The sequence below is a fragment of the Shewanella intestini genome, from assembly GCF_018221465.1.
Taxonomy (GTDB): domain Bacteria; phylum Pseudomonadota; class Gammaproteobacteria; order Enterobacterales; family Shewanellaceae; genus Shewanella; species Shewanella intestini.
The window spans coordinates 1-57,671 of record NZ_JAAIKR010000012.1; the positions used below are offsets into that span (position 1 = coordinate 1).

General features: G+C 43.8%; 48 protein-coding genes (1 of these 48 running past the window's edge). 26 read left to right on the plus strand and 22 right to left on the minus strand.

Features of this window, described 5'->3' with window-relative positions; all coding sequences use genetic code 11:
* Positions 1 to 769 precede the first annotated feature (769 nt).
* A complete protein-coding gene (locus G3R48_RS12105; protein WP_153664953.1) occupies positions 770 to 1,114 on the plus strand; it encodes a hypothetical protein in 345 nt (114 codons plus the stop codon).
* A 602-nt stretch (positions 1,115 to 1,716) separates the two neighbouring features.
* Here the strand turns inward: G3R48_RS12105 and G3R48_RS12115 are convergent.
* The 3 genes from G3R48_RS12115 to G3R48_RS12125 form a co-directional block, all read right to left on the minus strand.
* Positions 1,717 to 2,160 carry a hypothetical protein gene (locus G3R48_RS12115; RefSeq protein ID WP_153664957.1) on the minus strand — a complete coding sequence of 148 codons (444 nt, stop codon included), beginning with the start codon at positions 2,158 to 2,160 and terminating at the stop codon, positions 1,717 to 1,719.
* Between the two features lie 251 nt (positions 2,161 to 2,411).
* Positions 2,412 to 3,293 (minus strand): cation efflux pump FieF, encoded by an 882-nt coding sequence (gene fieF / locus G3R48_RS12120; protein ID WP_153664959.1) that lies wholly within the window; start codon positions 3,291 to 3,293, stop codon positions 2,412 to 2,414.
* A 415-nt stretch (positions 3,294 to 3,708) separates the two neighbouring features.
* Entirely contained in the window at positions 3,709 to 4,188 is a 480-nt protein-coding gene (locus G3R48_RS12125; protein ID WP_153664961.1) for a Spy/CpxP family protein refolding chaperone, read from the minus strand.
* A 469-nt stretch (positions 4,189 to 4,657) separates the two neighbouring features.
* Between G3R48_RS12125 and G3R48_RS12130 the strand changes: the two genes are divergently transcribed.
* From G3R48_RS12130 to G3R48_RS12155, 6 genes are all read left to right on the plus strand, one after another.
* Positions 4,658 to 6,007: a cytochrome C biosynthesis protein gene (locus tag G3R48_RS12130; RefSeq protein WP_228497475.1), complete on the plus strand. Its 1,350-nt coding sequence runs from the start codon at positions 4,658 to 4,660 to the stop codon at positions 6,005 to 6,007.
* Positions 6,008 to 6,128: 121 nt separating this feature from the next.
* Positions 6,129 to 6,818 carry a response regulator gene (locus G3R48_RS12135; protein WP_153664965.1) on the plus strand — a complete coding sequence of 230 codons (690 nt, stop codon included), beginning with the start codon at positions 6,129 to 6,131 and terminating at the stop codon, positions 6,816 to 6,818.
* Positions 6,818 to 8,194 carry an ATP-binding protein gene (locus G3R48_RS12140; RefSeq protein ID WP_153664967.1) on the plus strand — a complete coding sequence of 459 codons (1,377 nt, stop codon included), beginning with the start codon at positions 6,818 to 6,820 and terminating at the stop codon, positions 8,192 to 8,194. The genes G3R48_RS12135 and G3R48_RS12140 overlap by 1 nt, the downstream gene beginning before the upstream one ends.
* 165 nt (positions 8,195 to 8,359) lie before the next feature.
* Positions 8,360 to 9,091: a hypothetical protein gene (locus G3R48_RS12145; protein WP_153664969.1), complete on the plus strand. Its 732-nt coding sequence runs from the start codon at positions 8,360 to 8,362 to the stop codon at positions 9,089 to 9,091.
* Between the two features lie 108 nt (positions 9,092 to 9,199).
* Entirely contained in the window at positions 9,200 to 9,664 is a 465-nt protein-coding gene (trmL, locus tag G3R48_RS12150) for a tRNA (uridine(34)/cytosine(34)/5-carboxymethylaminomethyluridine(34)-2'-O)-methyltransferase TrmL (protein WP_153664970.1), read from the plus strand.
* A complete protein-coding gene (locus G3R48_RS12155) occupies positions 9,664 to 9,996 on the plus strand; it encodes a DUF2956 domain-containing protein (RefSeq protein ID WP_153664972.1) in 333 nt (110 codons plus the stop codon). Before trmL ends, G3R48_RS12155 begins: the two co-directional genes overlap by 1 nt.
* Before the next feature lie 259 nt (positions 9,997 to 10,255).
* Here the strand turns inward: G3R48_RS12155 and G3R48_RS12160 are convergent, their stop codons facing one another.
* The 8 genes from G3R48_RS12160 to G3R48_RS12195 all read right to left on the minus strand — a co-directional run bounded on the left by G3R48_RS12160 (position 10,256) and on the right by G3R48_RS12195 (position 18,531).
* On the minus strand, positions 10,256 to 11,701 hold the full coding sequence (locus tag G3R48_RS12160; RefSeq protein ID WP_153664974.1) for a M16 family metallopeptidase: 1,446 nt from the start codon (positions 11,699 to 11,701) through the stop codon (positions 10,256 to 10,258).
* Entirely contained in the window at positions 11,698 to 13,026 is a 1,329-nt protein-coding gene (locus G3R48_RS12165) for a M16 family metallopeptidase (protein WP_153664976.1), read from the minus strand. The genes G3R48_RS12160 and G3R48_RS12165 overlap by 4 nt, the downstream gene beginning before the upstream one ends.
* A gap of 188 nt (positions 13,027 to 13,214) precedes the next feature.
* Positions 13,215 to 13,853, minus strand: a complete 639-nt coding sequence (locus G3R48_RS12170; RefSeq protein ID WP_153664978.1) for a class I SAM-dependent methyltransferase — start codon at positions 13,851 to 13,853, stop codon at positions 13,215 to 13,217.
* A gap of 2 nt (positions 13,854 to 13,855) precedes the next feature.
* Positions 13,856 to 14,254 carry a hypothetical protein gene (locus G3R48_RS12175; RefSeq protein WP_228497469.1) on the minus strand — a complete coding sequence of 133 codons (399 nt, stop codon included), beginning with the start codon at positions 14,252 to 14,254 and terminating at the stop codon, positions 13,856 to 13,858.
* Positions 14,251 to 14,865 carry a tRNA-uridine aminocarboxypropyltransferase gene (locus tag G3R48_RS12180; RefSeq protein ID WP_153664980.1) on the minus strand — a complete coding sequence of 205 codons (615 nt, stop codon included), beginning with the start codon at positions 14,863 to 14,865 and terminating at the stop codon, positions 14,251 to 14,253. The genes G3R48_RS12175 and G3R48_RS12180 overlap by 4 nt, the downstream gene beginning before the upstream one ends.
* A gap of 30 nt (positions 14,866 to 14,895) precedes the next feature.
* Entirely contained in the window at positions 14,896 to 16,095 is a 1,200-nt protein-coding gene (locus G3R48_RS12185; RefSeq protein WP_153664982.1) for a multidrug effflux MFS transporter, read from the minus strand.
* A 201-nt stretch (positions 16,096 to 16,296) separates the two neighbouring features.
* Positions 16,297 to 17,757 (minus strand): tetratricopeptide repeat protein, encoded by a 1,461-nt coding sequence (locus G3R48_RS12190; RefSeq protein ID WP_153664984.1) that lies wholly within the window; start codon positions 17,755 to 17,757, stop codon positions 16,297 to 16,299.
* 42 nt (positions 17,758 to 17,799) lie between these two features.
* On the minus strand, positions 17,800 to 18,531 hold the full coding sequence (locus tag G3R48_RS12195; RefSeq protein ID WP_153664986.1) for a hypothetical protein: 732 nt from the start codon (positions 18,529 to 18,531) through the stop codon (positions 17,800 to 17,802).
* Positions 18,532 to 18,705: 174 nt separating this feature from the next.
* Between G3R48_RS12195 and G3R48_RS12200 the strand changes: the two genes are divergently transcribed.
* Positions 18,706 to 19,230 carry a DUF2780 domain-containing protein gene (locus tag G3R48_RS12200; RefSeq protein WP_153664988.1) on the plus strand — a complete coding sequence of 175 codons (525 nt, stop codon included), beginning with the start codon at positions 18,706 to 18,708 and terminating at the stop codon, positions 19,228 to 19,230.
* 275 nt (positions 19,231 to 19,505) lie between these two features.
* Entirely contained in the window at positions 19,506 to 19,958 is a 453-nt protein-coding gene (locus G3R48_RS12205; protein ID WP_153664989.1) for a tellurite resistance TerB family protein, read from the plus strand.
* Between the two features lie 16 nt (positions 19,959 to 19,974).
* Here the strand turns inward: G3R48_RS12205 and yjeH are convergent, their stop codons facing one another.
* Positions 19,975 to 21,243: an L-methionine/branched-chain amino acid transporter gene (yjeH, locus tag G3R48_RS12210; protein ID WP_153664991.1), complete on the minus strand. Its 1,269-nt coding sequence runs from the start codon at positions 21,241 to 21,243 to the stop codon at positions 19,975 to 19,977.
* Positions 21,244 to 21,436: 193 nt separating this feature from the next.
* Here yjeH and G3R48_RS12215 point away from each other — a divergent pair, with 193 nt between their 5' ends.
* The 5 genes from G3R48_RS12215 to menE all read left to right on the plus strand — a co-directional run bounded on the left by G3R48_RS12215 (position 21,437) and on the right by menE (position 27,312).
* On the plus strand, positions 21,437 to 21,877 hold the full coding sequence (locus G3R48_RS12215; protein ID WP_153664993.1) for an Lrp/AsnC family transcriptional regulator: 441 nt from the start codon (positions 21,437 to 21,439) through the stop codon (positions 21,875 to 21,877).
* A 215-nt stretch (positions 21,878 to 22,092) separates the two neighbouring features.
* Positions 22,093 to 23,823: a 2-succinyl-5-enolpyruvyl-6-hydroxy-3-cyclohexene-1-carboxylic-acid synthase gene (menD, locus tag G3R48_RS12220; protein WP_153664995.1), complete on the plus strand. Its 1,731-nt coding sequence runs from the start codon at positions 22,093 to 22,095 to the stop codon at positions 23,821 to 23,823.
* Complete coding sequence (gene menH / locus G3R48_RS12225) at positions 23,820 to 24,602, plus strand: 2-succinyl-6-hydroxy-2,4-cyclohexadiene-1-carboxylate synthase (RefSeq protein WP_153664997.1); 783 nt, start codon at positions 23,820 to 23,822, stop codon at positions 24,600 to 24,602. Before menD ends, menH begins: the two co-directional genes overlap by 4 nt.
* Positions 24,603 to 24,607: 5 nt before the next feature.
* Positions 24,608 to 25,684: an o-succinylbenzoate synthase gene (menC, locus tag G3R48_RS12230; protein ID WP_153664999.1), complete on the plus strand. Its 1,077-nt coding sequence runs from the start codon at positions 24,608 to 24,610 to the stop codon at positions 25,682 to 25,684.
* Positions 25,681 to 27,312: an o-succinylbenzoate--CoA ligase gene (gene menE / locus G3R48_RS12235; RefSeq protein WP_228497470.1), complete on the plus strand. Its 1,632-nt coding sequence runs from the start codon at positions 25,681 to 25,683 to the stop codon at positions 27,310 to 27,312. Before menC ends, menE begins: the two co-directional genes overlap by 4 nt.
* Positions 27,313 to 27,453: 141 nt before the next feature.
* Here the strand turns inward: menE and rpoH are convergent, their stop codons facing one another.
* The 4 genes from rpoH to ftsY all read right to left on the minus strand — a co-directional run bounded on the left by rpoH (position 27,454) and on the right by ftsY (position 31,899).
* Positions 27,454 to 28,314: an RNA polymerase sigma factor RpoH gene (gene rpoH, locus G3R48_RS12240; protein ID WP_153665001.1), complete on the minus strand. Its 861-nt coding sequence runs from the start codon at positions 28,312 to 28,314 to the stop codon at positions 27,454 to 27,456.
* Between the two features lie 204 nt (positions 28,315 to 28,518).
* Positions 28,519 to 29,472: a permease-like cell division protein FtsX gene (gene ftsX, locus G3R48_RS12245; protein ID WP_153665003.1), complete on the minus strand. Its 954-nt coding sequence runs from the start codon at positions 29,470 to 29,472 to the stop codon at positions 28,519 to 28,521.
* The gene (gene ftsE / locus G3R48_RS12250) at positions 29,472 to 30,161 is read right to left on the minus strand and encodes a cell division ATP-binding protein FtsE (protein ID WP_153665005.1); all 690 of its coding nucleotides are present in this window, start codon (positions 30,159 to 30,161) and stop codon (positions 29,472 to 29,474) included. Before ftsE ends, ftsX begins: the two co-directional genes overlap by 1 nt.
* Positions 30,162 to 30,192: 31 nt before the next feature.
* Positions 30,193 to 31,899, minus strand: a complete 1,707-nt coding sequence (ftsY, locus tag G3R48_RS12255; RefSeq protein WP_212593338.1) for a signal recognition particle-docking protein FtsY — start codon at positions 31,897 to 31,899, stop codon at positions 30,193 to 30,195.
* 177 nt (positions 31,900 to 32,076) lie between these two features.
* Here ftsY and rsmD point away from each other — a divergent pair, with 177 nt between their 5' ends.
* The 3 genes from rsmD to G3R48_RS12270 all read left to right on the plus strand — a co-directional run bounded on the left by rsmD (position 32,077) and on the right by G3R48_RS12270 (position 33,444).
* On the plus strand, positions 32,077 to 32,664 hold the full coding sequence (rsmD, locus tag G3R48_RS12260; protein ID WP_153665009.1) for a 16S rRNA (guanine(966)-N(2))-methyltransferase RsmD: 588 nt from the start codon (positions 32,077 to 32,079) through the stop codon (positions 32,662 to 32,664).
* A 35-nt stretch (positions 32,665 to 32,699) separates the two neighbouring features.
* Entirely contained in the window at positions 32,700 to 32,981 is a 282-nt protein-coding gene (locus G3R48_RS12265) for a DUF1145 domain-containing protein (protein WP_153665011.1), read from the plus strand.
* A gap of 163 nt (positions 32,982 to 33,144) precedes the next feature.
* The gene (locus G3R48_RS12270; RefSeq protein ID WP_212593339.1) at positions 33,145 to 33,444 is read left to right on the plus strand and encodes a hypothetical protein; all 300 of its coding nucleotides are present in this window, start codon (positions 33,145 to 33,147) and stop codon (positions 33,442 to 33,444) included.
* A 68-nt stretch (positions 33,445 to 33,512) separates the two neighbouring features.
* Here the strand turns inward: G3R48_RS12270 and G3R48_RS12275 are convergent, their stop codons facing one another.
* Positions 33,513 to 34,076, minus strand: a complete 564-nt coding sequence (locus G3R48_RS12275; protein ID WP_153665013.1) for a NapC/NirT family cytochrome c — start codon at positions 34,074 to 34,076, stop codon at positions 33,513 to 33,515.
* 363 nt (positions 34,077 to 34,439) lie between these two features.
* Here G3R48_RS12275 and G3R48_RS12280 point away from each other — a divergent pair, with 363 nt between their 5' ends.
* The 3 genes from G3R48_RS12280 to G3R48_RS12290 all read left to right on the plus strand — a co-directional run bounded on the left by G3R48_RS12280 (position 34,440) and on the right by G3R48_RS12290 (position 39,315).
* Positions 34,440 to 34,868 carry a hypothetical protein gene (locus G3R48_RS12280; protein ID WP_153665015.1) on the plus strand — a complete coding sequence of 143 codons (429 nt, stop codon included), beginning with the start codon at positions 34,440 to 34,442 and terminating at the stop codon, positions 34,866 to 34,868.
* A gap of 82 nt (positions 34,869 to 34,950) precedes the next feature.
* Complete coding sequence (locus tag G3R48_RS12285) at positions 34,951 to 36,165, plus strand: efflux RND transporter periplasmic adaptor subunit (protein WP_153665017.1); 1,215 nt, start codon at positions 34,951 to 34,953, stop codon at positions 36,163 to 36,165.
* A gap of 12 nt (positions 36,166 to 36,177) precedes the next feature.
* On the plus strand, positions 36,178 to 39,315 hold the full coding sequence (locus G3R48_RS12290; RefSeq protein ID WP_153665019.1) for an efflux RND transporter permease subunit: 3,138 nt from the start codon (positions 36,178 to 36,180) through the stop codon (positions 39,313 to 39,315).
* A gap of 353 nt (positions 39,316 to 39,668) precedes the next feature.
* Here the strand turns inward: G3R48_RS12290 and G3R48_RS12295 are convergent, their stop codons facing one another.
* Positions 39,669 to 40,403: a single-stranded DNA-binding protein gene (locus tag G3R48_RS12295; RefSeq protein ID WP_153665021.1), complete on the minus strand. Its 735-nt coding sequence runs from the start codon at positions 40,401 to 40,403 to the stop codon at positions 39,669 to 39,671.
* 60 nt (positions 40,404 to 40,463) lie between these two features.
* Complete coding sequence (locus tag G3R48_RS12300; RefSeq protein WP_153665023.1) at positions 40,464 to 41,831, minus strand: MFS transporter; 1,368 nt, start codon at positions 41,829 to 41,831, stop codon at positions 40,464 to 40,466.
* Between the two features lie 291 nt (positions 41,832 to 42,122).
* Here G3R48_RS12300 and uvrA point away from each other — a divergent pair, with 291 nt between their 5' ends.
* The 4 genes from uvrA (at position 42,123) to G3R48_RS12320 (ending at position 49,794) form a co-directional block, all read left to right on the plus strand.
* On the plus strand, positions 42,123 to 44,978 hold the full coding sequence (uvrA, locus tag G3R48_RS12305) for an excinuclease ABC subunit UvrA (RefSeq protein WP_153665025.1): 2,856 nt from the start codon (positions 42,123 to 42,125) through the stop codon (positions 44,976 to 44,978).
* A gap of 201 nt (positions 44,979 to 45,179) precedes the next feature.
* Positions 45,180 to 46,277, plus strand: coding sequence for a M28 family peptidase (locus G3R48_RS12310; RefSeq protein ID WP_153665027.1), 1,098 nt, complete (start codon positions 45,180 to 45,182; stop codon positions 46,275 to 46,277).
* Positions 46,278 to 46,503: 226 nt separating this feature from the next.
* Positions 46,504 to 48,348: a DEAD/DEAH box helicase gene (locus tag G3R48_RS12315; protein ID WP_153665029.1), complete on the plus strand. Its 1,845-nt coding sequence runs from the start codon at positions 46,504 to 46,506 to the stop codon at positions 48,346 to 48,348.
* Positions 48,349 to 48,690: 342 nt separating this feature from the next.
* Complete coding sequence (locus tag G3R48_RS12320; protein WP_153665031.1) at positions 48,691 to 49,794, plus strand: phosphoribosylaminoimidazolesuccinocarboxamide synthase; 1,104 nt, start codon at positions 48,691 to 48,693, stop codon at positions 49,792 to 49,794.
* Positions 49,795 to 49,875: 81 nt separating this feature from the next.
* Here G3R48_RS12320 and G3R48_RS12325 read toward each other — a convergent pair whose 3' ends face one another.
* Positions 49,876 to 51,429, minus strand: coding sequence for a S10 family peptidase (locus G3R48_RS12325; RefSeq protein ID WP_153665033.1), 1,554 nt, complete (start codon positions 51,427 to 51,429; stop codon positions 49,876 to 49,878).
* A gap of 423 nt (positions 51,430 to 51,852) precedes the next feature.
* Entirely contained in the window at positions 51,853 to 53,232 is a 1,380-nt protein-coding gene (gene pmbA, locus G3R48_RS12330) for a metalloprotease PmbA (RefSeq protein ID WP_212593340.1), read from the minus strand.
* Positions 53,233 to 53,389: 157 nt separating this feature from the next.
* On the opposite strand from pmbA, the gene yjgA reads away from it, so the two are divergent.
* Together yjgA and G3R48_RS12340 are read left to right on the plus strand one after the other, a co-directional pair.
* Positions 53,390 to 53,923 carry a ribosome biogenesis factor YjgA gene (yjgA, locus tag G3R48_RS12335; RefSeq protein ID WP_153665035.1) on the plus strand — a complete coding sequence of 178 codons (534 nt, stop codon included), beginning with the start codon at positions 53,390 to 53,392 and terminating at the stop codon, positions 53,921 to 53,923.
* Positions 53,924 to 53,950: 27 nt separating this feature from the next.
* A complete protein-coding gene (locus tag G3R48_RS12340; protein WP_153665037.1) occupies positions 53,951 to 56,449 on the plus strand; it encodes an Ig-like domain-containing protein in 2,499 nt (832 codons plus the stop codon).
* 167 nt (positions 56,450 to 56,616) lie between these two features.
* Here the strand turns inward: G3R48_RS12340 and G3R48_RS12345 are convergent, their stop codons facing one another.
* A protein-coding gene (locus tag G3R48_RS12345; RefSeq protein ID WP_153665039.1) for an ABC transporter permease crosses the window boundary here: on the minus strand, positions 56,617 to 57,671 show its 3' portion. Its footprint extends 109 nt past the window's final position; only the last 1,055 of its 1,164 coding nucleotides appear in the window; its start codon lies off the right edge, out of view — the gene reads right to left on this strand; the stop codon is at positions 56,617 to 56,619.

The window sequence follows — 57,671 nt, forward strand, 5'->3', positions numbered from 1 at the left end:
GCCACGCTCGGTGTAGATTCTCAGGTTCGAGCAATTGTTGAAATAAATCGCTGTTGAAGGCCGGTTGCATATCAATACGCTGCCGATAGTAATCGTCTGGCGACGTAGTGGGTATCGACAAGTTTGACAAGACTCCTCCTTCTTCTAAATGTTCAGGCCTTCACCATGTACCCACTACACTGACACGGGGTATGCTATCCCATCCATTACGATGGGCGTTGGGCTACTATGCCGTCTGCTGACTTCTGCTTAATCACATGCCAAGTTACCCCGTCATGCGCTATCGGTTTTCATCTGGTTCGCTCTTTTCAGTCGATGAAGTTGAAAAGCCAAGGCACTTGTAAACCAGAGCCTCACTGGTTAATGACCGATCGCGTGTTAAACAGATCTCCCCAGATAAGAGCATGAACTTTCTTTGCACTGCTGCATCATTTACGGTGGCCATTAGATCACGTGGTTTCGTCGTCTTGTGCCAACTCTCCTCTAGCCTACGCCTCATATGATGTTCTTGTTCATCAGCTCGCAAATTTGCTAGCGGCTTCCTTTAGACCAACCCTCACGGATAAGCCCTTGCCATTCGCTAGTAGTTAACGTTTAATAACAGCATGTTATTGAACGGTGACCTTCCTACAGAGGACTTTCACCTCATTAGTTCATGCCCATGCTGGGCGTACACAAGCAAAGGCACAATCGCCCGCAAAAGACGCGGGCTGGACGCCCACTGCGTTCGCGCCTGTGCTTTGGGCGTTATATGCTTTAAGGGAGTTAGATGTTTAAATCAGAGGATGATTACCTTTCCAAACTTTTAAAAAGTGGTGATGTATCACATCAAAAACATGCCGTATTAGATGCAATAGAAAAAGGTGGGGTCTGGGAGGAATGTGTTGAATGGCGCATTTCTACTTATACCGAGACAAGTATTTCCCCTGAAAAATTTAAAGATGAAGACTGGTTTAGAGTTGTGGTCAAATGTGACTATGAATTCAGTTGTGTATGTCCAACTGTTGATCGCGCATTAGAAATGGTAGCTTTATACCAGCAACTCATTTTTAAATTATTTCGTCAAGTTGGCTGGCCATCTTGGGCAACAAGTAACTCTGTTGAACCTGAGTAAGTCAGCATATAACAAGAGACTATGGCGTCAAACAGCTGGCTGTGCTCGTTCCTCGCTAATTTTAACCAGCTATTTTAGTCCGCTTAATGCAGGCATTACCGTATATCCGATTGCCATATCTACCCTAATACCAAAAGTCACTTTTAGAATTTAGCTTTAAAACGTTTATGTCCAGAAGTGCTCAAACTTTATTATTAAAAAATAACTTTCATGCTCAGATAAATTATCAAACTATTGCCTTATCACCTTTCAAGAAAACGCTAATTTTTTTATCAATGTTTATTATGGTCGCACAACTGGACGAGTGGTTGGTTGATTGGTTGGTCGATGGATTGATTGCTTGATTGCTTAATTGGTTGATTGGTTAATTGGTTGGTTGATTGGTTGATTGGTTGATTGGTTGATTGGTTGATTGGTTGATTGGTTGATTGGTTGATTGGTTGATTGGTTGATTGGTTGATTGGTTGATTGGTTGAGCATCAACTTAAGCGTTGAATTTGGCGACAAAAACAAAAAGGAATAACCAAATGGTTATTCCTTTTTTCGTAACATAACGACGCTTCAATGGCAGCTAACAAGGTTATCGCCGTTACCGATAATCGCTAATCCATGTCGTCTAGATTGTCGCCCATATCGTCGAAATCTTCGTCTTTTTCATCGTCATCAGTGTCGACATAATCCTCAACCTCTGCCACTGGCTCAGCCTCTTCATCTGGCTTTGCTTTGGGCTTCGGTGCAGGGCCGCTATCTGGTATGTCTGAGGCATCAAATCGGGAAAGGTTTGCAGCAACAAACGCCTGACGACTTTTCTCCCATGCATGCAAATAACTGTCTTTAGCTGCCTGAGTTTGCGCATCATCTAATTCATACAAGTTGGGTTTAACTATGTCTTCTACAAACTCAATGATGGCGTCACGGCCACTGTGATAAAAATATAATCTGCCAGGTGAGGCTTCAGGTAATCGTCCATCATAAATCACCACGGTATTGCCTCTAACGGTGCGTAACTCACCAAACCAAAGCTGTTTTGTCGCTTTATTAAACATATATGCTAACACCCTTCAATCAACACATACTGGAAACAGAAAACGTTATTGTTAATAATAACTGCCGATAAATATCATTGTTGATGGCGGTAAAATTGAGCAAAACATCGCGAAAAAACCACCGTGTTCAACATGGTCAAATTTAGCAAAATAATTCTCAGGATCAAGCCCTGAAAGTTATTTTTTTACGGCTGAATGTCATCTCTTTGACTTCGCGCAATCGCCTTTTATATTCCGTGTGCGATTGCGCATTAAACAGGGTCTTGGTGCACAATCACATGCGCATCATCAAATAAGTCTGCCACTCGGGCTTCAACGGCATCGGCAATGTCATGGGCGTGCACTAATGCTAAATTACCGTCCAGCTCTAAATGCATTTGCACAAATGTGGTGTTACCTGCTTCGCGGGTGCGTAGGTCATGAATGCCCTTTACTTGCGGGTCTTGGTTAACGACATCAATAATCTGCTGGCGAGCTTGCGGGCCTAATTCACGATCAAGTAGGTTTTGAATTGAACGGTAGCCAAGACTCACAGCTTGTTGACCAATAAAAATAGCAATGGCAACGGCAAACAGACCATCAGCCCACCACCAGCCATATTGGGCTAATACTAACGCTAACAGCACAGCGCCGTTGAGCAATAAGTCTGACTTATAGTGCAAAGCGTCAGCCTCAATAACGGTGCTATTGGTTTTGGCTAAGGCTTTTTTCTGCAGCATGACCAAGCCTAATGTCATCAAAATTGCAACAAGTGACACCACAACCCCCAAGGTTGCTTGGGTAACAGCAACGGGGTTAATCAACTTATCACCACCATAAAACAACAGTAAAAAAGCCGAACCTAAGATAAATGCCGATTGGGCTAACGCCGCCAATGGTTCTGCTTTGCCGTGGCCGTAACGATGCTCGCTATCAGGTGGCACAATGGCATAACGGATAGCAATAAAGTTGACAATAGAAGCAAGGGCATCAGCAAAGGAGTCAGTTAATGACGCTAACATACTGGCTGAGCCAGAATACATCCACGCAATAAGCTTAAGTACAATTAAACTAAAGGCGGTGATAACGGCAGCACGGCTGGCAAGTTTGACCCAAAACTCATATTCAGACGCGGATTTTGAAGGTGGATTCATAATAAAGAAAGCCCAAGTAGCAGAGGTGTATTGCAACAAAATATAGCGCTGCGGTGACGATTAAGCGATAAAGTTTACCATTTTCACCCGACGTTTATCGGACAAGATGGGATTATTTATCCATAACCTTATCAGGACAAAATTTACCATTAATAGATATGAGCATAATCAAAAAAACACGTCCAAAAGTCATCAGTCATCAGTCATCAGTCATCAGTCATCAGTCATCAGTCATCAGTCATCAGTCATCAGTCAAGCATCAAACCTCTTGAGGTTAACAGTAAGAAATAAAGCACAGAAAAAATCGAAAAAAGCCACAATAACAATTGTGGCTTCGCTGCAATAAAGGCTATCAACAACGGATAATTTATGTCATATAACGACGTCTGGGGAGGAGCATCGTTATTACACAAGATTATCTATGATGACGACGTTTGCCTTTAGTTAGCATCTTTTTGAACTTCTCTTGTTGCTCAGCATCTAGCAGGTTGTAAATTTCGTTTTGCATTCTTAACTTGTCTAGCATTTGCTGCTCAGATTTCGCTTGATGTGCTTCAATGATTAATTGGGCTTGCGTTGCATCAAAGCTAGGTGCGGTGACTAAATCCACAATATGTTGTTGATGCTCATCTCTAGCTGCTTCTTTGTCTTCTTTTGACGTCGTAGTCGTGTACTTACCGACAATGGCTTTAACTTGCGTTTTTTGTTCGTCTGTTAATGACAAACGACGCAACATTTTATGCATTGAGTGATGTTTTTTGCCATGATGCTTAGCCTGTTTTTCTGTCTTTTGGGGGCTTACCTGAGCCGTATCTTGGGCAAAGACAGGTGACATAACAAAGCTTGAACCAACTAATACAGCAACTGCAGTGGCAATCGATAAACCTTTACTCATAATCGTGTCCTTTTGGTATTACATTCAATTAAGGGGGCTTGAACAAATTCAATTAACTTGAGGCTCATCTTAGCAGTGGCAATGTCAAACAGCGTGTCCAAAGCGTAAAGCAATGTAAAGCTAACCCCAGCACAAATAACAATACCAGCATCCACTGCCGCCTTATAAAAACCACAACAGACATTAACCATCGCCTAGCATTTGAAATAGCAAACCATTGAAACTCTAATTTAGCGACAGCCCTTATCTCGTCTCATTTAGCAGATTTTCAAATTAATTTTTTAACAACTCACCAAAAACTCTACATAAGCAAAATATTTATGCGAGGTAGCTAACAAATAGCCAACTAAAAGATTAACGTTTACCACCATCAACTTAAAATAGATCGCATACACCCCATTTGAGATTCATCATGTATAAATTGCTCGCTAATATTTTCATTATATTAACAACGTTGACATTGAGCGGTATGGCTCAAGCGCAAAACAGCCAAGATCCATTATGGGTCAGCCACAAAACCGATGGCCAACCTGAAGTAAAATTACATTTTTTTTGGTCACAAACCTGTCCTCATTGCCGTGAAGCTCACCCTTTTATCGACGCCTTAGCCGAGCGAGTCGACTGGATAGAGCTTGATGATTACCTTATTAGCGAACAAGGCAACGTTGATAAACTGATGGCAATGGGCGAAAAAACCGGCGTTGAGCCTCGCTCAGTGCCTTACTTTGCCGTCTGCGGTGAAGCCATTGTGGGTTACAACAGCCATGACGTGACAGGGCGGTTTATTATCGAACGTTTAGAGGCGTGTTATCACCAATCTGGCGGCACGGGCGTAGTGGGCGATAGCCTTGATGACTTTTTTAGCCAAACCACCAGTGCTGAGCAGCCATTTTTTGGCACCTGCTCAGAGACAGGCGATACTGCCAACACTGACGCCAGCGCTTGTGGCATGGACAACACTAGCGCAGCACCTGCAGTGCAACCCGTTGATATTCCCTTTATTGGCGCAGTTCATCCTGAGAAAATGTCTTTACCGCTACTGACAGTCGTACTCGGTGGTGTTGATGCATTTAATCCGTGTGCATTTTTCGTTTTATTATTTTTACTCAGCATTATGGTCAACGCTGGCAGTCGTAAACGCATGTTATTAGTCGGCGGCATATTTGTGTTTTTCTCCGGCTTTATTTATTTCATCTTTATGAGCGCTTGGTTAAACCTATTCCAACTACTGGGCGGCAGTGACGGCGGCATTATTATTACCTGTGCCGGTTTGTTGGCATTGGTCGCTGCGGTGGTGAATATAAAAGACTTTTTCTATGGCCGCGGTGACGTGAGTTTATCAATGTCAGTCGAAAATCGAGGCAGTTTAATCAAACGCATGGGCAAATTGTCTAAAGCCAGTTCACTGCCAACCATGATTGTGGGCTCGACTGTCTTGGCTATTTTGGCCAATGCTTATGAACTATTGTGCACTGCCGGCTTCCCGATGATTTACACTTCGGTGCTTTCAATGGCCAACTTAGACACCGCTGAACGCTACATGTATCTTGTGGCCTATAACATTGTCTACGTGATTCCATTGGCGACCATTGTGATTGTGTTCTCAGCAACCCTTGGTAAACGTAAACTGACCGAAAAAGAAGGCGAAGTGCTTAAGCTGATGTCCGGTATCATGATGTTTGGTTTAGGCAGTATGTTAGTGCTAGACCCTGATACCTTGCAAAACCCGGTCGTTTCTATTGGTTTGATTTTAGGTTCCATTGTACTGACATTGATTGTCAGTAAAGTCAAAAATAGCTTACTTAAAAACAATGGCTAAGCTGGCGTTGCGTTTGTAAAATAGTGCAATGTTGATTTCCTTCATGTCAGCATTGCGCTAAAGTTTTGCCACTCACTACATGCGTTTAGTTACCTCATTGCAGCTATTTGTAAGGAACTCAATGAACCGTATTTTACTTGTCGATGATGACATTGGTCTGTCAGAACTTCTAACCCAACTACTTGAGCTAGAAGGCTTTAACTTAAGCCAAGCCTATGACGGTGAACAAGGGCTTGAAATGGCATTACAGTCAAATTACGACTTAATCCTTTTAGATGTCATGCTGCCTAAGCTAAATGGCTTTGATGTGCTTAAAGCGTTACGCCGAGAAACCAGTACCCCAGTATTAATGCTCACAGCCCGAGGTGATGAAATTGATCGCGTAGTGGGGCTTGAAATTGGCGCAGACGATTACTTACCTAAACCGTTTAATGACCGTGAATTAATTGCCCGCATAAAGGCCATTTTACGCCGTTCACAAATTGTGGACACAGAACTGAATAACCAACAAGACAACATCCAAATGGGTGATTTAATCCTGGATAAAAATCGCCAAGAAGTGTTTTGTAATGAACGTCCCATTGTATTAACAGGCACTGAGTTTTTATTGTTATATCACTTAATTAATCGAGCCGGCGAGCTTGTTACTAAGGAGCAATTAAGCGAACTAGTGTTAGGTAAAAAATTAATGCCTTTTGATCGCAGTATCGACATGCATTTATCAAATGTGCGTAAAAAGATCCCTGATCGTACCGATGGCAGACCCCGGGTGAAAACCTTGCGTGGTAAAGGTTATATCTGGTTACCTTAATGATTAAATTTAGTCCAGTAAGTCGCTTATTCGTAAAATTGTTGCTTGGTTTTTGGCTGTGCAGCTCAATACTTATTGGACTATTTGCACTGCTACCATTAATTGAACAAAATCATGACCGTTCGCAATTATCACCTGAATTTGAACAAATACTGGCAGATGTCGCCAAGCGGTTTAAGCAGTCTCCTCGGCCATTTAGCCCTGAATCCATTAAACAGTTAACCAAAGGCAAGCACCATGAATATGGACAGGTACGGTTTTATTTAATGAACGATCAAGGGCGTATTTTAAACTCACGTCGCCCATCTAGGCCATTACGTTTTTTTGTATTAATGACTGAAGATGTAGGCCATCCTATTAGCCATCAATTTCGTGACCAATTGATGTTTGGTCCTTATAAATTTAACTATCAACACAAAACCTTCACCCTTTATGGCCGTTTCACCAATCATCATCCCAGACCTTGGTTTTTATTTTTTGCCGACCATAAACTCCTCAGCGCAGGTTTAGCGATTTTATTGTCTGGGTTATTGTGCGGGTTTCTAGCTTGGTATTTAGGCAAACCATTACGCACTCTAAAACACAGTGCCAATGCGCTAGCTGCCGGTGATTTGTCTAGCCGTGTTGACAGTAAAACCACTGGCAGAAACGATGAAATGGGCGAACTTGCCATTGCCTTTAACGCCATGGCCGACGCGATTGAAAACATGATAAATAACCAACAACGGTTAATGGGGGATATTTCTCATGAATTACGCACGCCACTAACTCGATTGCAACTCTCCTTAGCCTTGGCCCGTAAAAAACATTCTCAGGTCAATGAGTTTGACCGTATAAGCTATGAAGCTGAGCAAATTGATGAACTTATTGGCGAGCTATTAAGCCTGTCGCGAATAACCTTAAATGCCAGCACGACAATGATGGATATTGAACTGGCCGAAACCTTAAGTCAGGTGTTAGATGATGCCGAGTTTGAAGCAGAGCAACAGCAAAAACAGCTTAACATTACCATTCCAGAGACCTTACGAGTGGCACACCAACCCAAAGCATTGGCGCGGGCAATTGAAAACTTATTGCGTAATGCTATCCGTTACGCTGCCAGTAACATCAACATTAATGCTATTGAAAATCAAAATGAGATTGTCATTACGGTTACTGACGACGGCCCCGGCATCGACGACAAAGAACTTGAAGCGATTTTTGCGCCGTTTTATCGCCCAGATTCAGCCAGAGATCGAGAGTCAGGCGGCTGGGGCTTAGGCCTTGCCATTACTCAAGCGGCGGTGCAAGCACATAAAGGCCACATTAGTGCGGCCAACGTTTCCCCTCATGGCTTGTGTGTCACCTTAACGTTACCGCGAACTAACCCCACTTAATATCAGCCATCAGTCGCATAATGCCCTATACGATTAACCTAACTTATAAATTTTTCTAGACAAGCCTGCTTAAATTGCATACAAATGTTAGCATGTTGTTACATGTTGAATATTTGAATTAAGTCTATGCGTCAGTCGATTTCAGTTTTATGTTATTTTTTGCTCATGACAACCTACCCTGTGCAAGCAAAAGGTGATCCGCAACCCCTTGGCGTTATTGCGTTTGACTACCCGCCATATTTAGGCCAAAAACTCGATGATTTCGGCGAGTCTTACTTAGTCCTCAAACGTGCCTTTGACGACACTGATATTCTTTTTTCAGCTAATTTTCAGCCAATTGATCAAGCGTTTAAGATGGTTCAAGACAACCAGTGGTGTGCAAGTTTTCATCCCCCAGCCCCAGCGAAACCGCAACACACTCTAGTGATCACCAAACCAGAATTAATCCAACTGCGTCTGCACCGTCTTATTGAACCCAAAGAATTTGTCGGCAATGAGTTAAATGCAAAAGTGATTGCGCAGCTAAGAATGATTGCGCCTAAAAGTGTCACCAGTGCTTTCATTGCGCAAGGTGCAACGGTTAACGTTGTCGCCTCACTCCCCCAAGCAGTAGCTGCGTTAATCAACGGCCAAGTTGACTATATTTACGGTGATACCCACGCAATTGATGTGGCCGCCGATAGCATGAACCTGTCATCTGCGTTATTACAAGCCTCCAGCATGACTTATCGCCAGTTTCCGATGGGAATTTGGTTTAACAACCAATGTAAAACGGCCAAGGTCGCAATTGATATTCTTAAGCAACAAGGCTTTGTGGTAAAACGTTTTACTAAAGATACCGATAATGTCAGCTTACCGCCTGGTGCGCAGTCGTCACGGATATTTGGTTTTTACTAACACCTGTGATTAGCGCCGCTGCCATAAACCCAGCTAACGCACATAGAGCCATACCAATTAGCCAGCACTTTGGCTATAATTCCCCGTCATTTTCTCAGCGGACTGCTCATGTTTCATATTGCCTTATACGAACCCGAAATTGCCCCAAATACGGGTAATATTATTCGCTTGTGTGCTAACAACGGCTCGCAGCTGCATTTAATTGAGCCTCTCGGGTTTGATTTAGAAGAAAAAAAACTCCGCCGTGCTGGCTTAGATTATAAAGATCTCACCTGTGTTACCCGCTATAAAAACTATCAAGAATTTCTTGAAGCAATGGCAGGCAAACGCATTATGGCTTGCACCACCAAAGGCAGTCGTCCACACAGTGAAATTGCTTTTAAAGCTGACGATGTATTGTTATTTGGCCCTGAAACCCGCGGTTTACCGATGGATATCATTAATGCGACGCCGTTAGAGCAGCGTTTACGTATTCCAATGGCCGGTACTAGCCGTAGCTTAAACCTGTCTAATTCAGTGGCAATTATTAGTTATGAAGCTTGGCGTCAAATTGACTATGTCGGGGCACTGTAATGGCAAAGTCAGCATCATCGGAAACTCAACAGCAAGCAATGCGCGTGGCTAAAGCGACCCAAAAGCCGGGGCAAACAAAAGAGCAAACCAAACTGATTGCGACCGGTATTGAAAAAGGCATTGCTGAATATAAAAAACAGCAAAAAGTAAAAGCGCGTGAACGTGATAAACACCGTAAACAGCAATTAAAGCAAAAGCACCATGTTAGTGATGAGCTAGAGCTTGAACATGATGAGTTACCCACCCCCCAGTTCACCGCCGTTGCTAAGATATTATTGCTGTTATTGATTGGCAGTTGGTGCGCAATAGGTTATCTGTTAACTCAAGGCTAATCTTGCCGCTATTTATGAGTCCTGTTCTGGCAAGGTTAGTGGACACACCGCTAAGTGAATAACGGTATATACATACCGAAATGCCACTAACATTGACCATTACTGTGATTGCGTAAAAGCACTAAGCATAAAAAATGGCTCACCGAGTATGACTACTCTTTTGGTGAGCCATTTTTATTCTCCGTTTCATTAACATCAACGCTTAAGGTAAACCCTATATGGATTTACCCGCTACGCGCCGTGATATCAACAGCCGAAATTAACCGCCAAAGCCACTATCGGTAATAGCAACCTCAGTTACCTCGCCGTATTGCTTGGCAAGCGCCCTAATTTTATCTGCATTACCAATCAACACATATTGCAGCTTCTCTTTAGGGAAATACTTAGCGACTAATGCTTGAGTTTGCTCAAGAGTGAGCCCGTCTACTCGCGCTTGAAACGCATTAATATAGTCATCATCGACACCATAAATATATTGGTCTGACATTAAGCCAGCTAACTGGCCATTGGTTTCAAACTGCGGTGGGAACTGCCCTTTTACATAGGCTTTAGCCGAGTCTAACGTGGCTTGGTCAATACCTTGTTCCCAAAGACGAGAATAGGTTTTTAAAGCTAAATCCATCGCCGCTTTAGTGGTTTGAGTTTTGGTGAAAGAGCTAATTCTAAACACGCCTGCATCGGCATAGCTTACAAATGCTGAACGCGCACCGTAGGTTAACCCAGCATTAACCCGCAATTCATCATTTAACCACGAGGTAAAACGGCCACCTAAAATGGTATTAACCACAGTTAAGCCAACAAAATCGGCATTGTCTTTACGCACACCAACCCCGCCAATTAAGAAGGTGGTTTCAATGGCATCAGGCTTATCAACTAATAACACACGGCTAGTGGTCAGTTGCGGCAAGTTTTGGCTTAAATCAGGCCTAAGTACCGCTTCAGTATTTTGCCAGTCAGCAAAGGTCTTTGTTAATAATGCTTTCATTTCATTAAGGTTAAAGTCACCAACAACACTTAATTCAGTATTGCTAGGTTGGTAATAACTTTTATGAAAAGCGCGCAATTGATTAATGGTCATTTGCGCGATAGATTTGGCATTACCTGAAGGCGCATTCGCGTAGGGATGCTCACCAAAAACCAGTTGATTGTAGTAACGCCCAATGACCTGACGTGGGCTTTCTTTCGCTTGTGCTAAGCCCACCACATTACGCTGTTGTAACTTGGCAAATTCGGTGTCATTAAAATCTGGATGACGCAATACATCATTAAATATAGGCAGTACAGTTTGCAGGTCTTTACTCATAAAGTTACTGCTGACGTAACTGCCATCCATTGCCCCTTGAGTGACAATTTTAGCGCCGATAAAATCAAGTTCTTGCTCTATTTGCGCTTTCGTTTTACCGCCTGCGCCCAGCATTAGGCTATTCGCCGTCATGTTGGCTAACCCTGCGCTGGTATCATTTACCGCACCGGCTTTTACCACCGCGTTAAAGGTAATTAGCGGCACTTGTGGTCGCACCATCAACTTAATGGTTAAACCGTTATCTAAGGTTAAGGTTTCATATGCTGGCATAGCAAAAGAATGGCCAGTATTCGCAACAGTATTGGTTGTATTTGAGGCCATTTGCGTAGTACTACAAGCAGAAAGCCCAAGTGTACAAGCAAGCACTAACATCGACAGTTTCATTGATTGTTGATTTTTCATTGGTCAGCCTCCTCATTAGCCGCTAACACACCGACCGAACGATTGGCTTTTATTAAATAGGTTTGAGCAACACGCTGAATATCGGCGACCGTCACTTTGTTGTAAGCTTGTGGTGCATTAAATAACTGCTCATAGCTACCAAAGAATAATTCGTATGTGCCTAAGGTGTTCGCCTTGCCATTAATGGTTTCCATGCTGCGATAAAAATTAATCAACTTGGCATTTTTTACCTTATCAAGTTCTTGTTGTGTGACACCTTGCGCGCCAATCAGATTAACTTGTGCAATTAAAGCTTGCTCTAATTGTTCGGCGCTTACACCTTGGTTTGCCACACTCATGATGTACATCAGGTTAGGGTCAAACGACATTGGCATATGAGTATCTGCCGCAACGGCAATTTGTTTATCTATCAAGTTTTTATATAATCTTGAGCTATTGCCTTGGCTTAAAATAGCGCTCAATAAATCCAGCGCATAATAGTCCGCATGGCTGGTTGCAGGTACATGATAAGCCAACATGACGTTAGGCGTACTTACCGACGCTTTTTGCAAAAATACGCGGCGTTCTCCTTTTTGCAATGGCTCAACGGTGCGCACAGCTTTAGGCGGCACTTGAGCAGGAATGGGGCCAAAGTATTGCTTAGCTAGCTTTTTCACGTTATCAAGTTTAACGTCACCAGCAATCACTACCACGGCGTTATTCGGCGCGTAATAGGTTTTGTGATATTGCTGTAAGTCCTCTAAACTCCACGCGGCAATATCGGACTCATATCCAATAACTGACCAACGATAAGGATGCGCTTGAAACGCGACCCCTTTTACGGCTTCACTGATTGCTCGCCAGTTAGAGTTTTCAAGGCCAGTGGTACGCTCTGACTGCACCACGCCGCGCTCACTTTCAACCATGTCAGGGTCAATATCAAGATGAGCGATACGGTCAGCTTCAAGGTCAAAAATGGTTTCTAGCGCATTTGCAGGGAACCAATCGGTATACACGGTGACGTTTTCGGTGGTGTAAGCATTGTTTGCGCCACCAGCGGCTTCCATGGTGCGATCAAACATTTTAGGGCCATATTTTTTCGATCCATTGAACATCATGTGTTCAAAAAAGTGCGAAATCCCCGTAATGCCCGGTACTTCATTACGTGAGCCGACTTTCCAAAATAGATACATATTGGCATTAGGTATGGTGCTGTCTTCTAACACCATAATTTTCATACCGTTATCTAACGTAAAACTGTCGACATCGGCACGGGTTGTCGCTTGAGTAGAAAGTGTTGTAAACAACCCTGCCACTAAAGCAAACGCCAAGAGTGTGCGTTTCATTGAATTCTCCTTACGTAAAGCCAGCAAAAAGTGGCTTCATCCATATGTTTTATCATTCAAATTAACGCGTTACACTGCCGTTGTGAATCCTTAGACAGTAACAAAAGGGATTGATTTGTTTCAGAATATGTAAACTATTATTTAACGGCCATGCCGTTAAATAATTTCAAGGGAATAACGCGAGGGGATTACGCTAAGGTAATAAATACCACATCTTTATCGATAACTTCGCATTGCCAACCGTCATGCTGCTTTGCAATCCACTCAAAGGTGGTTTGGCTGTAAAAATTAATGTGGGTTGGATCATTTTTATAGTGCCAATGAATAAATTCAGCATGACCTAAGACTCTTTTGGTCATCACAGCCAATATGCCACCGGGTTTGAGCATGTGGGTTAATTGCTCAATTAAGCCATGTGCATCATAAATATGTTCAATGACCTCGGTTAAACAAATAAAGTCATATTGGCCAGTCAACCGCTCGGCAAATGGGTGATAGTACAAATCATAATTATGCACTTTCACCCCTTGTTTGGCCGCCATATGGCTTAATACTGCGCCCTCACCACAACCAAAATCAAGCCCAACGGCATCTTGCGGTACACGCTGCAATAATGGCGTTAGCGTGCGCGATAAGAATCGCTGATAACCTTCATCAGCAAAAGCGTTATCGTGCAAGTCGTAAACGGCTTTTTCTGCATCAGCAGATAAATGAAATGAGGCGGGTACACTCACTAAATCACAAATAGGACATTGCCAATATTGGCGATGCTTATCTTGATGAAATTCATCCAGATTTTCATGTAAACACAATGGGCAAGTTGGCAAGGTTAGTCTTTCTCTGCAAGTGTTTCTTCTTCGGGGATTTTACGCTCTTTTTTAGCGGCTTCACGCGCCTGCTCAAGATATTGCTGTTCACGTGAGGTGCGCTCACTAAATTGAGCTTGCGCTTTTTTACGTTGCTCGCTTTCCCACTCTTCAGGTTGTTGATTGGCTAAAATATCTTGTTCACGAGCTTGGGTTTCTCGCGCTGCTTGTCGCGCTTTTTGTAATTGGTCACGCTCGGTTTGTTGAGACGCTTTGCGCCCTTCATCAGCCTTTTCTTTTAAGGTCATTTTTAAACGGGGTTTTTCATCACTACTTGCATGCACGATGGTCGTTACACTAAAAAGTGATAACCCTAATACACTCAATACAACAGTTAACTGGGTTTTGAATTTGCGATTCATGATTCATCCTTAGTCGTGGTGCCATATCGCTTCCTAACAGCGTAGGGCATAGCATTGAGTCTATGTTGCACCATTGCATCTAAAGCTGCAAACAGGGGTTGTGGGTCAAGTTGCGGTGCTAAAGCGTTTAAGACATACGCGGTGGCTTCAAGGGTCGATAAACTATCCGCGCGTTTGGCTTTACGAATGATGTATTGCGAAGCGTCACTGACATCAAGATGCAAAGCCGGAAATGTGAGTAACCACGGGTTAAGTTGCAGTATGCGATAGGCTTTTTTCCATGTACCATCAATAAGTAAAATGACGCAGTCTTGTGCTGCCCCCGCTTGTGCAACCGTTTGGCTGCTTTCATTGGGATAAACTAAGTAAACCGGTTTATTTACGCTGGCTAAATAGGCTTGTAGCGGCGCAAAATCTGCCGCTGACTCGCCAACATCTACTCTAAGGTTTGCTAATACCAACCCCATGAGTTTTACGCTGTTTTTGGCGTGATTCACCTCTGAAGGATGCTGTAATACCACCACCTCAGTGTTAACCGTTAACGGTGTAATGGCATGGCAAACACATGCGTTTTGTGGGTAGCGACATTGCTGACACATCACTCTCGCCATAACAAACCTTCTCGGATAATTAACGTCGTTTTATCCATGTTTCTCTTGATGACAATGCTTTAGCTGTGGCATCACCATTAGCACTAAATATAACGTCGAGGTGCAACCAAGGACAACAACAACCGCCCAAGGCGCTGTGATAGGGGTCAGCTGAATCACTGCGGTTAATACTGACGCGCCGCTCATTTGAATAAATCCAAGCATGGCAGCAGCAGTACCTGCTCGCTCGCCAAAACCTGACAACGCCATCGAAGTTGCAGGGCCTAATAAAATAGCAAAGCCCACACATAATAAAATCATTGGCAACATAAAGCCTAAGGCCGCTGGCATGCCCGCTTGTGGGCCAAATAGTTGTAGCAGTGCTTCGAGTATGGCTGCCAGTAGCATCAGTACTAACGCCATAATCACACTCGGGCGATTACCAATTTTTTTGACTAATTTAGGCGCAGAAAAACACGCGACTAAATTCACTGACGCATTTAACGCAAATAACCCACTAAAGGCTAATTTTGACAGGTGTAAATGGCCAATTAACCAAATAGAAGAGTATGAAACATAAGTGAGAATTGACGCCATACCAATCATGCAAGCACCGGCATAAAACACAAACTGACCATCACTTAACACAGGCTTATAACGATGCCAGCGGTACAAGGGACCACTGCTATCTGTATTGGCTGGGCGTGTTTCAGGGAAGCGCAAGATAACAACCGCGGCCACTAATACAGCATACAGGCTCATAAAAATAAACGTTGATCGCCAACCAAAGTGCATGGCCAATACGCCACCAAATGTCGGCGCTAGCGCTGGGATCACACAAATAGCACCATTAAGGTAACTGTATAACGGCACACTTTCCTTACTGTTATAGCAATCACGCACGGCGCTAAACACAACAATGGAGGTTGAACATGCACCAATGCCTTGTAGTACTCGTACTAACTGTAATACTTCGAAGTTTTCTGCTACCGCGCCCGCCCAGCTGCTTAGTCCATAAAGCACGATACCAAACAGGGCAATAGGACGACGACCATAACGATCAGCTAACGGGCCAATTAATATTTGTCCGACGCCAAGGGCAAATAAAAATAATACCAGCGTAGATTGAACTTGGTTATGGCTAACGCCATAATCGGTTGCCATCATCGGCATAGAAGGTAGGTAGATATCAATTGCCAATGGACTCAATAACACCATAAACATTAGTGTTGGCAATAGGTTACGTTTCATTATTTATACGCTCAAAAGGAAGTTTTCCGCGACAGTGTAAACCAATGGCGATATGAACAGAAATAATATCCATCTTAAGATAAAAGTTTGCTTGCTGGTTTGATAAACGATTTCACTTAATTTGAGTAAAAAGTGATAACAGTATCGCCTAACATATTTGCCAAATAACAAAATCATTGCACTAATATGTTAAGCGAAATGTTAGGCCAAAATAGATTGAGCATGTTGCAATGATTTAAGCTCATCGGCTGATGGTTTAAGCGCAATCACGTTATCTATTTGTATCGCAAGCGACTCCCATAAAGGCTCAATAACTGACAACTGTTGTGGGTTAGCGTATTGCTTTGCTAACACCAGTAAATTAGCCGATTGCACCACATCAATGCGCCCTAACATGCCATCGGCAAGGGCGACGCTCAATTCAATCATTGCGGTAGCGCTGTGGCCATATTTAATCACATCATGAAGATATTGCTCGGCCTGCGCTAAATCGGCTTCATTGGCGTTTTCGTTATTTAATGCTTCAATTGCACAGCGTAACATGGCGTCTAACTGCCCGTGCTTCGCCGCTTCTTGAAACCAATGCCACGCTTTTTCTAAGTCAATTTCACCGGCATCGCCGCTTTCAAACATTAAACTTAAATGGTATTGCGCATGTGCATAACCCGTTTCAGCCGCTTTTTTTATCCATTCAAAGGCGCTGCCTAATTGTTGCTGCTGATAGTAAAGCACCCCAAGGTTAGACATCGCTTCGGCATTTTCACTATTTGCAGCCAGCAGTAACCAATGTTCTGCCTTAGCAATATCGACCTCAAACACGTCGCTGCCTACCAGATAAAAATACCCCAATAACGCTTTGGCATCGACAACATGATGTTGTGCAGCTTGGGCAATTAACGTTTCACCTTGTTTAAGGTTTTTGTCACCACTATAGCCGTGTAGCAAGCTCACACCATGCTCATATAAGGCTAAATCATGCGACGATGATGCAAGAGCAAACCAATGTGCTGCTTGTGAGAACGCTTCTTTAGCAGTATGACTGCCTCGCAATAATGACGGTTGATGATGACTTTCATCAGCGCCAGTATCAGTTGAAGCTTGTTGCTCGAGTTTTTGTTCAAGAGCTTGTTCTTGCCCTTGTTGCATTAAGCCTTTAGCTTTTAATGACATGCCAACTAAATATTGCGCTTCAGGGTCATTTTTCATCACCGCGCGGTAGCATAAATCGCGCCCGGCAAAAGAGTCAAAAGCTTCAAAGTGATACTCAGGTGAGTGAGTTGAGTACTGCGAATATAACTTACTCACCAAGGTCAAAATGTGCTTAATCGATTTTTCAGCAATCGTGATTAACTGCACTTGAGTAAGGTGGTATTTTTCAGGATGGGCGCCGCGGTTACCGTCGCCGCGTAGTCGATGTAATGCCCGCACCGTTGGTACATCAATCACCCGCGCTTTATTAAGCTGCTCAATGCGATCATATAAATTAGGACTGGTAAATTGCTGGCCGTGTTTGCTCGCTAAATACTGGGTTAGCTTGTGGGTAAAACTGCGCACAAACACCAGTGCTTGGGTTGGAATGTCGCGAACATAGCTCTTTGCACTGGCGTAATCTTGGGTTAACTCATTGGCAAAACCATCAATAAATTCAATATCATTAATCAATGAAGACTCCTCAGTCCTACCTAAGTTAACCCATAGTGCAATTTACAATACTTGATTATCTTCTTCAGATGTAGGCGTTTTACGGTTAACCATATACAGCCTAAACAATGCCACATTAACAAATAAACTAAAAAATGCCATGGCGGTGTCAGCCAATAATTGTAGCGGCACCCCCACTTTAGCAGCCATCATAGAAATACTACTGCCCACTATCGACAGTGGAAGGTATAACATTAATACCATGACAGTTTTCAATACAATAGGGCCTGAAAACTCAAAACTGGCTTTAATGGCTTGTAAAGGGGTAATGCGCTCAACCACCACCATGAAGTTAACGTAAGCTAAACGTGAGAACACATAAAAACTCATTACTAAGCCAATGAGCCACAGTGGTCCAAATGCCGCAAACAACATGAAAGGGATCAATACCGCTAAGCCTGAAAACACGCCGGCTAATAACAGTGGCGGCACAAAGATTAAACTCTCTTTCAATACTCTAAATGGCGTCACCTCAAAACCTTTAGAACGCACTTCTAAATACACCGTCAGCGCGGCTATCAGTAATGAGAAAACCAATAATAGGCCCATCATCGCAAAACCATGAATGGCACCAAATACGGGCGTATCCGCTTGCGATTGCGCCAACATTTCACTGCCTAGCCATGACTGGATCATAACTTGAACCAATAATAACGGCATTGTTAGCGCAGCCAATTGGCTTAAATGGTTACGGAAAAAATTATATGCTTCAGAGTAAATAGCAGACAATGTCATGTCGTTGAGCCCAATTTTTCAATCATAAGTTAAAGTTGCGCTTAGGATACAGAAAAATCACTGATAATGCCTAATCTTAAACAACTGCTTGTTAAAGCCACTACCGAAAATATGTGATACAGGTTAAAATACACTCCATTTTAGGACTTAGCTCACACCACAGGAAGGCGTATTATGAAGTTCACCCCCGTAATGTTAACCCTTATTGCACTATTGTTTAGCAACCAAGTATCAGCAAGCTGGCTTGACAGCATCTTAGGTTCATCGGAAGAAAACCCAGTAACGACTGAAGCGGCCACCGCACATTCAAATCCGCTTGTCGGCAATGTTATGTCACAACTTGGCCTCGACCAAAATCAAGCTCAAGGTGGTTTAGGGACACTATTAAGTGTCGCTAAAGATAACCTGTCGGGGTCTGACTTTAGCCAACTCAGTAACAGTATTCCTGGGGCTGACAGTTTATTAAGCGCGGTGCCAGCACTGGCAGGCGACAGCGGTATGACAGGCTTATTATCAAAAGCGGGAGATCTTGGCGCGTCAATGCAAGGTAGCGCAATGGTCTACGATGCGTTTGAAAAATTAGGTATTTCAAAACAACTTGTGGGGCCAATGATCAATATCGCTAAATCTTATTTAGACGAAAATGGCAGCCAAGATACTGCAGGTTTATTAATGCAAGGTGTTAGCGCATTGCTTTAAGCATGCCAAATAAACACATCGACTCACTGACGATAAGTATGATGTTTGTTGCCATGCAATAAGCGCCATTAATAACTCAGTGAATGTAACCGCGGCCAATGATTTTCATTGGTCGCGGTTGTTTTTTGCAACGCAAAACGCCCCACAAGCCACAATTAAACTGTGTTACAGGCGGTATATTTAGCAACATATAAACACAATTTAATCGCACCGATTGTCGCCCATTCCCCATAGCTTTGTTAGTATCAAGAGGAACACCATCAATGGGAGGCATTATGATTGCCAAGCTAAAGCAACTGTTTTTATCCCCAGAAGTGCCTTTAACTGCACAACAAAAGACCCAACAACTGAATTTAGCTGCCGCAGCGTTATTACTTGAAGTGGTGTACGCCGATGATCACGTTGAATCGAGTGAAACCGCACTCTTACCCGCTGCGTTAACTCAAACCCTGCACATTACCTTAGATGATGCGACAGCCTTGCTTGAACAAGCCAAGCAAGCCCGCTTTAATGCCACCTCATTGTTTGAATTCACTGAGAAAATCAACGCTGCATTTTCAGTGGCTGACAAACAACAATTGATTTTAGCCATGTGGCAACTGGCCTACGCCGATGGTGAACTGTGCCGTTATGAAGATCAGATTATTCGCCGCACCGCTGACTTGCTTTACCTTAAACACAGCGAACTTATCCACATGCGCAACATCGCCATGGAAAAAGACGCTTAAAGCTGCCACATGACACTTAACTCTTTTGGCGTCGGTGAATATGTGTTTTTTGTAACCACATAAGCGGCGCAATCACTGCAATTAAAATAAGCACGTATAACATATTACTGCCAAGGGCGACCCCTAACCCAATACAGAACACACAACTCGCCGCAATTAAAGGTCGCCAGCGGGCTGATAACAACTTAAATGCCGATAACATCGCAAGCAGGTAAATCACCACAAACACCCCATTACTCCAAGCAATTAAGTGCTCTAATTCGTGGCCGCTGAAATAGGTCACTACCATCACAAATGCCATTGAAATCAAAATAGCCAGTAACGCTCGAATAGGCACGCCATGTTGATTTTTCACCACAAAATAGCGCGGTAATATGCCTTGTTCGCTAAAGCTCCACAATAATCTGGCTGAACTTGCAGCATACACATTTACAGTAGCAAGGCCACTTGCAACACCTAAAATACCAATCACTTGTACTCCCCAGCCTGCAATGGGAGTGGCTGCCAACCAATAATTAAATGCTGAAATCATCGCAACATCGCTACTGCCTTGCGGAGTATTGAGCAATAAAAAGGTGCACAATAAATAGATAACACCCACCAGCACAGTCCCCATTAACATCGCTGGGAGCATGTCTTTACGTGGTTCACGAAAATCTCCCGCTAGGTGGGTCATGGCTTCAATACCCAAAAAGCTCCAAAAGCCTATGCCCATCGCTAACATAACGGGGGCGTATTGCCATTGACTGGCAACCGCGGCGTAGTCGGTTTCAACTAACGTTGAGCTGCTTGAACCAATTAATAAACTCACGACACCAACAACAGATAATGTCAGTGCAAACTGCAACTTAGCTGAAATTTGAATCCCTTTTAAGTTCAGCAATAACAGCAACCCAATGACAATTAATTGCGCAATTAATTGCACCATGCCCTGCATCGGCACCATCGCCGTCATAAATTGAAAGGTCATTAAAATAGCCGCAGGCGCGCCAATCGGAATCGCCAGCAAAAACAGTAAACCTATGGTTCGCCCTGCTGTTTTACCAAAGGCTTGCTCAACAAAATAAGCCGGCCCTGCCGCGTGAGGAAAGCGCCCTGCCAGTAAACCAAATACCAAAGCAACTGGAATAATAGCCAACGTCAGCAAGCCCCAAGCTAAAAGCGCTCCATCATGAGCCACCGCAATGGTCATTTGCGGCAATATAAATACTCCTGTACCTAGCAAAGTGGTGGCCATTAACCCTGCACCTTGCCAGCGGCCAATGCCGACTGAATTTTGGTTCATATTACTATTCTACTGTTGTTTGTTTAGGGGTATTATAATTAGCTACAAGCTAAAAAACTGCAGTAATCAGCATGTAAAGTGGCGTAACTACCGACATTTTGACGCCATATTGGTTTTTATCCGCCAAAATGACGGCCAGCGATGTTAGCGGTAAAGTCAGCTAACAATAAACCCATGATGGAGTGCTAATAACATGAAACCGGCGCTAGATAAATTCGACAAGGCCATCATTAACGAACTCAAGCTCAATGCCCGTCAGTCTATTTCATATATTGCTCAACAGGTTAACTTATCTCGCAGTGCAGTAACTGAACGTATTAAGCGCTTAGAAGAATCTGAAATAATTCGAGGCTATCAAGTCTTACTCAGCGAATCTCAAAAACACGGGGTGTCAGCCTATTTTGAAATACAGCATAGCTGCGCCAAATCTACCGAAGTGGTGCATATTTTTAACCTCATCCCTGAAGTCGTCACTTGCCAAGGGATCACTGGCGACATGGACTTGTTAGTGTTCGTTCAAGCCCCGAGCATGCAGCGTTTACACGAAATTCGTGAGTTTATTGATTCTCAACCCGATATCATCAAAATTAAAACCCATGTTGTCATGAGCGAGTGGATAAATAATCAAGCTTAATATTGCCTGTCACCATACAACAAGCATCATTGACACAACCCCATTGCCCGCAATGTGTGGCATTTTGGAAAAATAACCGTAACACGCTAGTAATTAACTAGGGTGCAACCGTAAAAAACAGTCCATGAAACAAACCATTGGCAGATAAACTTAGCGATAAATAACCGCCAACGTTACACTGATTGTTGAACAACGACTAAGTAGGTGAGATACACATGACGCAACATTCCATTGCAGACATTAATTTATTATGGGGACAGTTAATCCTCGAAGAGCTGCACCGTTTAGGTGTTAAGCATATCTGTCTATCTCCAGGTTCACGTTCATCACCGTTAACGCTTGCCGCAGCGAGCCAAACTCACCTGAGTACTCACACCCACTTTGACGAGCGCGGTTTAGGCTTTATGGCGCTAGGGTTGGCTAAATCAAGCCATGCCCCTGTGGCGATAGTTACCACCTCGGGTACAGCAGTCGCCAACTTATATCCTGCGATCATTGAAGCGTGGTTAACCCATGTGCCATTAATTGTCTTGTCTGGCGATCGCCCAATGGAGCTGATTGATTGCGGTGCAAACCAGGCCATCACTCAAACGGGCATTTTTGCCCAATATGCCAAACAGATTAATTTACCCACCCCCGATTATGCTTTCCCTGCTGCGGCGTTATTAACTTGCCTTGATGAAGCGATTGAGCAACAAACTCAGCCCATTCATATTAATTGTATGTATCGTGAGCCGCTGTATCCTTCAAATGTGGTGCCACTAGCTGAACAACAGCAAATTTCAGCCATGCGTTATTTAGCGCCATTAGCCAGTTGGATGCAGCACTCACAGCCTTATAATATTTATCATAGTCAACCTTCAAACAGCTTACCGTGTGAAGCCACATTAAGGCGTTTTGTGCATGGTAAAGGGGTGATTGTTGTTGGCACATTAGCCGACAGCGACCAACCACAAGAGATTATTACCCTTGCCAAAACCTTGGGTTGGCCTGTATTGGTTGACGCACAGTCGCAATTACGTCAACACCCTGATGCCATCGGTAATATCGACCAATTATTGCATCATAAAAGTAGCAGCAAATTACTTGAGCAAGCCGACAGACTATTGGTTTTTGGCGGCCGCTTTATCTCTAAACGTTTAATTGAGTTTATGAACCAACCTTGGCACAGCTACTGGCAAGTGCTCACTCACAGTGCAAGGCTTGACCCTAGCCATCAAGTTAAGCAAGTGTGGTTGTCGTCAGTAAGCGCATTTTGCCAAGCTAATTGGCATCGTTCATCGCAAGCATTATGGGCAGAATCCCTAAGCATTAATCACCATAAGTTAAACCGTTTATTTGAACAGCGCATTGATAATAATGATTTTGGTGAAGCCCAAGTTATGCGCCAAATCACCCGTTCTTATGTCGGTGAGCAACAGCTATTTATTGGTAACAGTTTGCCCATCCGTTTATATGACATGTTTGCTCCTGCAACAACTCAGTCGCCAACGGTTTATACCAACCGCGGCGCATCGGGCATTGACGGACTCATGGCAACCGCCACCGGTGTCGCTAAAGGCAACCAACGCCCAACCACCATGGTCGTTGGCGATATTTCGTGTTTGCACGACCTTAACTCTTTTGCTCTACTCAAACAGCTTGAAACCCCCTTTGTATTGGTTATTTTTAATAACGATGGCGGCAACATTTTCAACTTATTACCGGTGCCAAACGAAACCTTGCGCAGTGATTTTTATCGCTTAAGCCATGGCTTAGAATTTGGATATGGCGCGGCCATGTTTGGTTTAGCTTATCGCCAAGTTGACGACATTGCCGACTTTAAGCAAGTCTATCAAGAAGCCTTTGAATTCAACTGTGCCAGTATTATCGAAGTCACCGTCACGGCGAACCAAGCCAGCGATCAAATTGCCGAGTTGGCCAATTGGGTAAAACAAGATTTATGATAAAAGTTAGCCGCTTTGGCCAACCTGAACGGCCTAATTTGGTGCTTATACATGGGTTTATGGGCGCAAAGGAAGATTGGCTAGCTTGCATGCCAATACTGAGCCTTCATTTCCATTGTATATGCATCGATTTGCCCGGCCACGGGGAGTCAACATTATCTTTGCCAACACCGGGGTTTGATGCGTTAGTGAGTGCCATCATGACCACGTTACAACATCTAAATTGTCATCAATTTCATTTGTTGGGTTATTCATTAGGTGGCCGTGTGGCGCTGCATATTGCCAAGCAACATCCACAATCATTATTAAGCTTAACCTTAGAGTCCGCTCACCCCGGTTTATCTGATATCAAAGCAAAAGCAGCCCGATTACATGCCGACCAACAATGGGCTGACAAACTACAACATCTGCCGTTAAAGCAGTTTTTAAGCCTGTGGTATCAACAAGCGGTGTTTAGTGATTTAACCGCCGAGCAAACCCTGGCGTTAATTGAACAACGCAGCCAAAATCAGCCCGATGCTTTGCTTAATTGTTACCTCGCCACCTCACTAGGTCATCAACAAGACTGCCGTAATGCGGTCGCGGCGATTGCGCCTCATTGTCATATCATTGTCGGCGAACAAGACGCTAAGTTTTTAGCACTCGCCCAACAGTGGCAACAGCAACAGCCCATTAATGTACTGGTGATTAAGCAAGCTGGGCATAATATTCATAGCCATCACCATCACGCTTTTTGCCAGCAGCTTTTAGCAGTTATTTCACCTGAGCCTATAGGGTAATCGCCATGCCAACGACCGCTATCATTCATGCTTTTAATCTGTCGCGTTATCGTATCAAGCTCAACCCTGCTTTAGCCGTGGGTCAGCAGCGCATAAACCAGCGTCATGGGCTAATTGTCACCTTAACGGTTAACCAGCAAGGTACCCTTAGCACTCAGTATGTTGAAATAGCGCCGTTATCAGGTTTAGATCAACACGGCCAAGCCATTAGCGGTTTTAGCCCTGAGTCATTAGCACAAGTAACAACTGCATTAAGCGCCCAATTGCCAACGTTATTAGGCCAATCAGTATCAACTTTATTGGACCTAGCTGACAGCAGCCCGTTTGCCAGCGTGCAATTTGGCTACAGTTTATTACATGCGAAATTGACGACCCGTTTTAACCAAGGCTTACTGGAGCAACGTCACGTGCCATTAGTGCATGATGCGATGGATAAACAGCTTGTCAGCCAAAAGGTCAAAGCAGCTAAAGACAATATCATTAAGGTAAAAGTGGCGCAGACTGATATCGACAGTGAAATTGCTTTTATTCATCATATTTTGCAATTAAACCCAAAACTCAGGCTGCGTTTAGATGCCAATCGTGGCTTTAGTTTTGAACAAGCCTGTCATTTTTTATCCTGCCTACCTAAAGCCAGTATTGATTACATTGAAGAGCCATGTTGTCAGCCACAAGACAACCTTGACCTGTATAACACGGTAAAAGTGAAGTACGCCCTTGATGAGTCTTTGTTGCAGCCTGACTTTGTATTTGAAGCGGCAGCCGGCATTGGCGCATTAGTGATTAAACCCAGTTTATTTGGTTCTCTGACAAAGTTACAACAACTCATAGAGCAAGCACAGCACAACGGCGTACGTTGCATATTAAGTTCAGGCTTAGAGTCTGATATTGGCATTATTGACCTTAAAAAGCTCAGTAAGGTACTGACGCCAGATGATATTCCCGGTTTGGACACCTTGGCCTCGTTTGAGCAATGCTTACTTAACGAGGGGGAATTAAATCAAGCACTTGTTGAGCTTATTGCAGAACAAACACAGCCTATCAATGCCGACTCAAAAACGGCCAAAGAAGCGGTATTATGATGATCTCACCGTTACATAACACCGCTCAACAACATCCGCTGCAGACGGCGATTAGGCTATTGGTTCGAGCTAACGAGACCACCGATTTATCAACAGGCAATCACACTCAACTTGCAGCAAGCACGCAAGCTAATAGTGCAACAAAAACGCAAACAGCAATTACGACTAACCCAGCACATTCAGCCATTAGGCCACTGGATATCAGCTACCAACAACTTAGCTTGCACGTCAGCCAACTAGCTCAAACATTAACAAATAGCGGGATTAAACAAGGCGATATTATTGCTGCCGTCGCCAGCGACAATGTGGCGTTAATCCATTTATATTGGGCTTGTGTCGACTTAGGCTGCTTATTTTTCCCTATCTCTGCGCGCTTTTCAGCCTACAAAGTGGCCGAGTTACTTAACCAACACAACGTGGCCTTTGTTTATAGCGATATTAAAGATTTTGATCAGCAATTATCCACAGCAATCATGGCAGTTAAGCCACTTGATAATGCCAAATCTATCATTCAAGTGATCAATAAAATCAACTGGCTCGACCTAAGCGCGTATGACATTGCAGCGCAAAAACTCACTACGGCAAAGTTAACCCCAAGTGCTGATGCCCAATCATTGCCAGCACCAACAATTGACATCAATGCTCCGCAAAATATCATTTTAACCTCAGGTTCAAGCGGTCATCCTAAGTCCGCTGTCCACAGCTTGGCTAACCACATTCATAGCGCTAACGGTGCCAGTAGCCGCATTGCATTAAATCAAGGCGATAGTTGGTTATTGTCACTGCCGCTGTTCCATATTGGCGGTTTAGCGATTATTAATCGCTGTGCACTCAATGCTGCAGCAATGGTTATTCAGCAAGCGAAATGCTCATTAAGTGACTACCTCGAACACGCGCAGGTCACTCACTTATCATTAGTACCAACTCAAGCTCGGCAACTCCTTAATGAGGCTTTAGCATCCCTTAGCCATGTAAAAGCAGTGCTTCTTGGCGGCGGTATTATAGACAATCAGTTAGTGCATAGTTTCTTGCAAGCCGATATTCCCGCGTTTAGCAGTTACGGGATGACAGAAATGAGCTCTCAAATTACCACCAGTCACGCCAATACGTTAGGCCACCACGGCGCAGTATTGCCGCATCGACAACTTAAGGTTGTTGATGGCATGATTTGGCTAAAAGGCGAATGTTTATTTTTAGGTTATCTGGCTGACGGTAAGATTCAGCGCCCGCTTGATAGCCAGGGTTGGTTTTGTAGCAATGATTTAGGCGCACTAGATGAAAATCAGCAATTAACCGTGTTAGGCCGTGCCGATAATATGTTTATTTGCGGCGGGGAGAATATCCAGCCTGAAGAAATTGAATCAATGTTATTGCGCCACCAAAATGTAAAACAAGCTTTGGTATTTGGGATTAACGATCAAAAATTTGGCTTACTACCCGCGGCAGTCATTGACTATGTTGATGGCAATTTAGCTGGTGACACCAATCAAGCATTAACGGACATGATTTGCTCGCAACTGGCGCGCTTTAAACGCCCTAGACAATACTTTTTATGGCCACACAACTTACCCCAAGCAGGATTAAAGGTGTCCCGCCAACAGGTGATTAACGCATTACCGCAGCAGTAAGTCCGTAAGAGGTGTAAAAGGTGTAAAAGGTGTAAGAGGTGTAAGAGGTGTAAGAGGTGTAAATCATGGCAGTTTTCATTTGGGGTTGACCACAAAAAAACCTGCCGTAGCAGGTTTTATTTAGCAAGTTAAACGACCCGTTTAAAAGTCCATTTGGCTTTTAAGTTTATTCATGGCGTTTTTCTCAAGCTGTCTAATACGCTCAGCTGATACTTGATAAGTAGAAGCAAGTTCTTGCAGTGTGGTTTTATCGTCGTCTAACCAGCGAGCTCGTAGAATGTGTTGGCTACGTTCGTCTAAGGTTTTAATCGCCGTTAATAAACGCGCTTGAGAATCAGCTTCCCAATTGTCATTTTCTACTTGCTGAGCAACATCTGAAGAGTGATCTTCTAAATACAATGCTGGAGCATAATCCGTAGTGTCATCATCACTGTCAGACGCCAAGTCAAATGCTGGGTCTTGTGCGGCCATGCGTGACTCCATTTCGGTCACATCGGCTTTTGACACACCTAAATTTTCAGCCACCATAGTGACTTCAGCATCACTAAACCAGCCTAAACGCTTTTTAGATTTACGAATATTGAAGAACAATTTACGTTGCGCTTTGGTGGTTGCCACTTTTACGATACGCCAATTTTTTAGCACGTATTCGTGGATCTCAGCTTTAATCCAATGCACGGCAAATGAAACTAAGCGCACACCAACATCTGGATCAAAGCGTTTTACCGCCTTCATCAAACCAATGTTGCCTTCTTGAATTAAGTCAGCTTGCGGCAGCCCGTAACCTGAATAACCTTTTGCTACATGCACAACAAAACGCAGATGAGACATAATCAACTGTTTCGCTGCTTGCAGATCGCCAGTTTCTTGTAAACGCTTGGCAAGCCTATGCTCAGTTTCCGCATCCATCATATCAATGGTGGTCACTGACGACATATATGCTTCTAGGCTACTACTCCCTTTAGGAACAGTTAACGCCATTGATTGCGTTTGATAAGTCATTCGCTCTCCTAACTACATAAACAAAAAATCTTAACCCCCTAACCTTCAAGGTAGGTGAGGTCAATTTAGCTGATGAACTATCGACTAATTGACATCATATGTCAACTAATGAACTCATTGAGTGATCATTTTTACCGCAAATATAACCAAGCACAAGTGAACTCTGCTTCATTTAAACTCATCAACATATTCGTCATTAAAATATTATGAAGGTTCAATTTTACGTAAATGTTGACGTACCGACAAATAAGAGCCCAACCAACCTAGAAATGAAGCCAGTAATACCAGTTGAATTAACTCACTAAATGACAAAGATTGAATGCTAATAGTACTGCCGTATAACCCCAGTAAATCGGCTAATGCGCCATCAAGAAATAACACTAATATGTTCACAATTATCCACGCCAACATGCCGCCAATAATGCCGTACCAAATACCGGTATACAAAAAAGGCCGTTGAATAAAGGCTTCGGTTGCACCAACCAGTTTCATGATTTCAATCTCGGTGCGTCTATTCATAATTGCCAAGCGAATGGTGTTACCAATAACTAATACCACCGCTAACATCAGCAATGAACCAACTGCCATAACAGTGCGTTCAAGCAAATTAACAAGTGCTTGCAAGCGTTCTAACCATTCTACATCTAAGCGGCCAAAGTTGACTTCAGGCTCATGTTCAAGTTTTTGCAGTAATTGACGTGCGCCAACAGGGCTTGAATATTTAGCCAGCGGCGTAACGGTAACAACAGCAGGAAGTGGGTTTTCATCTAAATATGACAAGGCTTCACCAAAGCCTGACAAGCTTTGAAACTCTTCTAGCGCTTGACTGCGACTAATGTAACTCACGCTGTCTACTTCACTGTAAACACGAATGCGTGAAATTAAACTTTGAATAGATTGTTCACTACGACCGTCATTAATAAATAATGAAATTTCAGCGGCGCTATTCCATGACTGAGTGATATTTTCAGCATTTTTAACCAAGACTTGCAGTGCAGCAGGCAAGCTTAAACTCACGCCCAGTACCGCCATGGTCATAAACGATGACAACGGATTGCGCCATAGCTCACCAAGGCTTGCTGTGCCTTGCTGTAAATGACGAATAAAGAACATCACAATACGGCCAGTTAGCGGCAACTTACTTTGGGTTAAGCTCATTACACACCACCCGCTGTCATTGCACCTGAAGGCTCACCACCAAGCATGGTGCCTTGGCGAAGGGTTAAAGTGCGGTATTTCATTCGAGCAATAAGCCCTAAGTCATGCGTAGCAATTAACACCGTTGTACCAGCATCGTTAAAGGTTTCAAATAAGCGCAAAATGTCCATCGACAATTTAGGATCTAAGTTACCTGTCGGTTCGTCAGCCAATAAAATGGGTGGTTTATTAACAATTGCCCGCGCAATACCAACGCGTTGTTGTTCACCACCTGACAACATTATTGGAATATGACGCTCTTTACCGTACAGCCCCACCATGTCGAGTGCCGCGGCAACCCGTTTACGAATTTCACCGTGAGAAAAGCCTTCAATGACTAACGGCAGCGCGACATTATCAAATACACTTTTATCCATTAATAAGTGATGATTTTGAAATATCATGCCGATATTACGGCGTAAATAAGGCACGTGTTTCACGCCGACTTTGGCAATGTCGTGACCATTAATGCTCACTTTGCCGGCCGTTGCGCGTTCAATCACCGTGATCAATTTAAGCAAGGTGCTTTTACCTGCACCTGAATGGCCGGTTAAAAACGCCATTTCCCCTTTTTGAAGGTGAAAATTGACATTTAATAACGCTTTTTGTCCACCAGAGTACACTTTACTGACTTGCTCAAATTGGATCATAAATGCTTAGTCCGTCATTCCTGTTTAATCGTTATTTGTCCGTTTTTTCTTGATCGAACAGCGCTTCAATAAAATCGCTGGCATTAAAGGTACGCAAATCATCAATTTGCTCACCTACACCAATGTGACGGATTGGGATATTTAATTTATCTGCAATGGCAAAGATAACCCCACCTTTAGCAGTACCATCAAGTTTGCTCAAAGTGATCCCTGTTACGCCAACGGCATCTTGGAATAACTGAGCTTGATTAATAGCATTTTGGCCTGTGCTGGCATCAAGCGTTAGCATCACTTCATGTGGTGCTGATGGGTCTTGCTTTTGCATTACCCGCACGACTTTTTTCAACTCTTCCATCAAGTGACTTTTGTTTTGTAAACGCCCTGCTGTATCGGCAATCAATACATCTACGTTACGCGCTTTAGCCGCTTGTAATGCATCAAATAATACTGAGGCACTGTCTGCACCTGTATGCTGGGCAACAACGGGGATATCGTTACGTTGCCCCCAAACTTGTAATTGCTCAACGGCCGCAGCGCGGAAGGTGTCACCGGCAGCTAACATGACAGATTTACCTTGTTTTTGATACTGTTTTGCTAATTTACCAATCGTGGTCGTTTTACCGACACCATTTACGCCGACCATTAAAATAACAAATGGACCATCGCTTTTTTCAGGCACTAATGGAATCGCCACTGGTTCAAGTATTTTTTGCATTTCTTCACGAAGTAAATCGTAAAGTGCTTCAGCATCTTTAAGCTGCTTACGTGAAGCATGATCTGTCAGGTTATTAATTAATTTAGTGGTCGTTTCAACCCCAACATCAGCAATAATTAACTGTTCCTCTAACTCTTCAAATAAGTCATCATCAATCTTTTTACCTGAAAATAAGCTCTTGAACCCTGAACCAATGTTCTCGCTTGTCCGCATTAAGCCACGCTTTAAGCGGGCAAACATACCTTCTTTTTTAGGTTTTTCTTGAGGTTCAGGTTGTGCTTGCTCTGCATCTTGTTCCGCCAGTGCTAGCGCTTCTACTTCCTCTTGAGCTTGTTGCTCCGCTTGAGCTTCAGCTTGCGCTTGTTGCTCGGCTTGAGCTTTGGCCACCGCCTCGGCTTCAAGAGCTAATGCATGTTGACGTGCTGCTTCGGCTTCTATTGCCGCTTGAGCTTCAGCTTGCGCTTGTTGCTCGGCTTGAGCTTTGGCCGCCGCCTCGGCTTCAAGTGCTAACGCATGTTGTCGTGCTGCTTCGGCTTCTATTGCCGCTTGAGCTTCAGCTTGCGCTTGTTGCTCGGCTTGAGCTTTGGCCGCCGCCTCGGCTTCAAGTGCTAACGCATGTTGTCGTGCTGCTTCGGCTTCTATTGCCGCTTGAGCTTCAGCCTGTGCTTGTTGTTCAGCTTGAGCTTTGGCCGCCGCCTCGGCTTCAAGTGCTAACGCATGTTGTCGTGCTGCTTCGGCTTCTATTGCCGCTTGAGCTTCAGCCTGTGCTTGTTGTTCAGCTTGAGCTTTGGCCGCCGCCTCGGCTTCAAGTGCTAACGCATGTTGTCGTGCTGCTTCGGCTTCTATTGCCGCTTGAGCTTCAGCTTGTGCTTGTTGTTCAGCTTGAGTTTGTGCAGCCGCTTGTTCTTCAGCTAAGGCTTTTTCAGCTTCCAGCTCTGCTTGATTATCTTGTGGAGTTTGTTCAACTTCAGGAGCTGTTTTTTTGTCTTTACGGAACCAGGAGAAAAAGCCTTTCTTTGCCATGTTTGCTACCAATGCGTTATATGAATACTGATGAATGAATTGTCATGATATCTCACGCTGACAACATTATTAATGTTGAACATCAGCTTTATTCGTGAGTTTGATATAAAATAGCGACAATGCAGATTGTGGCATAGTCTACCACTTTCTTTGTTCAGGCAAAAACATGAGGATCACATGGCAAAAAAGCCCACTTCTAAGTCTACTAATAGTGGTCAAGTTAGAATTATTTCAGGCCAATGGCGCTCAAGAAAACTCCCCATTCACGACCTTGAAGGCCTTAGACCCACAACTGACCGTGTCCGTGAAACACTATTTAATTGGTTAGCGACAGATATTCGCGGCGCGCGGGTATTAGATTGCTTTGCAGGTAGCGGTGCACTTAGCCTTGAGGCATTGTCACGCTATGCTAGTTTTGCCCAAATTTTAGAGTTGCAAAAAAATGCAGCCAAACAGTTACAACAAAACTTAACCACCTTAAACTGCGACAATGCGGTGGTCACTCAAGCAGATACATTAGCGTTTTTAACCACCGCCCCAACACAAGCTTTTGACGTGGTCTTTATCGACCCTCCTTTTCGTAAAGAGCTTGCCAGTAAAACCATTGCCTTAATTGACCAACATCAATGGCTTAATGACGAAGCTTTAATTTACGTTGAAACTGAAACAGAATTAACCTCGTTAGCGTTTCCTGAAAGTTGGACACAACTAAAAGAAAAGGTCGCTGGGCAGGTAACTTATCGCTTATTCCAATATCAAGCTTAAGTGATTGTTATTATAAAAGGAGTCATCACTGCGCCATGAATAAATTTGTGTTGTTTGGAAAAATTCTCACTGCAGCTATGTGGGTATTAATGACATATAACTTGCTGATGCCATTTGAAAGTAAGGCGAGCGTATTACTTAATTTCTTTATGTTATTTACCGCGATTATGCATCTTATACAGGTCGCAATGTTTCACACCATTTTTGCTAAAACCATGGTGTTAAAGGCAACTGACTATCTGCAAGCCTTTATATTTGGTGCTTTTACCTTAATGCAGTATCGTCAAAAGTTAATCAGCCAAATGGCAGACAATTAAGCGCAATATCTGCTTTGTACTGTTGTTGGTTATTATCATCAAAAAAATCTACCGTTGGTACTAAACCCAGCAGTAGATTTTTTTATAACTGCAACCTAGCGGTATTGCTTAGGCTTACCAGCCAAATTAACCGTAAACACTGATAACTATCTTTAAGTGATATTTGTTTATCACACCATTGCCTCCTAGCAGCATTAACTTCCCTTCCATGGTTATTAAAAAGTATCCACTTGATAGTAAACCATCAACTTTTGCAGCAACGGACATCAAGTCCTTGTTGATACCAACGTTTAAGCCGAGGAAAACAGCACCAAGATCAACCTTACCAATATCAGCAAGCCAGCAAGCCAGCAAGTCAGCAAGTCAGCAAGTCAGCAAGTCAGCAAGTCAGCAAGTCAGCAAGTCAGCAAGTCAGCAAGTCAGCAAGTCAGCAAGTCAGCAAGTCAGCAAGTCAAAATATTAGACATAAAAAAACCTCGTCAATCGACGAGGTTTAATCTTTATCGTGTCTTATTTAAGACTGCTTGTCAGTTACTTTTTAGGGTAAGGGTGAGCAACACCTTTGTGACAATCGATACACGTTTTACGTTTTGCGCCTTCTTGCTTAGCATTACGTGAATGCATCATTTTAGCCATTCTCTTCATTGTATCAGGTTGGTTTTCATAGATACGAGTATGACAGTGTTGGCAGTTAGCAGAATCAGTAGCTTTAAAATACGCTAGTGCTGTATCAGCTTGTTCTCTACGGTTTTCGTCTAACCATTTTTGAGTGTTGAAATCTTTAATGGTTAAGAAACCATATAAATCTTTAGATACAATGATTTTCTTGATTAAGTAATCAACAGGGCCATGAGGTAAGTGACAATCTTGACATTGAACAGTAACACCAGCACGTCCTCCACCGTGAGCAGAAGCCAATACTTCATCTTTCAATGAATGGTGGCTGTGACAAGTCATACAAAAAGCATCCTGACTTGTTGCATGTAAGGTTTGTTGTGTTGCAAAGTACCCAACAACACCAGCTACTACACCGACTAAAATCAGTACAATAATCGAATATTTTGCGCTAGGTTTAAAAAGTGCACGCCAGTTCATCACTCATTCTCCGTAAAAAAGTCAAAAAATTAGAATTTTTTTGTATATCGCTAAGTTTAAGGTTCTTTTAGTTATAAAAAACTGATTCAATCTAGGTTTTATTATAAAAAAAGATATTAATACTCAAAATTGAGAGCCAGATCTATAAAATTTCAAGAACTTATTTCACTTTTTAAGCTCACATTAAAAATATAGGCTATTTGTTACAATTTAACCACTTAATCAAAACCTGCACCAAGTTAACCTCATCATCAAATAAACGTTAAAACGACAAGAGATATTGTCTAACAAATATCATATATCAACCAGCGTTGTGACATCGTTCATGTTATTCTTAATTTAATCTCTTGCATTGGGAATACGATGGTTCACTTAATATCAAAATTTGGATTATTAGCTTTCACGTTACTGACATTCGTCAGTCAACTGGCGCTTGCTAATAGCCAATTAATGGTAACCAATAGTCCCCCAGCAGCTACTCATCAATCGATTGATACCAAACCAGGCTGTCATCACGGCGATTCAACGCCTAGCGCGCCTTGTTGTGACCATGACCACCCTGCTAATGCTGTTACCAACAATCAAACAGGTTCATGTTGTGACAGCGAAAATAGCTGCCAAGGCAATTGCAATCACTGCGTTGTCATTGTGTTCAATGCCGCATTACTTAATGCAGATATTTGGCAACATCATCAGCAAACAACACAGCGTTTAATCGCGATAGCAAGTCAGTTCCCCTCCATATTATTATCCCAAGATTTCAAACCGCCCATTCGCTCAAGCATCGGTTAATTATTCACAACTTTTGTTTTTTGCTGTTTTTGTTGGTCATCTATATGCCACACAAACGGCTCTTGCTTGATGGAGCGCCACCATGAAACTTGTTAAACAGTTCATGTTGTTAGTTATTTTTACCTTTTCAATATTAAGTTCTGCCGCCACCGCCAATACCACATCAGAACATTATGTTTGCCCTATGCACCCGCAAGTGGTGTCTGACAAACCTGGAACATGCCCCATTTGTGGGATGAATCTTGAACTCATTACACGCCACAATCATGACCAAGCGCTGACAGTGAATGTCTCGGGTGAAATGCAGCAAGCATTAGCAATACGCACACACACCGTCACCCAAGAGACATTATGGAAGTTTATTAGTACTCAAGGAACAGTGGCTTATAACGAAAACACGATTGGTCACGCTCATAGTCGGGTTGACGGCTGGATGGAGTCATTAATGGTGCATAGCATCGGCCAACGGGTACAACAAGGGCAATTAGTTTATGAGCTTTACTCACCAGAATTGGTCAACGCACAAGATGACTACATGCAAGCAATAGATTACTTCAAACAAGACGCTCAACGCGGTAAAGGATTATTGCGCAAAGCTAAGCTCCGCCTTGAGCTGTTGGGAATGAATGCCAAAACCATCAAACAAATTGAGCAAAGCCGCGAAACCATTTATCGCGTGCCCTTTTATGCACAACAAGACGGTTTTATCAGCAAGCTTAATGTTCGTCATGGCATGTATGTTCAACCCGGTGACACCTTGTTTGAAATTGTCGATTTAAGCAGTGTGTGGGTCATTGCCGATGTGTTTGAAAATGAACAAAGTTGGCTACAACAAGGTCGTCCAGTAGCCGTATCGGCCACTGCTCAAGGGTTATTTGATATCGAATCACGCATTGATTATATCTACCCTGAACTTGATAGCACCACTAAAGCAATGCGTGTACGAATCAAACTCGATAATCCACAAAAGCAATTAAAACCGGGCACGCTGGTGCAGGTAAAGCTCTTTGGTGGCCCTAAACGTCATGTTACCAGTGTGCCAATTGAAGCCTTAATTCTAACTGGACACGAAAATCGCGTTGTCGTGCAGCGCAATGATCAAAGTTTTAGCTCCGTGGTGGTAAAAGTCGGCATGATGGCTCAAGGAAAAGCGGAAATTATTTCAGGGGTCGATGTCGGTGACACTGTTGTGGTTTCTGGGCAATTTTTAATTGATTCAGAAGCTAGCATTCAGGGCAGTTTGCAAAGACTGACTGATGACAACGCCGCTAATCCCCCCCCTCATGCACATCATTAATCGGAGCGCACTATGTTAGCAACAATCATCAGCGCATCGATAAAACAGCGCACATTGGTGTTAGTACTTACTGCGGTTATCGCATTAATTGGCTACCAAGCCATGCGTACGACCCCTTTAGATGCCTTACCTGACTTGTCAGATGTTCAAGTTATTGTAAAAACAGCTTATCCCGGTCAAGCACCGCAACAAGTTGAAGAACAAGTCACTTACCCTTTATCGAGTGCCATGTTAGCCGTACCAGGCGCAAAAACTGTTCGTGGGTTTTCCATGTTTGGTGACTCATATGTGTATATCATTTTTGAAGACGGCACTGACATTTACTGGGCACGCTCACGAGTATTGGAGTACTTGTCACAAACCCAAAGCCTACTGCCTGCCAATGTCAGCCCCACATTAGGCCCAGATGCATCAGGCGTTGGCTGGGTATTTCAATACGCGTTAGTCGATCGCAGCGGTAATAATGACCTAGCCCAACTGCGCTCATTACAAGATTGGTTTTTAAAACTTGAATTGCAAAGCGTGGCTGGCGTGTCTGAAATCGCCACCATCGGCGGTATGGAGCAAGCTTACCAAATCATTGTTGACCCACATAAGTTGGCGCTTTATCAAATTGATTTAATGACCGTTAAAAATGCCCTTGATCAATCTAATAGCTCGGCAGGTGGCTCGGTCATTGAAATGGCCGAAGCTGAATACATGCTGACTTCAACAGGTTACCGCCAAACACTTGCCGACTTTAAACACATACCGTTAGGCATTGTGTCAGCATCTGGCACACCTGTGCTGATGAAAGATGTGGCTCACCTTAGAGTCGGCCCTATGGCAAGACGCGGCATTGCAGAGCTTGATGGTCAAGGTGAAGTTGTTGGCGGCATTGTCGTCATGCGCTATGGCGAAAACGCTCTTAATACCATTAATAACGTCAAAGATAAGCTTAAACAAATTGAGCAAGGTTTGCCTGACGGCGTGGAGTTAGTGATCACTTACGATCGCTCAGAGTTAATCCTCAATTCCGTCGATAACTTAACCCATAAAGTTCTGGAAGAAATGTTAGTCGTGGCTGTTATCTGCTTGATTTTCTTGCTGCACGCCCGTTCAACCTTGGTGGCAATCATCTCACTTCCAATCTCAATATTAGTCAGTTTTATTGTTATGAACCTGATTGGGGTTAACGCCAATATTATGAGTCTAGGTGGCATTGCCATCGCCATTGGCGCTATTGTCGATGCCGCCATTGTGATGGTAGAAAATACCCACAAACACTTAGAACGCTACCGAGCACAACATGATGGCCAACCTCCGGTTGGAGAAGCCCATTGGCAGCTGGTAAAAAACGCCGCTATTGAAGTTGGGCCGGCATTATTTTTCAGCTTGTTAATCATCACCTTGAGCTTTGTGCCAGTGTTTGCTTTAGAGGCGCAAGAAGGTCGGTTATTTCATCCGCTTGCCTATACCAAAACCTTTGCTATGGCAGCTAGCGCGTTACTTGCTATTACCTTAATCCCAGTATTAATGGGCTATTTTGTGCGAGGTAAGATACCCGCTGAGAAAAAGAACCCGGTTAGCCGAGTGCTGATTGCCATTTACCAGCCATTGCTACATCGAGTGCTTCGCTTCCCTAAAGTGACCATTTTGTTGGCTTTACTCGCCCTTGCCAGTGCCAGTTACCCAATGATGAAAATGGGCAGTGAATTTATGCCAGAGCTAGAAGAAGGCGATTTATTGTATATGCCAACCACATTACCGAGTGTCAGTGCAGCCAAAGCCGCCCAAATATTGCAGCAAACCGATCGGTTAATTAAAACCGTACCTGAGGTAAAGAGCGTATTCGGTAAAGTTGGCCGCGCTATCACCGCAACCGACCCTGCACCACTGACCATGTTAGAAACCACCATCATGCTAAACCCTAGAAGTACTTGGCGCGAGGGCATGACATTAACCTCCATTATTGAAGAGTTACAACGTACGGTACGCGTACCGGGGATGACCAACGCTTGGGTGCAACCCATCAAAACCCGAATTGATATGTTATCCACCGGGGTGAGAACACCTGTGGGGATTAAAATTTCAGGCGCAGACATAGATGAACTTCAACGTATTGGCAGTGAAATAGAAGCCGTTGTCAGCCAGTTGCCTGGCACGCTATCGGCCTTTGCTCAGCGCACCTCTGGTGGCCGTTATATTGATATTGAACCAAATCTTATCAATGCAGCACGTTACGGCATGACCTTAAATGACATTCAAGATGTGGTGCAAATGGCTATTGGTGGTATGCAAGTGGGCCAGTCTATTCAAGGCCAAGAACGTTACCCAATTAATATTCGCTATCCTCGGGCGTTGCGCGACAACATTGATAAATTGCATAACTTACCTATTGTCACCAAAAGCGGCAAATACCTACCACTGAAAAATATTGCTACCTTAACCATTCGTGACGGTGCGCCAATGCTAGCCAGTGAAAATGGTCGCTTAATTAGTTGGGTATTTATCGACTTACAGGATGTGTCCATTGGCGAGTACATTACCACCGCACAGGCAGCATTAGATAAGCACATTACATTACCCGCACGTTATAGCTACAGCTTTGCTGGCCAATATGAGTATATGCAGCGCGTTGAGGCCAAAATGAAGTGGTTGATCCCAGTGATGCTGGCCGTCATCTTTATGCTGTTAATGATGACATTTAGCTCTGTCGTTCAAGCCAGTGTCATTATGCTGAGTTTACCGTTTGCGTTAGTTGGCAGCGCATGGTTGTTGTTTGCACTTAATTATCATTTTTCAGTGGCGGTTGCCGTTGGCATGATAGCCCTAGCGGGAGTGGCGGCAGAGTTTGGCGTCGTCATGCAAGTGTATTTAAATAACAGCATTAACGATAGGAAATTGGCAGGCAACTTTAACCATCGCGGCGACTTAATTAGCGCGCTAATTGACGGTGCAGTGATGCGAATACGCCCTAAAGCCATGACCGTTGCCACCATCTTTTTTGGCTTATTACCCATTATGTGGGGCAGCGGCAGTGGTAACGAGGTGATGCAAAAAATTGCCGCACCGATGATTGGCGGCATGATAACCGCGCCACTATTGTCGCTATTTGTTATCCCTGCAGTTTATTTGCTAATTTACGGCCGTAAATTAGCACTGAGGTAATAACCTTAGCGAAATTTATTTACACGTTTACCTGCCAATATAGAGATGATTAATGCGCTATATTGGCAAGGTAATGTTAAGCAAGAGCGACAAGACCAGCAAGATTTGGAAGAATGTTGTTCTATATTGGTGGCTTACAGAAAATCCGCTCAAATCGCAATAGGGATAATTGTAGGTAGACGATAGCAACTCAACGCTTTATCGCGCGAAGTTAAAAATGAACAGAGTGCACCTCCACTCACTCATTCGCGGTGCATTTATTACAGACATAAAAAAACCAGCATTGCTGCTGGTTTTTTTAGATATGTTGCATTTAAAAACGGTTATTGTGGCGTGTTTAAATGACGTAAGATCTAGAACGGAATATCGTCATCCCAACCTTCATCCAAATCTGGAGTGAAGTTTTGGTTTTGGCTCTGATTTTGTTGCTGCGGCTGCTGTGGCTGCGGCGCAGGACGTTGAGCGGGACGATTTTGTGGTTGGAAATTACCTTGTGGAGTCGCTGCCGGTTTAGGTTGGTAAGCAGGCTGACCACCTTGCGGTGCAGGAGCGGCTTGATTTTGCCCTTGTTGCGGTGCTTGGTTTTGATTATAACCTTGGTTTTGACCTTGTGGAGCACTGTTACGTTGCTGCGGTTGAGGCTGCTGACGTTGTTGACTCTGATTTTGGTAACCGCCTTGGTTTTGATTTTGGAAACCACCTTGGTTCTGATTTTGATAACCGCCACCTTGGTTGTCACCACCTGAATTGCGGCTATCAAGCATTTGCATTTCCATAGCGTTAATTTCAGTTTTGTAGCGGTCTTGACCCGTAGTTTGATCCTGCCATTTATTGGTTTGCAATTTACCTTCTAAGTAAACTTTTGAGCCTTTTTTAAGGTACTCACCCGCAATTTCCGCTAAACGACGGTACATGACGATATTGTGCCACTCAGTACGTTCTTGGATTTGACCTTGTTGGTCTTTCCACGATTCACTGGTCGCAACAGTAAAATTGGCTACTGCGTTACCATTTGGCATATAACGCACTTCAGGATCTTTACCTAAATTACCCACCAAAATTACTTTATTTACACCACGACTGGCCATCAAAATCTCCTGAGACGTTCTTAATAATCTTAAATATGTTTCTAGCGATCTAAAAAAGATCTAACTGACAGAGCCTAACACAGCTCGGGCTTCGCTCAAATTGAAATTATCATCAACCTTTAGGTAAGCCACTTTTTCCTCAACCACAACAATCGCTTCAACCACACCGGTTAATTCACTCAATTGTGCCGCCATATGTTGAGCATGTTCACGGTCATTAAATACGGCATTTAACGTATAGCTTTTTAATAACACGGGATTTTTCATGCCTAAGGTTAAAAATAACCACACGGCTATCAATACTAACCCTGCAAAAAATACTCCAGAAGCACCTAGATATTGATACGCACCGCCGCCAATCATACCACCACAAAACGCCCCTAAAAATTGGCTAGTTGAATATACGCCCATCGCTGAGCCTTTATCACCATTAGGACAAAATTTAGCAATTAAGCTTGGTAATGACGCTTCTAAATAGTTAAAGCCGGTGAAAAATAGCAACACTGCCACACTTAACACCCATAAATTGTCAGCAAATGCAGCCATTGATGCTAAGGCAATCATCAAAATCACCAGCGCAATTTGGAACATGGTTTTGGTGTTATTGCGTTTCACCCCAATCACAATTAACGGCACCATTAAGAAAAATGCCCCAATAAAAGCAGGGAAATACAACATCCAATGCTTTTCTTTAATCAATCCAGCGTCCACTAAATCAAGCGGTAATGCCACAAACACGGCTGTTAACACTAAATGTAGAATAAATATCCCGGCATCGAGCCTAAATAATTGCGGGTCACGCAACATGCGTTTTAGCTTTTCAGGCGCGGCAGTTGTATCACCTTTAGGTGCTTGGGTAACGGGGTTTGGCACAAACAATAAAACAATAAACATGCCGGCAATAGCCAATACACCAGTTAAATAAAACAAGCCGCTTAATCCAAGTGCTTGCGTAGCAATTGGGCCTATCAGTAACGACAAGGCAAAAGATAACCCAATACAAATACCAATAATGGCCATGACTTTGGTGCGCTGTTCATCACGGGTTAAGTCTGCTGCAAGTGCTAATACCGCAGCAGCAATCGCCCCCATACCTTGTATGGCTCGTCCAAGCACGACGCCATAAATCGTATCAGACATCGCAGCCACGACACTACCAATAGCAAATAACACCAAACCAATTAGAATGATGGGCTTACGGCCATACTTATCAGACAACATTCCCATTGGAATTTGTAACATGGCTTGGGTTAAGCCGTATGCACCAATTGCGATACCCACCCAAAGTGGTGAAAAACCTTCGAGATGCTGACCATAAAGCGCAAATACGGGCATGATCATAAAAAGTCCCATCATGCGCAAGCCAAATACACTTGCTAATGACGCGGCGACTTTTTTCTCAACTCCTGACAGTCCATTACTGGCCATGAAATTGCCTTTTCTACGTTAAAATTTAAAGAGCGCATGTTAGCACAGCGAAAGAACTAAGCTCAAAAGGAAATCACACTTTGCTTATAAAGCAGTGATTGATATTCATCATGTTGATAATTTAATCGCATTGCGTTCTGTTTGTCGCAAATCAACCTCACAAAAACCCGTTTATGTTTCCACATTTGGCTGACTCGATTGCCTTAATCGGCAACTAAATTGTGCTAAAACCATCATTAAAACTGTGCGATACTGCCCTATTATGTTTGGTACTAGAGTGAAGAGTGTTCGATGGACAAAATTGAAATACGCGGAGCAAGAACTCACAACTTAAAGAACATTGACTTAACTATCCCGCGGGATAAGCTCATTGTGATTACCGGCTTGTCAGGGTCAGGAAAGTCCTCTTTAGCGTTTGATACATTATATGCTGAAGGACAACGTCGTTATGTTGAGTCGCTTTCTGCCTATGCGCGTCAGTTCCTTAGCTTAATGGAAAAGCCCGATGTTGATCATATTGAAGGCTTAAGTCCGGCGATTTCAATCGAGCAAAAGTCCACCTCTCACAACCCACGCTCCACCGTGGGCACGATTACCGAAATTTACGATTACCTCAGATTATTATTTGCCCGCGTTGGTGAACCTCGATGCCCGACTCACGGCGCACCACTTGCTGCACAAACGGTCAGCCAAATGGTCGATAAAGTATTAACTCTGCCTGACAGCAGTCGCCAAATGCTATTAGCGCCAGTGGTTAACGATCGTAAAGGTGAGCATGTAAAATTACTTGAAAGCCTGTCAGCTCAAGGTTACATCCGTGCCCGTATTGACGGTGAAGTGTGTGATCTAACGGATCCTCCAACCCTTGACTTACATGTAAAGCACACCATTGAAGTAGTCGTTGACCGCTTTAAAGTGCGCGCGGATCTCAAGCAACGTTTAGCGGAGTCTTTTGAAACCGCACTTGAACTGTCGGGCGGTATTGCAAAAATCGCCTCTATGGATGGCAGCGATGAAGAAGAGTTAGTGTTTTCAGCTAACTTCGCCTGTCCGGTGTGCGGATATTCAATGGCCGAGCTAGAGCCACGGATATTTTCTTTCAATAACCCCGCAGGAGCATGTCAAACTTGTGATGGTTTAGGTCACCAGCAATTTTTTGACCCTGAACGGGTAGTCACTAATGATGATTTGTCACTGGCAGGTGGCGCGATTCGAGGTTGGGATCGTCGTAACTTTTATTACTTTCAAATGCTCACATCCTTATCTGAGCATTATAAATTTGATGTTGAGCAACCTTATGCCAGCCTCAGCGATAAAGTGAAAAAGATCGTCTTATTTGGCTCAGGCAAAACGAAAATCGCCTTTAAATACGTCAATGACCGTGGCGACGTAGTGATACGTAATCATCCGTTTGAAGGTATTTTAAATAATATGGATCGCCGTTACCGCGAAACCGAAAGTAACTCGGTACGTGAAGAGCTATCTAAATTCATTAATATGCAACCCTGTAACAGTTGTGGCGGCTCACGCTTACGTGAAGAAGCCCGTAACGTGTTTATTGGCGACCTTAACCTGCCTACCTTAACCACATGGTCAATTGGTGAAGCTAAAGACTATTTCGACGGCGTCAGCTTTGAAGGCCAACGGGCGCAAATTGCTGAAAAAATCTTAAAAGAAATTAGCGAACGCTTAGGTTTCTTAGTCAATGTCGGGCTTAACTATTTAAGCTTATCACGCTCAGCTGACACCTTATCTGGCGGTGAAGCGCAACGTATTCGCTTAGCCAGCCAAATTGGTGCTGGGCTCGTTGGGGTGATGTACGTGTTAGATGAGCCTTCAATTGGTTTGCATCAACGTGACAACGAACGCTTACTGCAAACGCTAATTCACCTTCGTGATTTAGGTAACACCGTCATTGTGGTTGAGCACGATGAAGATGCGATTCGCATGGCTGACCACGTGATTGATATTGGTCCTGGTGCAGGGGTTCACGGCGGAGAAGTGATTGCAGAAGGTACGTTAGATGACATCATTAATTGTCCTAATTCTGTCACTGGGCAATATATTTCTGGCACCAAGCAAATCCACATTAGCGATAACCGCACTAAAATCGACACCAAAAAAGTCATTGAGCTAAAAGGTGCGAGCGGTAATAACCTGAAAGATGTCGACTTAACCATTCCTGTTGGGCTATTAACTTGCGTCACTGGGGTGTCAGGTTCGGGTAAATCGACACTCATTAACGACACCTTCTATAAAATTGCTCACCGTGAATTAAACGGTGCCACCGTGGATGAACCTGCACCGTATAAAAGCATTAACGGCATGGATAATTGCGACAAAGTTGTCGAAATAGACCAAAGCCCGATTGGGCGTACCCCTCGCTCAAATCCGGCCACTTACACCGGTATTTTCACCCCAATCCGTGAATTATTTGCTGGTACACAAGAGTCGCGCACTCGCGGTTACCAAGTAGGACGGTTCTCGTTTAATGTTAAAGGCGGTCGCTGTGAAGCCTGCCAAGGTGATGGCTTGATTAAGGTAGAAATGCACTTTTTACCTGACGTTTACGTGCCGTGTGATTCATGTAAAGGCAAACGCTATAACCGCGAAACCTTAGAGGTCAAATACAAAGGCAAGAACATTCATGAAGTGTTGCAAATGACGGTTGAAGACGCGCGCACCTTCTTTGATGCGATTCCATCTATTGCCCGTAAATTGCAAACCTTAATGGATGTCGGCCTGTCGTATATTCGCTTAGGCCAAAGTGCAACCACCTTGTCTGGCGGTGAAGCGCAGCGGGTTAAACTTGCAAAAGAGCTGTCTAAACGCGACACAGGCAAAACCCTGTATATTTTAGATGAACCGACAACAGGCTTGCACTTTGCCGACATTCAACTGCTGCTTGAAGTCCTGCATCGCTTGAAATCACAAGGTAATACCATTGTGGTAATTGAGCATAATTTAGATGTCATTCAAACTGCCGATTGGATTATTGATCTTGGCCCTGAAGGCGGCCAAGGTGGCGGCGAGATATTAGTCACAGGCACACCTGAAGATGTTGCCAAACACAAAACCTCGCACACGGCTCGCTTCTTAAAGCCGATGCTAGCACTACATAAACAGCGGGCTAAAAGTAAAAAGTAGTCTCAAGTACGCAGTTCACTTAATGAACTCAAACATTAACCGTGGCGTATTGAACTAACGCAATAGTTTCAACCCATAACCTTAACCAATGCCAGTGACTGTAACCAGCTCATTGGCATCAAAAACAGACGCAAGATGAAAGGCTTAATAGCGACTATGCTTAATGCAAGTTGCTTAGCCTGACATCATTTTGGAGCGTCTTTGCCCGATTACCATTTATTGCCTTGGTCCACATTCCTTATTCTTGCAATGTTATTACTGGCCAGTGCATGCAGCAGCCAATATCAATGCAAACAACCCTTTGAGCACCATTGGGTTAACCTAAAACAGCTTCAAACCGATGTTGAAATACTGAGCGCCGACAACATGGCGGGACGTAAAACTCAAACAATGGGGTCAATCAAGGCACAAACCTACCTTAGTCAACGCTTTAGCCAAATCGGCTTACAACCATGGTTAACTCAACAAGCCCAACAAGCTCAACAAGCCCAACAAGCCCAACAAGCCCAACAAGCCCAACAAGCTCAACAAGCTCAACAAGCTCAACAAGAACACCACACCATTTATCACAACAATACAGCCGCTGCGTTTAAACAATCTTTTAAGTTTGATTATCAATTTAGTCGTCTCATCGGGGTTAACCTTGTCGCGGTAAGTCCAGCCAAGCAACCGTCTCATCGTTGGCGGGTAATCACCGCTCACTATGATCATTTAGGGCAGCGGGGGCATAAGATTTTTAATGGCGCCGATGACAATGCATCGGGTGTCAGCGGCATGCTGGCTATCGCCAAACAATGGCCTCAAATGCCGATAAGTAAACAGGTAAATTTGTTGGTGGTTGCTACCGATGCAGAAGAGTTAGGGCTTCATGGTGGTTATGCCATTGTGCAGCGTATTATTGAACAACAACACATGCACGTAGAACTGGTGCTTAATCTCGATATGATAGGTCACGCGCCTCGATCTAACAGTATCTACATTGCAGGCGATAACAATATCATCGATTTTAGCTCGCTAAAGTGGCAACTTTATCAGCAAAACAATCTGTGTATTGCCACTAAACGCGGCATTTTAAAAAATAGTCGTTTGCATCGCGTTAACTGGTTACGCGCCTCTGATCACTACCCATTTCATCAGGCGAATATCCCATGGGTTTACCTTGGCGTACCGCCTCATAAACATTACCATCAAACCACGGATACTGCTGATACGCTTAACTATTGGTTCATGGCAGCCGTTATTGAGTCAGCGATATTAATACTGGATGCCAAGCCACAACCGCGTAAGAATAATCAGTAAATTACATCATGATTTAATACTTTAGAATTCACCTAAACACCCCATTTTACTATCAAAAATCAGGCCAGCTTTAAACAAATAAATGTTTTTTTATAGTCAAATGCGATAAAGATTGCTATAATATCGCCCTTTTTGAAACGGGAAATCGACACGGGGTTGATTTTCTGTCTGTGAAACTCAAGCACGAAACTTTATCTCTCGTGCATACCCACAAGGCTACAACTCAATGTCATCCGATGAAAGAACTTTCCGCGAACTTGGTTTATCCGAGAATTTGCTTCGTGCCCTTGACGATCTAGGTTACGAAAAACCAACTCCTATTCAAGCTGCTAGTATCGATCCACTCATGGAAGGGAAAGATATTTTAGGCCAAGCACAAACCGGTACGGGTAAAACAGGTGCATTTGCACTGCCATTACTTAACAGTGTTGACCAAAAGCTGAACGCACCTCAAGTCCTTGTGCTTGCACCTACTCGTGAACTTGCTGTTCAGGTTGCTGAAGCATTTGGTAGTTATGCCAAACACATGAAAGGCTTCCAAGTACTCCCTATTTACGGTGGTCAAAGCATGCATCAACAACTTAGTGCGCTACGCCGTGGCCCACAAGTGGTGGTTGGTACGCCTGGTCGTGTAATGGATCACATGCGTCGTGGTACGTTAAAACTTGATACGCTTAAAGCATTAGTGCTTGATGAAGCAGATGAAATGCTAAAAATGGGCTTCATCGACGACATCGAATGGGTACTAGAACATAAGCCAGCTGACAGCCAATTAGCCCTTTTCTCTGCAACCATGCCAGAGCAAATTAAACGTGTGGCTAACAAGCATTTATCCGATCCTGTTCATATCAGTATCTCTACGACTAACTCAACTGTTAAGTCTATCGACCAACGTTTTGTTCAAGTGTCTCAACACAACAAACTTGAAGCGTTAGTACGTGTATTAGAAGTTGAAAATACTGAAGGTATTATCATCTTCGTTCGTACTCGTAACAGCTGTGTCGAATTAGCTGAAAAGCTAGAAGCACGTGGTTATGCATCATCACCACTACATGGTGACATGAACCAACAAGCACGTGAACGCGCCGTTGACCAACTAAAACGCGGTAAATTAGATATTCTAATTGCCACAGACGTTGCAGCTCGTGGTCTTGACGTTGACCGTATCGGACACGTAGTTAACTACGATATCCCGTATGATTCTGAGGCTTACGTTCACCGCATTGGCCGTACAGGTCGTGCTGGTCGTACTGGTATGGCTATCCTTTTCGTAACAAACCGCGAAATGCGCATGTTACGTACCATTGAGCGTGCGACGTCAAGCCGTATTTCGCCAATGAAAGTCCCTAGCCCTGAAACCGTTGCAGAGCGTCGTTTATCTCGTTTAGGCGAGCAAATCCAAGAAACCATTAATGGCGACTTAGATTTCATGAAAAACGCCGTTGCTCAGTTATGCCAACAACTAGAAATCGACACCGATATACTGGCTGCTGCATTACTGCAACAAGTTCAAGCAGAGCGTCCATTACAACTGCCTGCTATTCAAGAACGTCAACGTGACAACCGTGATGACCGTAGTCGTGATCGTGGTGAGCGTGGTGAGCGAGGAGGTCGTGAACGTGGCGGTCGTCCTGTACCGACTAGCTTCGGTAAGCCAGACGGTCTTAAAGACAACCCAGACGTTAAAATGAACCGTTATGTCATCGACGTAGGTCGTGACAACGGTGTTGGCGTAGGTAACATTGTTGGTGCTATTGCTAACGAAGCGAACATCGAAAGCCGCTTCATTGGTCAAATCCAATTATTTGATCAAGTGACTACCGTTGATTTACCAGACGGTATGCCAAAAGACGTACTTGGACACTTAAGAAAAGTGCGTGTTTGTGGTCGTCCATTAAACATTCGCGAAGCAGAAGGTGAAGCCTTCCCTGAGCAAGGTCGTAGCCGTCGTCCTCGTGGTGACCGTAATGACCGTCGTCCTCGTGGTGACCGTCCATCTGGCGATCGTCGTCCTCGTGGTGACAAACCCTCTGGTGACCGCCGTCCACGTAAACCACGTGACAGCGAATAAGCTAACCGCTTAATCAATATTGAAAATGGAGCCTAATGGCTCCATTTTTTATGCTTGCTTGTCAGTTGTCGTGACGAGGTTACTCAGTAACCATGAATTTCCCCCACGGCACATTCAGCGCCATTGCAACTCAGAACATTACATTACCGCAGCAATTGAAAACAGAGGTTTTAGCTAACAAAAACGATCAATTAGGTTAAATTTTTTGATGATTTCAGCGATGATTGTTCTGATATTCAAAAAGCCTATTTCAAGCCGCCTTTCCCGTGGCAAAGGCTTAGATAACAGGTAAAATAGCCGCCATTAATACTCCCCCTACCTTTCTTCAGAGGAATACTCGTCATGAGTCTTGCCGATTCTGTTTTAGCCGTGAATAACGATTTACCCATCCGTACTGATAAACCCGTACACAGCGGTAAAGTCCGCAGCGTTTATTGGTTAACCGACGCTGACAGCCGTCGTTTAATTGAGCAAAAAGGGTATGAGGTTCCTGCTGATACGCCATTAGCAATTATGGTGATCAGCGATCGTATCTCGGCATTTGATTGTATCTTCCATGGCGAAGATAACTTGCAAGGTATTCCGGGCAAAGGCGCAGCATTAAATGCTATTTCAAATCATTGGTTTACACTGTTTGCAGAAAACGGCTTAGCCGACAGCCATATTTTAGATATCCCGCATCCATTTGTGTGGATTGTTCAAAAAGCGCGACCTATTAAAGTCGAAGCCATCTGTCGCCAATACATTACCGGTTCAATGTGGCGCGCTTATGAAAAAGGCGAACGCGAGTTTTGCGGTATTACTTTGCCAGAAGGGTTAACTAAAGACCAAAAACTGCCAGAGCTATTAATTACGCCGTCAACCAAAGGTATTTTAACCGGCATTCCGGGAGTACCAGCACAAGATGACGTAAATATTAGCCGCGCAGATATTGAAGCGAACTTTGCCGCATTTGGTTTTGAGCAGCCATCTGACATCGACCTTTATGAGCAGTTATTAAAACAAGGCTTTGGGGTTATTTCAGCAGCGTTAGCCAAACTTGACCAAGTGTTTGTTGATACTAAATTTGAATTTGGTTATGTCACCGACCGCAACGGTCAGTCAAAACTCATTTACATGGATGAAGTCGGTACGCCTGACTCTTCACGTATATGGGACGGCGCAGCCTATCGCGACGGCAACATTGTTGAGAACTCAAAAGAAGGTTTCCGTCAATTCTTGTTAAACCATTTCGACGACGCTGATATTTTGCTGAATAAAAACAGAATGCCAGAACGTGAAGCACTCGCTCGTGATAACGCCCTGCCATTAAATGCAATGATGAATGTGTCGAACACCTATACTGGTGTCGCTGAAAAAGTAGCGGGTCATAAAATTGAATTATCCGCTAACCCTAAAGCTGACATCATCGCTATTTTAAAACGCGATTATGATTTAGTAGACTAATCAGTTTATTAATCGCATAAAAAAGGATGGCTGATAGCCATCCTTTTTTGTGGTTCCTTGTAACAAAAGCGGCAAACTCGGTTAATTTAATGGGTACTTAGCCGCTTGGTTTTTAGCAGGTAACGTCGACAACATAAATTGGCGTAAGTCTTGATTAGACTGCTTTAAATCCTCTGCACGTAAGTACATCATGTGCCCACTGCGATAACCTTTAAATTGTAACCGCGACTGCATTTTACCGCTCGGGTCGAGTTGTCTTAGGCTGTATTTAGCATCAAAGTAGTTAGTCGCACCGTCATAATAACCGGATTGGATCATCACATTTAAATACGGGTTTTGTGCCATCGCTTGGCGCAAGTTACGTCCTGCATTATTGTTAGTGCGATCCCACGGATAAACATCGCCAAACATGTTGTACTTCACGTCTGTCACGTAATTTAACTCATCGCGTAAATAGGCATTAATTGCGGGAGTGAACGAATGCAACCACGAGGTAAGCTCCGCATTATAGTCAGGGCGCTCACCAATATTTTGCTCATCAATCCCTAGATAACGTGAATCAAGACGCCCCAAGGTTTTACCTTTATCTCTTAATAACGCTTTCCAGTAATAACTTGGCGCGATATCTAAATTGGCATCCAATACGGTTTGTACATCTAAACCAGAATAAAGCGCCACTTGCTCAGCAATGGATTGCTTTTGCTGCGGTGAAATAAATCCGCCCATCGCAAGCGCAGGCAAATAGTCGTTAATGGTAAAGTCTTCAACTTTTGGCAGTAATTCACTTAAATCGAGCTGTTGCAGCGCGGGCGATAACGCTTGGTGATGCCACGCTGTTGCAGCAAAATACGGTAAGCGGTTAGCGGCTTTCACAATGCCTTTTCGCTCAATACCTAAGTCCGTTGGCGACACTAACACCACACCATTAAGGTACATCCACTGCCTGTTTTGTAATTCTAATGCTAAGCCTGACACCCGTGTGGTGCCGTAGCTTTCACCAATTAAATATTTTGGTGAGCGCCAACGCTCATTGCGCGTCACAAAAGTATTTAACCATTCCGCTAGATATTTAACGTCGGCATTCACCCCAAAAAATAACGCTTGTTGTTTGTCTTTGCTTGGCATCTTGCCGTCTTTATCAGGCAACACTCGCGAGTACCCCGTATTCACAGGGTTAACGTACACAATATCAGCGACATCAAGTACTGAATGGGGATTTGTTTTCACCCCATAAGGTTGTAACGGATAACCTTCGTCATCCACATTTAAGACCTTAGGGCCGGTGTAAGCAATGTGCATCCACACCGAAGCAGAACCAGGGCCGCCGTTAAACGACATCAATAACGGTCTCGCAGCGCGGTCTTTAACATTATCGCGTTTATAGTATGTATATTGCAGCGTGGCGATAGGTTCACCCAACGCATCCCACACAGGTTGTGTACCTGCAGTCACGGTGTAAGACACATTTTTACCGTTAATTTTAGTCTTATGCTCGGTTACAACCGACTGGTCTATTGGAATATGACGCCCAAATGAACTTGCTGATGCTTGCGCCGAAGACGCTGCAATACTTGGCAATGACAGTCCCGCTAAAGGCAGAACAATCAACAAGCGAAGAAAATAGGATACTTTCATGCGAGTCTCTTATTGTTAGTGTGAGTTTTTCGACTCCAGCATAGATAAGCACCACGCAATTAACAATATCGTCAATGACACAAATCGTAAGCAAACATAACCAAGACGTTAGCCCAAAACTAAACTGTTATTAACAGGCTTACTTGCGACGAGTGTTTGTTCGCCATCATTAAATTAGCACTAAATAAAATCAGCTAGATATTAGGTTTATATCGGCAACCTAAACCTAACACAGATAATGCGACACAGAACCATAAAAAAGCCCCATTAAACGTTTGGTTTAACGGGGCTTTAAAATAGTAATTTTAATAGCTTACATTATCGCTTTAAATCCATATGCGACAATTAAGTGCTAACAACGGCATCGATTAACGCGGTTAACTGGCCAAGGTGATAACACCAAGGTCTGTGACCATTAAGAAATTAGTTACCTGCAATCTGCATTTCGTTTAGCAAAATGCCGCCAGTGCGGATAGATGAACGTAAGTCGCGATCGCTTGCGACAGCTTGTACGCCCATAAACATATCTTTTAAATTACCTGCAATGGTGATCTCTTCTACTGGATATTGAATTTCACCGTTTTCAACATAAAAACCCGCAGCTCCACGAGAATAATCACCTGTTACTGCATTTACACCTTGCCCCATGACCTCAGTAACAATTAACCCAGTGCCCATGGCTTTAATTAACTCAGCAAAGGTTTGACCGCTGTCTTTTAAGGTCCAGTTATAAATGCCACCAGCATGGCCGGTGTTAGTCATACCTAATTTACGTGCCGAATAACTGGTTAATAGGTAGGTGGCTAAACGACCATCTTCAATAATATTGCGCTGTTGCGTTGCCACACCTTCGCTATCGAAGTTAGCACTGGCAAGCCCTGATAATAAATGAGGTTGCTCTTGAATATTAAACCACTCAGGAAACACTTGCGTACCGAGTGAATCAAGCAAAAAACTCGACTTACGATACAAACTACTGCCGCTAATCGCACCAATAAAGTGGCCAATTAATCCAGTGGCTATTTCAGGTGAAAACAATACTGGTAATTTAGTGGTGGCAATTTTACGCGCATCTAAACGGTTAAGGGTTTTTTGTGCAGATTTAATTCCTACGGCTTCTGGTGAGAGTAAACCATTGAATTGACGTGATACGGTATAGTCATAATCACGCTGCATATTGCCGTCTAACTCCTCACCAATGACCACACAACTCAAACTGTAACGTGAACTGCAATAGCCACCTAAAAAGCCGTGGCTGTTACCGTATACTTTCGCGCCGGTGTGCGCATTGGCACTCGCGCCGTCGGACGCCTTAATACGTTCACTCACATCAAGCGCTGCAATTTCACTGTCGATAGCCAGTTGAGCTAAGCCTTGAGCGTCAATATCATGAGGGTGATACAGCTCAAGCTTACGAATGTCTTTGGCCATTAACTCTGGATCTGCCAAGCCACTAAAAGGGTCTTGCGACGTATATTTAGCAATATCATCCGCCGCTTTTACTGCTTGTTTAATGGCTTGCGATGATAAATCTGAGGTCGATGAATTCCCTTTTGCACCGTCACGATACACGGTAATACCTAATGCACCATCTTTAGTAAATTCAACAGTTTCAACTTCTTTATCACGGGTTGAAACAGATAAACCTTGTTGTTTGCTGATCGCCACTTCTGCTGCAGACGTGCCAAGTTGCTTGGCATATTCTAACGCCTCACTAACCGCCGCCTTTAAAGCCGGTAACTGACTGTCAATACGTGTTGAATTGCCGCTAGATGCAGGCGATGAAGTTTGATGAGAAGCCACAAGAATACTCTTTGAAAAATCGGATGGGCACTAGCATATCAAATTCGCTGTGTTTTTGATAACTGTCGGTAAATTCGGGCATTGTGGCGGATTTTTTATTCTGATGCCGTTGAATAAAGTGCTATCATTAGGGGATATTTTATTGAGGTTAATGACTATGAAAATTGTTGGTGATTCAGAACACTTCCAGCAGCCGTTTGACCATGACGAAAACTACGTCAGCCGTACTGAATTTAAAAAAGAAAGTGAAGACGCACAAGCCCTTGGGATGAAGCTAATTGCATTGAGCAAAACCCAGCTTGATAAAATGGAACTTGACGAATTTCTTTATGATGCCGTACTCAAAACCAAAACCATTAAGCAAAAAACGGAAGCTTACCGCCGTCATTTACAGTACATAGGTAAACTAATGCGTGGTTTTGATCACGAACCTATCGAAGCAACATTGGCTAAAGTGTTGAATAAAAATAACAATGAAGCTGCACGAGTGCAAATTATTGAAAAACTTCGCGATCGTCTTTTAGCTGAAGGCGACAACGCCATTCAAGAACTGTTGAATGATAACCCTCAACTTGAACGCCAAAAACTGCGTCAACTTGTTAGGCAAGCCAACAAAGAGTTGCAAAAAACACCTGAGTCTAAAGCCAATATTGAATTGTTCAAATATTTGCGAGATTCAATCGAAGACTAATTCTCTACCATAATAAGGATGTTGCCAATGCGGCTAAAATCAATCTTAAAAACGTTACCGTTAACGATTGCCTCCCTCTTCTTAGCCGCAGGGTGTAATGGCCCATCAGATGATAGCACGGCGACCATACCAGAAAATGCCACTTATGCAGTGGCATTAAGCTACCATGCGTTTGTAAACGGTCAATGCGACAGCGCGACCGAACAACGTGAGTTTGCCACTAATGAGCGCTTTTGCGCCGTGGCAAATGTCACCGCAGATAACACTGACGTGGCAAACATTTTGGTAGATTTCTCATCTGACAACGCCGACATTGCCCCAAGTACCACATTAACTGACAGCAACGGCAACGCAACCGCGATTGTATCAGCGCCCAACCAAACGGCTATTGCTGGTACGCTTACCGCTTCGCATACCCCTTCATCAGGCGACGCGGTTACCGACAGCCGCACATATGAATTCAAAGCCACCGAAGCTCTGCCGCCAGCAACGAATTACACCTTAACAACGTCAATAACTAATGCCACCGGTGTTGTTACTCGCTTTAAAGTCGATGAGTCTGTGCAATTACAGGCTCAGTTTGTCGATGCGAATAACCAAGGTGTTGCAGATCAACTCGTCACCTTTCAGGCTGGTAGCGCAAACCTAACACCGGCTACGTCACTGACCGATGACCAAGGTATGGCATCAGTGCCTTACACTGCGACTGAATCGGATCTGGGTGCAACCACCTTAGTGGCAACGATTGATTACCAAAATGAAACTTTCAGCGGTAGCAGCTTTTACGAAGTGCGCGCCGCAGATGAAGCCATTCCAGAAGGCACCTTAAAAATCGGTCACTTCACCAGTGACAATACGTTTGTTGAAGGTGAGCTAGGTACCACCTTAAGCGCCGACAGTAATGGCGGTTACACCATTAGTGCAGGTGGTTCATTTGGGATAACTGCAACCATTGTTACCGACGACAACAACGGTACGATCACCCGCTTGCAAACACCGGCAACCGTGAGCTTTAGTTCGGACTGTTCAAGCAATAATCTTGCTTCATTAGACTCACCTGTCACCACGTTATCAGGTACGGCCAGCTCCACTTTCTCTGACACCACTTGTAGTGGCAACAGCGAACGTAACGACCAAATCACGGCAACAGCGACGATTGGCAACATTAATCTCAATGCCAATTTAGACTTTACCTTGTCGCGTCAAACCTTATCAAATTTAAGCTTTGTGTCAGCAGAGCCTACCCAAATTAGAATCAAAGGTGCTGGCGGCACTGGCTCAACAGAATCTTCTTTAGTGACCTTTTTAGTCACCAGTGCCAACGGTCAACCTGCCGCGCAGCAAACGGTTGACTTTACCCTTGATACTGTCATTGGCGGCTTAAGTTTTGCTAATGGTAAAGAAACGGATCAAAGCATTACTAATGCTCAAGGCATTGCCAGCGTCAGAGTGCAATCGGGTACCGTGCCAACACCAGTCAGAGTCGTCGCGACAGCAACCGACCCTGACACCAATGAAACCGTGAGCAGTCAATCGGAACAATTAACGGTGAATACCGGCCTGCCACAGCAGCTTGGCTTTACCATTTCGCCATCAGTCTTTAACCCTGAAGCCGATAGATACAATGGCGAAGACGTAGAAGTGAGCGTTTATGCGTCAGACAGTTTTGGCAACCCCGCACCTGATGACACCACCATTAACTTTACCGCTGAAGGTGGGCAAATACAGCCATCATGTCTGACACTGGGCGGCACTTGTAGCGTAATATGGACATCAACCGATCCACGGGTAAGCGACCATCGGGTGACGATTTTGGCTTACGCCCTAGGACATGAAACCTTCTTTGATACTGACGGTGACAGTATGTTTACCGATGCCGACGGTAATGCTATCGCCAATGCCTGTTTGGACAATGCAGGCAATGCCATTGAATGTGCTGGCAATGGGATGGACGTTGAAACTTACCACCCAAATGGATTCAGTGATTTAGCCGATGCTTATCGTGACGATAACGAGTCTGGTAGCCATGACTCTGGCGAGCCATTTTTTAATACCTCTGGCGTAAGTAGTTATCAAGATGCCGACAGTTTATTCAACGGCCCACAATGTGATGGCGCGCTATGTGGACAAGCTCAAGCCAACAAAACTTATATTCGCAGCGCATTTGTGCTCACAATGTCAGGCTCTAGTGCCGACTTTACTTTAAAGCAAGATAACAGGCCAATTAATGATGTGAATACTGATATCACTGACATTGCGGCCAATAGTAGCACTAGCTTCCAAGTACGACTAACCGATGATGCAAACCAAATGCTACCAAATGGCACCACGGTTGATATTACTGCTAGCGAAGGTCAATTAGTTTATGACAACTTTGTGGTAGGCAATGCCACCCGTGAAGGCGGTTCAAATGTCATGTTTAGCTTAAAACATAATGGGACTAGTGGAGTAAGTAACATCACTATTAGAACTGTTACTCCAAAAGGTATTAATAGCACGTTTAACTTTAATGTGACCTTACTATAAAGCACCAATTGCCAATCTTACTCATGCAGCTAAAACAGAAGCAGTAGCAGTAGCAGTAGCAGTAGCAGTAGCAGTAGCAGTAGCAGTAGCAGTGAAATAAAAAGCCTTTGCGACATTTATCGCAAAGGCTTTTTAGTGTTATAAAGGCGCTATTTTAGTATTTATTCCTACAAGCTAGCATCGCCCCCTTTTGCTGTCACCGTTGCAGATAACCGTGCTTTAACGCCAAAATATGCCACAACACTAAAGGTAACAAATAGCCCCCACAGTTGTAGCCATATTGGTAAAACCAAGCTCCAGTCAGCACCTAATTGATTAAGTTTGGTCATTGCCATCATCGCTGGCACAGCGGGAATAACTTGTGTTAGCCACATAATCGGCTCTGGAATTAACGCCAGCGGCCATACCAAGCCTGACGAAAACAAAATAGGCATCGAGATAAGCAATATCACTTGCGTAGGCATGTCGCGGCGGGTAAACAAGCAGCTCATTGCCACCCCAAAAGCCGCACTAGCTAAGATAAATGGTAGCACCACCAAAGCAATATCTAACATCTGCCCCGCAACGGTAAGCTGATAATAAAAGTGGCAAAACCCAAAATAAAAACTACTAAACAAGATATAGATTAAGCTAAACATGGTAATACGGCCACTGACTAACATTAGCGGCGACACTCGACGCCAATAACCATGTTTACGCCATTGCCCCGCACCTAAAATCCCTGAGCCAATAAGCAAGGTTTGATGAAGCACGAGTAATAATACCGCTGGCAAAATATAAGACATGTAGCCCAATGTCGTATTAAACGAAGGTACGCTGTTTAACGTAAGCGCATGTAAACTTAATTGCGCTTTGTGCGCATCTTCACCACGAGCCAACATACCTGCAAATTGGATGTGTTTAGCGCCATCTAATCCTACATTCACCATGCCTTGCGCAATAGCTGAATACACTAAAAAGTAATTGGCATCACCAGCAATAGCCAATGTTACGCCTTTGCCCAGCATTAAGTCGCGGCGAAAACCTTGAGGAATAATCACCAACCCTTTGGCCTTACCTTGCTCAATCCATTGCTGGGCTTCATGGTCTGATTGCACCAACCCCACAACGTCTAATTTAGGCGACGCATTAGCATGACGGATAAGTAAACGGCTAAAACTTGAATGGTCATGATCAACCACAACAATCGGTTGCTCGCTCGGCACGTTATGCAAATAAGGTA

Excerpts from the sequence above, each read along its gene's own strand:
- G3R48_RS12105 (WP_153664953.1), top strand. The coding sequence starts at position 770 with ATGTTTAAATCAGAGGATGATTACCTTTCCAAACTTTTAAAAAGTGGT.
- G3R48_RS12115 (WP_153664957.1), bottom strand. The coding sequence starts at position 2,160 with ATGTTTAATAAAGCGACAAAACAGCTTTGGTTTGGTGAGTTACGCACC.
- fieF (WP_153664959.1), bottom strand. The coding sequence starts at position 3,293 with ATGAATCCACCTTCAAAATCCGCGTCTGAATATGAGTTTTGGGTCAAA.
- G3R48_RS12125 (WP_153664961.1), bottom strand. The coding sequence starts at position 4,188 with ATGAGTAAAGGTTTATCGATTGCCACTGCAGTTGCTGTATTAGTTGGT.
- G3R48_RS12130 (WP_228497475.1), top strand. The coding sequence starts at position 4,658 with ATGGCTCAAGCGCAAAACAGCCAAGATCCATTATGGGTCAGCCACAAA.
- G3R48_RS12135 (WP_153664965.1), top strand. The coding sequence starts at position 6,129 with ATGAACCGTATTTTACTTGTCGATGATGACATTGGTCTGTCAGAACTT.
- G3R48_RS12140 (WP_153664967.1), top strand. The coding sequence starts at position 6,818 with ATGATTAAATTTAGTCCAGTAAGTCGCTTATTCGTAAAATTGTTGCTT.
- G3R48_RS12145 (WP_153664969.1), top strand. The coding sequence starts at position 8,360 with ATGACAACCTACCCTGTGCAAGCAAAAGGTGATCCGCAACCCCTTGGC.
- trmL (WP_153664970.1), top strand. The coding sequence starts at position 9,200 with ATGTTTCATATTGCCTTATACGAACCCGAAATTGCCCCAAATACGGGT.
- G3R48_RS12155 (WP_153664972.1), top strand. The coding sequence starts at position 9,664 with ATGGCAAAGTCAGCATCATCGGAAACTCAACAGCAAGCAATGCGCGTG.
- G3R48_RS12160 (WP_153664974.1), bottom strand. The coding sequence starts at position 11,701 with ATGAAAAATCAACAATCAATGAAACTGTCGATGTTAGTGCTTGCTTGT.
- G3R48_RS12165 (WP_153664976.1), bottom strand. The coding sequence starts at position 13,026 with ATGAAACGCACACTCTTGGCGTTTGCTTTAGTGGCAGGGTTGTTTACA.
- G3R48_RS12175 (WP_228497469.1), bottom strand. The coding sequence starts at position 14,254 with ATGAATCGCAAATTCAAAACCCAGTTAACTGTTGTATTGAGTGTATTA.
- G3R48_RS12180 (WP_153664980.1), bottom strand. The coding sequence starts at position 14,865 with ATGGCGAGAGTGATGTGTCAGCAATGTCGCTACCCACAAAACGCATGT.
- G3R48_RS12185 (WP_153664982.1), bottom strand. The coding sequence starts at position 16,095 with ATGAAACGTAACCTATTGCCAACACTAATGTTTATGGTGTTATTGAGT.
- G3R48_RS12195 (WP_153664986.1), bottom strand. The coding sequence starts at position 18,531 with ATGACATTGTCTGCTATTTACTCTGAAGCATATAATTTTTTCCGTAAC.
- G3R48_RS12200 (WP_153664988.1), top strand. The coding sequence starts at position 18,706 with ATGAAGTTCACCCCCGTAATGTTAACCCTTATTGCACTATTGTTTAGC.
- G3R48_RS12205 (WP_153664989.1), top strand. The coding sequence starts at position 19,506 with ATGATTGCCAAGCTAAAGCAACTGTTTTTATCCCCAGAAGTGCCTTTA.
- yjeH (WP_153664991.1), bottom strand. The coding sequence starts at position 21,243 with ATGAACCAAAATTCAGTCGGCATTGGCCGCTGGCAAGGTGCAGGGTTA.
- G3R48_RS12215 (WP_153664993.1), top strand. The coding sequence starts at position 21,437 with ATGAAACCGGCGCTAGATAAATTCGACAAGGCCATCATTAACGAACTC.
- menD (WP_153664995.1), top strand. The coding sequence starts at position 22,093 with ATGACGCAACATTCCATTGCAGACATTAATTTATTATGGGGACAGTTA.
- menH (WP_153664997.1), top strand. The coding sequence starts at position 23,820 with ATGATAAAAGTTAGCCGCTTTGGCCAACCTGAACGGCCTAATTTGGTG.
- menC (WP_153664999.1), top strand. The coding sequence starts at position 24,608 with ATGCCAACGACCGCTATCATTCATGCTTTTAATCTGTCGCGTTATCGT.
- menE (WP_228497470.1), top strand. The coding sequence starts at position 25,681 with ATGATGATCTCACCGTTACATAACACCGCTCAACAACATCCGCTGCAG.
- rpoH (WP_153665001.1), bottom strand. The coding sequence starts at position 28,314 with ATGACTTATCAAACGCAATCAATGGCGTTAACTGTTCCTAAAGGGAGT.
- ftsX (WP_153665003.1), bottom strand. The coding sequence starts at position 29,472 with ATGAGCTTAACCCAAAGTAAGTTGCCGCTAACTGGCCGTATTGTGATG.
- ftsE (WP_153665005.1), bottom strand. The coding sequence starts at position 30,161 with ATGATCCAATTTGAGCAAGTCAGTAAAGTGTACTCTGGTGGACAAAAA.
- ftsY (WP_212593338.1), bottom strand. The coding sequence starts at position 31,899 with ATGGCAAAGAAAGGCTTTTTCTCCTGGTTCCGTAAAGACAAAAAAACA.
- rsmD (WP_153665009.1), top strand. The coding sequence starts at position 32,077 with ATGGCAAAAAAGCCCACTTCTAAGTCTACTAATAGTGGTCAAGTTAGA.
- G3R48_RS12265 (WP_153665011.1), top strand. The coding sequence starts at position 32,700 with ATGAATAAATTTGTGTTGTTTGGAAAAATTCTCACTGCAGCTATGTGG.
- G3R48_RS12275 (WP_153665013.1), bottom strand. The coding sequence starts at position 34,076 with ATGAACTGGCGTGCACTTTTTAAACCTAGCGCAAAATATTCGATTATT.
- G3R48_RS12280 (WP_153665015.1), top strand. The coding sequence starts at position 34,440 with ATGGTTCACTTAATATCAAAATTTGGATTATTAGCTTTCACGTTACTG.
- G3R48_RS12285 (WP_153665017.1), top strand. The coding sequence starts at position 34,951 with ATGAAACTTGTTAAACAGTTCATGTTGTTAGTTATTTTTACCTTTTCA.
- G3R48_RS12290 (WP_153665019.1), top strand. The coding sequence starts at position 36,178 with ATGTTAGCAACAATCATCAGCGCATCGATAAAACAGCGCACATTGGTG.
- G3R48_RS12295 (WP_153665021.1), bottom strand. The coding sequence starts at position 40,403 with ATGGCCAGTCGTGGTGTAAATAAAGTAATTTTGGTGGGTAATTTAGGT.
- G3R48_RS12300 (WP_153665023.1), bottom strand. The coding sequence starts at position 41,831 with ATGGCCAGTAATGGACTGTCAGGAGTTGAGAAAAAAGTCGCCGCGTCA.
- uvrA (WP_153665025.1), top strand. The coding sequence starts at position 42,123 with ATGGACAAAATTGAAATACGCGGAGCAAGAACTCACAACTTAAAGAAC.
- G3R48_RS12315 (WP_153665029.1), top strand. The coding sequence starts at position 46,504 with ATGTCATCCGATGAAAGAACTTTCCGCGAACTTGGTTTATCCGAGAAT.
- G3R48_RS12320 (WP_153665031.1), top strand. The coding sequence starts at position 48,691 with ATGAGTCTTGCCGATTCTGTTTTAGCCGTGAATAACGATTTACCCATC.
- G3R48_RS12325 (WP_153665033.1), bottom strand. The coding sequence starts at position 51,429 with ATGAAAGTATCCTATTTTCTTCGCTTGTTGATTGTTCTGCCTTTAGCG.
- yjgA (WP_153665035.1), top strand. The coding sequence starts at position 53,390 with ATGAAAATTGTTGGTGATTCAGAACACTTCCAGCAGCCGTTTGACCAT.
- G3R48_RS12340 (WP_153665037.1), top strand. The coding sequence starts at position 53,951 with ATGCGGCTAAAATCAATCTTAAAAACGTTACCGTTAACGATTGCCTCC.